General features: G+C 67.8%; 41 protein-coding genes. 27 read left to right on the plus strand and 14 right to left on the minus strand.

Annotation, left to right across the window (positions count from 1 at the left end):
• The 7 genes from hemE to VHO04_RS14520 all read left to right on the plus strand — a co-directional run.
• The coding region (hemE, locus tag VHO04_RS14490; RefSeq protein ID WP_329628945.1) for a uroporphyrinogen decarboxylase at positions 1–961 on the plus strand (961 nt) is incomplete at its 5' end.
• Positions 962–970: 9 nt separating this feature from the next.
• Positions 971–1414: a CopD family protein gene (locus VHO04_RS14495; RefSeq protein WP_329628946.1), complete on the plus strand. Its 444-nt coding sequence runs from the start codon at positions 971–973 to the stop codon at positions 1412–1414.
• Between the two features lie 195 nt (positions 1415–1609).
• A complete protein-coding gene (gene rho, locus VHO04_RS14500; RefSeq protein WP_329628947.1) occupies positions 1610–2866 on the plus strand; it encodes a transcription termination factor Rho in 1257 nt (418 codons plus the stop codon).
• Between the two features lie 4 nt (positions 2867–2870).
• Positions 2871–3170: an antibiotic biosynthesis monooxygenase gene (locus VHO04_RS14505; protein ID WP_329628948.1), complete on the plus strand. Its 300-nt coding sequence runs from the start codon at positions 2871–2873 to the stop codon at positions 3168–3170.
• A complete protein-coding gene (locus VHO04_RS14510; protein WP_329628949.1) occupies positions 3170–3838 on the plus strand; it encodes a YjbE family putative metal transport protein in 669 nt (222 codons plus the stop codon). The genes VHO04_RS14505 and VHO04_RS14510 overlap by 1 nt, the downstream gene beginning before the upstream one ends.
• A gap of 16 nt (positions 3839–3854) precedes the next feature.
• Positions 3855–4559, plus strand: a complete 705-nt coding sequence (locus VHO04_RS14515) for a YjbE family putative metal transport protein (protein ID WP_329628950.1) — start codon at positions 3855–3857, stop codon at positions 4557–4559.
• Positions 4560–4594: 35 nt separating this feature from the next.
• Positions 4595–5005 carry a DUF1489 family protein gene (locus VHO04_RS14520; protein WP_329628951.1) on the plus strand — a complete coding sequence of 137 codons (411 nt, stop codon included), beginning with the start codon at positions 4595–4597 and terminating at the stop codon, positions 5003–5005.
• Here VHO04_RS14520 and VHO04_RS14525 read toward each other — a convergent pair.
• From VHO04_RS14525 to VHO04_RS14535, 3 genes are read right to left on the minus strand one after another with little or no spacing between them, the layout of a single operon-like run.
• Positions 5002–6579, minus strand: coding sequence for an FMN-binding glutamate synthase family protein (locus VHO04_RS14525; RefSeq protein WP_329628952.1), 1578 nt, complete (start codon positions 6577–6579; stop codon positions 5002–5004). The two genes, VHO04_RS14520 and VHO04_RS14525, sit on opposite strands and share 4 nt — an antisense overlap.
• 12 nt (positions 6580–6591) lie before the next feature.
• A complete protein-coding gene (locus VHO04_RS14530; RefSeq protein ID WP_329628953.1) occupies positions 6592–6990 on the minus strand; it encodes a nuclear transport factor 2 family protein in 399 nt (132 codons plus the stop codon).
• Positions 6987–7694: a dienelactone hydrolase family protein gene (locus tag VHO04_RS14535; RefSeq protein WP_329628954.1), complete on the minus strand. Its 708-nt coding sequence runs from the start codon at positions 7692–7694 to the stop codon at positions 6987–6989. Before VHO04_RS14535 ends, VHO04_RS14530 begins: the two co-directional genes overlap by 4 nt.
• A 95-nt stretch (positions 7695–7789) precedes the next feature.
• Here VHO04_RS14535 and VHO04_RS14540 point away from each other — a divergent pair, with 95 nt between their 5' ends.
• The 9 genes from VHO04_RS14540 to VHO04_RS14580 all read left to right on the plus strand — a co-directional run bounded on the left by VHO04_RS14540 (position 7790) and on the right by VHO04_RS14580 (position 18619).
• On the plus strand, positions 7790–8089 hold the full coding sequence (locus VHO04_RS14540; RefSeq protein WP_329628955.1) for a DUF6489 family protein: 300 nt from the start codon (positions 7790–7792) through the stop codon (positions 8087–8089).
• A gap of 23 nt (positions 8090–8112) precedes the next feature.
• The gene (gene mnmE, locus VHO04_RS14545; protein ID WP_329628983.1) at positions 8113–9417 is read left to right on the plus strand and encodes a tRNA uridine-5-carboxymethylaminomethyl(34) synthesis GTPase MnmE; all 1305 of its coding nucleotides are present in this window, start codon (positions 8113–8115) and stop codon (positions 9415–9417) included.
• Between the two features lie 265 nt (positions 9418–9682).
• Complete coding sequence (gene mnmG / locus VHO04_RS14550; RefSeq protein WP_329628956.1) at positions 9683–11545, plus strand: tRNA uridine-5-carboxymethylaminomethyl(34) synthesis enzyme MnmG; 1863 nt, start codon at positions 9683–9685, stop codon at positions 11543–11545.
• Between the two features lie 72 nt (positions 11546–11617).
• The gene (rsmG, locus tag VHO04_RS14555; protein WP_329628957.1) at positions 11618–12271 is read left to right on the plus strand and encodes a 16S rRNA (guanine(527)-N(7))-methyltransferase RsmG; all 654 of its coding nucleotides are present in this window, start codon (positions 11618–11620) and stop codon (positions 12269–12271) included.
• The gene (locus VHO04_RS14560) at positions 12271–13053 is read left to right on the plus strand and encodes a ParA family protein (protein WP_105999072.1); all 783 of its coding nucleotides are present in this window, start codon (positions 12271–12273) and stop codon (positions 13051–13053) included. Before rsmG ends, VHO04_RS14560 begins: the two co-directional genes overlap by 1 nt.
• On the plus strand, positions 13054–14010 hold the full coding sequence (locus VHO04_RS14565; RefSeq protein WP_329628958.1) for a ParB/RepB/Spo0J family partition protein: 957 nt from the start codon (positions 13054–13056) through the stop codon (positions 14008–14010).
• A 268-nt stretch (positions 14011–14278) separates the two neighbouring features.
• Positions 14279–14773 carry a DUF4402 domain-containing protein gene (locus VHO04_RS14570; RefSeq protein ID WP_329628959.1) on the plus strand — a complete coding sequence of 165 codons (495 nt, stop codon included), beginning with the start codon at positions 14279–14281 and terminating at the stop codon, positions 14771–14773.
• 207 nt (positions 14774–14980) lie between these two features.
• Complete coding sequence (locus VHO04_RS14575; protein ID WP_329628960.1) at positions 14981–15811, plus strand: molecular chaperone; 831 nt, start codon at positions 14981–14983, stop codon at positions 15809–15811.
• A 33-nt stretch (positions 15812–15844) separates the two neighbouring features.
• Positions 15845–18619, plus strand: coding sequence for a carboxypeptidase regulatory-like domain-containing protein (locus VHO04_RS14580; RefSeq protein ID WP_329628961.1), 2775 nt, complete (start codon positions 15845–15847; stop codon positions 18617–18619).
• Between the two features lie 7 nt (positions 18620–18626).
• On the opposite strand, the gene VHO04_RS14585 is transcribed toward VHO04_RS14580, so the two are convergent.
• On the minus strand, positions 18627–18989 hold the full coding sequence (locus VHO04_RS14585) for a glycine zipper 2TM domain-containing protein (RefSeq protein WP_414713122.1): 363 nt from the start codon (positions 18987–18989) through the stop codon (positions 18627–18629).
• A gap of 124 nt (positions 18990–19113) precedes the next feature.
• Complete coding sequence (locus VHO04_RS14590; RefSeq protein ID WP_329628962.1) at positions 19114–19728, minus strand: glutathione S-transferase family protein; 615 nt, start codon at positions 19726–19728, stop codon at positions 19114–19116.
• 133 nt (positions 19729–19861) lie between these two features.
• On the opposite strand from VHO04_RS14590, the gene VHO04_RS14595 reads away from it, so the two are divergent.
• The 4 genes from VHO04_RS14595 to VHO04_RS14610 all read left to right on the plus strand — a co-directional run bounded on the left by VHO04_RS14595 (position 19862) and on the right by VHO04_RS14610 (position 24468).
• The gene (locus tag VHO04_RS14595) at positions 19862–20539 is read left to right on the plus strand and encodes a YafY family protein (RefSeq protein WP_329628963.1); all 678 of its coding nucleotides are present in this window, start codon (positions 19862–19864) and stop codon (positions 20537–20539) included.
• A 105-nt stretch (positions 20540–20644) separates the two neighbouring features.
• Positions 20645–22180 carry an NAD(P)/FAD-dependent oxidoreductase gene (locus tag VHO04_RS14600; RefSeq protein ID WP_329628964.1) on the plus strand — a complete coding sequence of 512 codons (1536 nt, stop codon included), beginning with the start codon at positions 20645–20647 and terminating at the stop codon, positions 22178–22180.
• Positions 22181–22183: 3 nt separating this feature from the next.
• Complete coding sequence (locus tag VHO04_RS14605; protein ID WP_329628965.1) at positions 22184–22639, plus strand: GtrA family protein; 456 nt, start codon at positions 22184–22186, stop codon at positions 22637–22639.
• Positions 22636–24468 (plus strand): hypothetical protein, encoded by a 1833-nt coding sequence (locus tag VHO04_RS14610; protein ID WP_329628966.1) that lies wholly within the window; start codon positions 22636–22638, stop codon positions 24466–24468. Before VHO04_RS14605 ends, VHO04_RS14610 begins: the two co-directional genes overlap by 4 nt.
• Here the strand turns inward: VHO04_RS14610 and msrB are convergent, their stop codons facing one another.
• From msrB to VHO04_RS14630, 4 genes are all read right to left on the minus strand, one after another.
• The gene (msrB, locus tag VHO04_RS14615; RefSeq protein WP_329628967.1) at positions 24469–24957 is read right to left on the minus strand and encodes a peptide-methionine (R)-S-oxide reductase MsrB; all 489 of its coding nucleotides are present in this window, start codon (positions 24955–24957) and stop codon (positions 24469–24471) included.
• Positions 24958–25026: 69 nt separating this feature from the next.
• Positions 25027–26283, minus strand: a complete 1257-nt coding sequence (locus VHO04_RS14620; protein ID WP_329628968.1) for a cytochrome P450 — start codon at positions 26281–26283, stop codon at positions 25027–25029.
• A 336-nt stretch (positions 26284–26619) separates the two neighbouring features.
• Positions 26620–27852 carry an ABC transporter permease gene (locus tag VHO04_RS14625; RefSeq protein ID WP_329628969.1) on the minus strand — a complete coding sequence of 411 codons (1233 nt, stop codon included), beginning with the start codon at positions 27850–27852 and terminating at the stop codon, positions 26620–26622.
• On the minus strand, positions 27849–28799 hold the full coding sequence (locus VHO04_RS14630; protein ID WP_329628970.1) for an ABC transporter ATP-binding protein: 951 nt from the start codon (positions 28797–28799) through the stop codon (positions 27849–27851). Before VHO04_RS14630 ends, VHO04_RS14625 begins: the two co-directional genes overlap by 4 nt.
• Before the next feature lie 68 nt (positions 28800–28867).
• On the opposite strand from VHO04_RS14630, the gene queG reads away from it, so the two are divergent.
• Positions 28868–29920: a tRNA epoxyqueuosine(34) reductase QueG gene (gene queG, locus VHO04_RS14635; protein WP_329628971.1), complete on the plus strand. Its 1053-nt coding sequence runs from the start codon at positions 28868–28870 to the stop codon at positions 29918–29920.
• A 103-nt stretch (positions 29921–30023) separates the two neighbouring features.
• Here queG and VHO04_RS14640 read toward each other — a convergent pair whose 3' ends face one another.
• Positions 30024–30401: a hypothetical protein gene (locus VHO04_RS14640; RefSeq protein WP_329628972.1), complete on the minus strand. Its 378-nt coding sequence runs from the start codon at positions 30399–30401 to the stop codon at positions 30024–30026.
• Positions 30398–31075: an EI24 domain-containing protein gene (locus VHO04_RS14645; RefSeq protein WP_329628973.1), complete on the minus strand. Its 678-nt coding sequence runs from the start codon at positions 31073–31075 to the stop codon at positions 30398–30400. The genes VHO04_RS14640 and VHO04_RS14645 overlap by 4 nt, the downstream gene beginning before the upstream one ends.
• 110 nt (positions 31076–31185) lie before the next feature.
• On the opposite strand from VHO04_RS14645, the gene VHO04_RS14650 reads away from it, so the two are divergent.
• Positions 31186–32184, plus strand: coding sequence for an adenosine kinase (locus tag VHO04_RS14650; protein ID WP_329628974.1), 999 nt, complete (start codon positions 31186–31188; stop codon positions 32182–32184).
• 122 nt (positions 32185–32306) lie between these two features.
• On the opposite strand, the gene VHO04_RS14655 is transcribed toward VHO04_RS14650, so the two are convergent.
• The 3 genes from VHO04_RS14655 to tsaD form a co-directional block, all read right to left on the minus strand.
• Positions 32307–33851 carry a lipopolysaccharide biosynthesis protein gene (locus VHO04_RS14655; protein WP_329628975.1) on the minus strand — a complete coding sequence of 515 codons (1545 nt, stop codon included), beginning with the start codon at positions 33849–33851 and terminating at the stop codon, positions 32307–32309.
• A 76-nt stretch (positions 33852–33927) separates the two neighbouring features.
• A complete protein-coding gene (locus VHO04_RS14660) occupies positions 33928–34920 on the minus strand; it encodes an NAD(P)H-dependent glycerol-3-phosphate dehydrogenase (protein WP_329628976.1) in 993 nt (330 codons plus the stop codon).
• Positions 34917–35951 carry a tRNA (adenosine(37)-N6)-threonylcarbamoyltransferase complex transferase subunit TsaD gene (gene tsaD, locus VHO04_RS14665; protein ID WP_329628977.1) on the minus strand — a complete coding sequence of 345 codons (1035 nt, stop codon included), beginning with the start codon at positions 35949–35951 and terminating at the stop codon, positions 34917–34919. Before tsaD ends, VHO04_RS14660 begins: the two co-directional genes overlap by 4 nt.
• Before the next feature lie 60 nt (positions 35952–36011).
• Between tsaD and hemC the strand changes: the two genes are divergently transcribed.
• The 5 genes from hemC to VHO04_RS14690 are packed head-to-tail and all read left to right on the plus strand — an operon-like array spanning position 36012 to position 40938.
• Complete coding sequence (gene hemC, locus VHO04_RS14670; RefSeq protein ID WP_329628978.1) at positions 36012–36965, plus strand: hydroxymethylbilane synthase; 954 nt, start codon at positions 36012–36014, stop codon at positions 36963–36965.
• Positions 36962–37648, plus strand: a complete 687-nt coding sequence (locus tag VHO04_RS14675; RefSeq protein WP_329628979.1) for a uroporphyrinogen-III synthase — start codon at positions 36962–36964, stop codon at positions 37646–37648. The genes hemC and VHO04_RS14675 overlap by 4 nt, the downstream gene beginning before the upstream one ends.
• 22 nt (positions 37649–37670) lie before the next feature.
• Positions 37671–38567 (plus strand): hypothetical protein, encoded by an 897-nt coding sequence (locus VHO04_RS14680; protein WP_329628980.1) that lies wholly within the window; start codon positions 37671–37673, stop codon positions 38565–38567.
• Positions 38568–38609: 42 nt separating this feature from the next.
• Positions 38610–39812, plus strand: a complete 1203-nt coding sequence (locus VHO04_RS14685; protein WP_329628981.1) for an acyl-CoA dehydrogenase — start codon at positions 38610–38612, stop codon at positions 39810–39812.
• Positions 39805–40938 (plus strand): CaiB/BaiF CoA-transferase family protein, encoded by a 1134-nt coding sequence (locus tag VHO04_RS14690; protein ID WP_329628982.1) that lies wholly within the window; start codon positions 39805–39807, stop codon positions 40936–40938. The genes VHO04_RS14685 and VHO04_RS14690 overlap by 8 nt, the downstream gene beginning before the upstream one ends.
• Positions 40939–41093 lie beyond the last annotated feature (155 nt).

Genomic DNA, 41093 nt, shown 5'->3' on the forward strand with positions numbered 1-41093 from the left:
GTGGCTGATGCGCCAGGCCGGGCGTTATCTCCCCGAATATCGCGCGCTCCGGGAAACCAAGGGGGGCTTCCTCGAACTCTGCTACGACAGCGAGGCCGCGGCCGAGGTCACCTTGCAGCCGATCCGCCGCTTCGGCTTCGATGGCGCGATCCTCTTTTCCGACATTCTCGTCGTCCCGCACGCGCTCGGGCAGCATCTGTGGTTCGAGGCGGGCGAGGGCCCGCGGCTCACGCCGCCGCTCGTCGATACCAAGCTGGCGTCGCTCGCGGCGATGCCGCAGCGGCTCGACCCGGTATACGCCACCGTCGCGCGCGTTGCCGAGGCCTTGCCCCCCGAAGCGACCTTCCTCGGCTTTGCCGGCAGCCCGTGGACCGTCGCGACCTATATGGTGGCGGGGCAGGGGTCGAAGGACCAGGCCGCGGCGCGGCGGATGGCGTTCGGCGATCCGGCCGCGTTCGGCGCGATCGTCGAGGCGATCGTCGATTTGAGCGTCACCTATCTGTCGGGCCAGATCGAACAGGGCGTCGAGGCGGTCCAGCTTTTCGACAGTTGGGCGGGCAGCCTTTCGCCGTCGCAGTTCGAACGCTGGGTGATCGCGCCCAATGCCGAGATCGTGCGCCGGCTGAAGGCGCTCCATCCCGACACGCCGGTCATCGGCTTTCCGAAGGGCGCGGGCGGCAAGCTCGCCTCCTATGCGAACGAGACCGGCGTCGATGCGATCGGTCTCGACGAGACGGTCGATCCGGCCTGGGCCGACGCGACGCTGCCCGCGCATCTGCCGGTGCAGGGCAATCTCGACCCGCTCGCGCTCGTCGCGGGGGGCGAGGTGCTCGACGCCGCGATCGACCGCATCCTTGCGGCTTTCCCCGATCGCCCCCATATCTTCAATCTCGGCCATGGCATCGTGCCCGACACGCCCATAGCCCATGTCGAACATCTGATCCGGCGCGTCCGTGGGTAGGCGGGACTTATGGCAGGTTTTCTGGGGGTAACGATGCTTTGGGTCAAAGCCGCGCACGTGATTTTCGTCATCTTCCTGATGGCAGGGCTGTTCATGATGCCGCGCTTCTTCGTTTATCATCACCAGTGCGCGGTCGGATCGGACGAGGATAAAAAATGGATCGAGCGCGAGGATCGCTTGCGCAAGATCATTCTCAATCCGTCGATCATCCTCGTCTGGGTGTTCGGGCTGATGCTCGCCTTCAACGGCGATGTTTGGCGCGAGGGCTGGTTCCACGGCAAATTGCTGCTCGTCATCCTGCTCTCGGCCTATCACGGCTGGCTGATCGGCTATTTCAAGAAATTGCGCCGCGGCGAACGCCCGCTGACCGAGAAAAAACTGCGTCTCCTCAACGAGGTGCCGGGGATCGCAGCGGCGATCATCGTCGTGCTGGTGGTCGTGCGGCCGTTCTGAACCGCCGCCCCGGCGCAGCCGCGATTGACTTGCGCAAAAGCGGGTTATAGGGGCCGATCAACCCCGCTTTCCACGCGGGCGGCGCTTCCCGCGCCGATACTATCGTGAACGGCCGTCCCCCGGCCGGATAGGCATCCCCGCGGATGCACTGAAAACAAAGATTATTTCTCCTGAATCTCATCCTGGAATCCATCCATGCATCTTAAAGAACTCAAGACTAAATCGCCCGCCCAGCTTGTCGAAATGGCCGAGGAACTGGGCGTCGAGGGCGCCTCGACGCTGCGCAAGCAGGACCTGATGTTCTCGATCCTCAAGGAACTCGCCGAAGAGGGTGAGGAAATCATCGGATCGGGGACGATCGAAGTCCTGCCCGACAGCTTCGGCTTCCTCCGGTCGTCCGAAGCCAATTATCTCGCCGGGCCCGACGACATCTATGTCTCGCCGAACCAGGTCCGCAAATATGGCCTGCGCACCGGCGACACCGTCGAGGGCGAGATTCGCGCGCCGCGCGACGGCGAACGCTATTTCGCGCTGACCAAGCTGATCAGCGTCAATTTCGACGATCCCGAGGCGGTGCGCCACCGCGTCAATTTCGACAACCTCACCCCGCTCTATCCGAACCAGAAACTGTCGCTCGACACCGTCGACCCGACGGTAAAGGACAAGTCGGCGCGGGTCATCGACCTCGTCAGCCCGCAGGGCAAGGGCCAGCGCGCACTGATCGTCGCGCCGCCGCGCACGGGCAAGACGGTGCTGCTGCAGAATATCGCCAAGGCGATCACCGACAATCATCCCGAGGTCTATCTGATCGTCCTCCTCGTCGATGAACGCCCCGAGGAAGTCACCGACATGCAGCGCAGCGTGAAGGGCGAGGTCGTCTCCTCGACCTTCGACGAGCCCGCGACGCGCCACGTCCAGGTCGCCGAAATGGTGATCGAAAAGGCGAAGCGCCTCGTCGAGCACAAGAAGGATGTCGTCATCCTGCTCGACTCGATCACGCGTCTCGGACGCGCCTACAACACCGTCGTGCCGTCGTCGGGCAAGGTGCTGACCGGCGGTGTCGACGCCAATGCGCTCCAGCGTCCGAAGCGCTTCTTCGGCGCCGCGCGCAACATCGAGGAAGGTGGTTCGCTCTCGATCATCGCGACCGCGCTGATCGATACCGGCAGCCGCATGGACGAAGTCATCTTCGAAGAATTCAAGGGCACGGGTAACAGCGAAATCGTCCTCGACCGCAAGGTCGCCGACAAGCGCATCTTCCCGTCGCTCGACGTCGGCAAGTCGGGCACCCGCAAGGAAGAATTGCTCGTCGAGAAGGGCAAGCTTTCGAAGATGTGGGTGCTGCGCCGCATCCTCATGCAGATGGGCACCGTCGATGCGATGGAATTCCTGCTCGACAAGATCAAGGACAGCAAGACGAACGAAGATTTCTTCGATTCGATGAACCAGTAAATCCGTGCGCGTGGCCGTGGTCGAACTTGCCTTGCTGCCGGTTCGACCGGGGTCCGAAGCCGCGTTCGAGGCGGCCGTCGCCGAGGCGCGGCCGCTGATCGAAGCTTCGCCGGGTTTCCTCGGGCTCGAAATCCGTCCGCCGCTCGAAGCCGGCCAGCCCTATCTGCTGATCGCGCACTGGCGATCGGTCGCGGATCATCGCGAGGGGTTCCGGCGTTCGGACAGGTATGAGCGGTGGCGCGCGCTGCTGCATCCCTTTTATGATCCGGTTCCCACGGTCAGCTATTTCGGAGAGCCGCTCTGATGGATTTTTCGGCGATGGACTTTTCGGCGATCTTCACCGGCCCGGGGCTGATCCTGCTTGGCCAGATCATCATCGGCGACCTCACCATGGCGGGCGACAATGTGCTGATCATGGGCACGATCGCCGGCGGGCTTCCCGAGCGCGACCGCAAGAGCGTGTTGATGCTCGGCGTCGGCATGGCGCTGATTTTCCTGATCGGCTTCGCGCTCGTCGCGACGCAATTGCTCAAGATCACCGGCCTTGTCTTCGCGGGCGGGCTGTTGCTGCTGTGGGTCGCCTACAACATGTATCGCGAAATCCGCCCCGCCGCGGCCGCTGGGCCGGTCGACGATCCGGCGACCCCCGATATCGAGGGCGCGCCGGCGCGCACCACCTTCTTCAAAGCCGCGCTGTCGATCATGGTCGCTGACCTGTCGATGAGCATCGACAATGTCCTGCTCGTCGCGTCGATCGCGCGGGAAAATCCGGCCTTGCTGTTCGTCGGTATGACCTTCACGGTGATCGTCATGGGGCTTGCGGCCAATTATGTCGCCAAGCTGCTGCAGCGTTATCACTGGATCGCCTGGATCGGGCTGGTGGTGATCCTCTATGTGGCGCTGAAGATGATTTACGACGGCTGGGTCGATCCGGTGATCGGCCTCGGCCATTTGTTCGGATGGGTGCGCTGAAATGATCGTGGAATTGATGAATTTTGCCGCGGGCGCGGCGCCGTCGGCGGGAATCTGGGACGCGATCGTCCATGATTTCTCGAACATCACCGAACCCGCGGCCTTTGCGGCCTTCATCCAGGTGCTGCTGATCGATCTTGTGCTCGCGGGCGACAATGCGATCGTTGTCGGCGCGCTCGCCGCGGGCCTGCCCGCCGACCAGCGCCGCAAGGTGATCCTGATCGGCGTCGGTGCCGCGCTTGTCCTGCGCATCGGCTTCGCGCTCGTCGTCCAGCAGCTGCTCGGCATCGTGGGTCTGGTGCTCGCGGGCGGTCTGCTGCTGCTCTGGGTCGCGTGGCGCATGTGGCGCGACCTGCGTGGCGGGCACGGCGAATCGGCCGGCTCGCCCGAGGTCGAGGGCGACGAGGATTCGGGCCTCCAGCCCGCCAAAAGCTTCGCCGCCGCAGCGTGGGGCGTCGCGGTCGCCGACGTGTCGATGAGCCTCGACAATGTCCTCGCGGTCGCCGGCGCGGCGCGCGAGCATCCGGGCATCCTGATCGTCGGGCTGATCTTCGCGGTCGCGATGATGGGCGTTGCGGCGAACATCATCGCCAAATATATCGAGCGCTATCGCTGGATCGCCTGGGTCGGCCTCGCGGTGATCGTCTATGTCGCGCTGAAGATGATCTGGGAGGGCTGGCACGACGTCCACCCGCATTTCATGGAGCTGATCGGCGGCTGATTGGCGGGCTGGCGATCTTCTCGCCGGCTCCCCATATGGACTTCATGTCCCAGCTCCACATGACCCGCGTCGCCGTGGGATGCCTCGACTATCCCTCGCTCGCCGCGCGGATTTCCGCGCGCAGCGAGACAGGGGAGGTTCGCTTCACGACGCGGTTCAAGCCGAAGCGCGCCGACGAGCTGATCGGCGGCAAGCTGCATTTCATCGTCCGCCATACGCTCGTCGGCCGGGTCGAGATATTGCGCTTCGACGATCGCGACGACGGGCGGATCGACATCGTCTGCAAAGGGCTGCTCGAACGCATCCACCCGCAGCCGAAGCGCGCGCATCAGGGCTGGCGCTATCTGACCGACGCCGATGCCCCGAAGGGGATCGATGACGGCGACGGGATTGCCGACCTGCCGCCCGAACTCTATCGTGAGCTGGCCGAATTGAGCCTGATCTAAAGCGCCGCGCGGAAACTGTTCGCGCGCGCCATCGCCCAATAGCGGGCGCTCGACAGCGAATCGGGATCGTCCAGCAGCACCCCGCGGTCATAGAATTTATAGATGCGGTCGATCGAATCCGAGCGCGCCGAATTGAGCCGTTCGTGGAGGTGGTGCGGCCGGATCGCCCAGGGATTGTCGAGCCCCATCGCGCAGCTCAGGTCCCATAGCGCCGACACCGTCGCGGCCTGGAAACGGCGCACGCGCTCGGCCTTGTCCTCGACCACCAGTCCGCGCTGGCGCCCGGGATCCTGCGTCGCGATGCCGGTCGGGCATTTGTCGGTGTGGCATTTGAGCGATTGGACGCAGCCGAGCGTGAACATGAAGGCGCGCGCGGCGTTCGACCAGTCGGCGCCGAGCGCGCAGTTGGTCGCAAGCCCCGCCCCCGAATGCACCTTGCCCGACGCGGCGAGCTTTATCTCTTCCTTGAGCCCGCAGCCGACGAGCGCGTTGCGTACGAAGATCAGCCCTTCGCGGAGCGGCATCCCGACGCGGTTGGAAAATTCGACCGGCGCCGCGCCGGTCCCGCCCTCGGCGCCGTCGACGACGATATAATCGAGCCGGATTCCGGTCTCGATCATCGCCTTCATGACGGCATAGATTTCGTGCGGCTGGCCGACGCAGAGCTTGATGCCGACAGGTTTGCCGCCCGAAAGCTCGCGCAGCTTCGCGGCCCATTCGATCATCTCGATCGGGGTCGCGAAAGCCGAATGCGCGGCGGGGGAAATACAATCCTGCCCTTCGGGGACGCCGCGCGTCGCCGCGATCTCGGCGCTGACCTTGGGGCCGGGCAACACCCCACCGTGCCCCGGTTTCGCGCCTTGGCTGAGCTTGATCTCGATCATCTTGACTTGCTCGCTCTGCGCGCGGTCGCGAAAGCGCGCGGGATCGAAGCGGCCGGTCTCGTCGCGGCAGCCGAAATAGCCGCTGCCGAGCTCCCACACGATATCGCCGCCATATTTGGCGTGATAGGGGCTGAAGCCGCCTTCGCCCGTGTCGTGGTAGAAATTGCCGAGCTTGGCGCCGAGGTTGAGCGCCTCGATCGCATTGGCGCCTAGCGAGCCGAAGCTCATCGCCGAGATGTTGAGCAGCGCGGCGTCATAGGGCCGCGAACATTGCGCGCCACCGACCGTCACCCGCTGCGTGCGGTCATGGTCGTGCTTCGGCGCGATGCTGTGGCTCATCCACTCATATTCGTCCGAATAGACGTCGAGTTCGGTGCCGAAGGGATGCGCGTCGAGATCGCCCTTGGCCCGCGCATAGACAAGGTCACGCTCGGTGCGCGCGAAGGGGCGGCCCTCGAGCGGGCTTTCGACGATATAGGAATAGAGAAAGGGCCGCAGCGCTTCGAACAGCCAGCGGATGCGCGCGATCAGCGGATAGTTGCGGCGCAGGCTGTGCTTGCGCTGCACCGCGTCATAGAGGGCGAGAAGGAGAAGCGGCACCCAGGCCACCAGCGTCCAGCGCGCGGGTGGCCACCAGGCCGCCGCGGCGGCGAGCGCGATCAGAACGGGAAAGGCGATCCAGCGGAGCATCGGCGTATAGGGTCAGCCGGCCTGCGCCGCGAGCATCGCCGCCATCTTTTCCCACACCTTGTTGATCGCCTTGAGCGGTCGCACCATCACCTTGAAATCTTTTATCTTTCCTTCGCGATCCCAGCGGATGATGTCGACGCCGTTGATCTGGATGCCGTCGAGTTCGGTCTGGAATTCCAGCATCGCCTGATCGCCGTCGACGATCTCGCGCAGATAGCGGAAATCGTCGCCGCCGAGCGCATGGCTCGCCGCGTGGAGATAGGCGAAGACCTTGTCGCGTCCTTCCTGCGGTGTGTGGACGACGGGCGAGTGAAACACCGCATCCTCGGCGAGCAAGGCTTTGAGCGCCCCGGGATCGCCGCCGCCCGCCATATAGGCGTGCCAGGCGGCGAGGCCCCGATGCGCGCTCATGCGAGCTGCTCGGCGAAGAAGGCGCGGGTGCGGCCGTCGGCGAGCTGCGCCGCCTCGTCGTTGCGGCGGTTGCCGTGGGTCGCGGCGAACCCATGGTCGAGCCCTTCATAGTCGTAGAGCGTGACCTTCGGGTTCGGGTCGAGGCCTTCGTGCATCTTCGCCTGCGCCTCGGGGCTGACGAAATGGTCGCTCGTCGGGATATGGAGCACGAGCGGATGCGCGATCGCATGGCTTTCGCCCAGCATCTGGTCGATCATGACGCCATAATAGCCGACCGATGCATCGATGTCGGTGCGCGCCGCGGTCATATAGGCGAGCTTGCCGCCGAGACAGAAGCCGACCGCGCCGACCTTGTTCGCGCCCTGGCCGCGTGCCCAGCGGATCACCGCTTCGATATCCTTGACCCCGGCGTCGGGATCGAAGGTGCCGAAATAGCCGAGCGCCTCGTTCATTTGGGCCTCGATATCGGGGTCGAGCTCGATGCCGGGGGCGAAGCGCCAGAAGATGTCGGGCGCGACCGCCAGATAGCCCTGCGCCGCCCAATCGTCGCATTTCTCGCGGATTCCGGCGTTCACCCCAAAGATTTCGGGAATGACGATGATCGCGCGCGACGAATCGGCGTCGGGCCGCGCGACATAGGCGGGAATCGCGCCTTCGCCGTCGAGCGTCGGGATGATAGTGTTCGTCGGGGAAGGGGCGGACATCGGGGAGCTCTCCTGTCTCTTGCTTCTTGGCGGGGAAAGCGCGAAGCTAGCGGGCGACGGGGCGCGGCTCAAGCGCCGAAGGGGAAGGCCAGGCGATGAAGTTCAATATCGAGATCGATTGCACCCCCGAAGAGGCGCGCCGACTGTTCGGGCTTCCCGACCTCGAGCCGCTCCACAACATCTATCTGTCGCGGGTCAAGGAGCTGATGGCGAAGGGGATCACCCCCGACATGGTGCAGGCGATGGTCAAGAGCTGGGTGCCGATGGGCGAAAGCGGGCTCGGTCTCGTCCAGTCGCTGCTTGGCCAGTTCGGCGGCGGATTGATGGGCGGTGCGTCGAAGGCAGCAGCCGACAAAGGCGACGACGACAAATCCGCCAAGGGACGCAAGAGCTGAACCAAAGCCTTGTAAGCGATACGATTTTTGCGTTGTCGAGCGGGATGCCGCCGGCGGCGATCGCCGTCGTGCGCATCAGCGGGCCGACGGCGGGACCGGCGCTCAAAGCGCTGGCGGGGCGATTGCCCGCGCCGCGCCGCGCGTCGCTGGCCGAGCTGAACGATGCGGCCGGCGCGCCGCTCGACCGCGCGCTGCTGCTGTGGTTTCCGGGACCGGCGACCGCGACCGGGGAGGATCTGGCCGAACTGCATCTGCACGGCGGCCGCGCGGTGGTGGCGGCGGTCGAAGCGGCGCTTGGCGCATTGCCGGGACTGCGCTGCGCCGAGCCGGGCGAGTTCACGCGCCGCGCCTTTCTGAACGGGCAGATCGACCTTGCCGAGGCGGAAGGCCTTGCCGATCTGCTCGCGGCCGAGACCGAGAGCCAGCGGGTGCAGGCGCTCGGCATGGCGAGCGGCCATGTGTCGCGCGCGGTCATGGGCTGGCAGGAGCGGATGCTCGGGTTGATGGCGGGGGCCGAGGCCGAGCTCAATTTTGCCGATGAGGATGATGTCGACGTATACGAAGGAGCGGCGCAGCGATTGGTGAGCGGGATGGCGGCGCTTGCCGCCGAGCTCGGCGAATGGCTGGCGCGGCCAGCGGCAGAGGTGATTTCAGAGGGCTTGTCGGTGGTGATCGCGGGGCCGCCGAATGCCGGTAAATCCACTCTTATCAATGTCTTGGTGCAGCGTGAGCTGGCGATCGTGTCGCCGGTCGCGGGGACGACGCGCGATGTGATCGAGACGCCGCTCGCGCTCGATGGGATCGCGATGCGCTTTTCGGATACGGCCGGTATCCGCACCCAAAGTGCCGATGATGTCGAAGCGATCGGAATCGGCCGCGCGAAAGCAGCGGTCGAGGCGGCCGATATCCTGCTCTGGCTCGGACCGCCGGCGGACGCGCCCGCGCATCCGCGTCGCCTGTTGATCGCCGCGCAGGCCGATCGTTGGCGCGGCGACTCTGCGGCTGAGGCCCGGGCGGCGCGCTGCGACCTGATCCTGTCGGCGGCGACGGGGGAGGGGATGGACCGGCTCCACGCCGCGATCGTCGAAAGAGCACGCACCCTACTGCCGCGCGAAGGCGAAGCCGCGTTGCGCCAGCGCCAGCGCGCCGCGCTTGCCGAGGCGAGGGACTGGCTTTCGATCGAAGCGGGCACGCGCGAGGCCGGGGATATGATCCTGATCGCGGAGCGCTTGCGGCTCGCGGCGGTGGCACTCGACCGCATCACCGGGCGCGGGGGAGTTGAGGATATGCTCGACGCATTGTTCGGGCGCTTCTGTATCGGCAAATGATGTTCCACGTGGAACAAGCTTCATCGCGAAGCTGGGCGCGCGCGCCTTTTTCACACAAAGACACAAAGAGGACGCGCCCTATCGCACGGTCGCGCCCTCTTTGTGTCTTTGTGTGAGATTATGGGTTTCAGGAAGAAGAAGATCTCACGCAAAGGCGCAAAGGCACAAAGAAGAAGACGTGGTGTTCGCGCCTTTGCGTGAGATAATATTGGGCGCTACGCGCCGATGGATTTGGAGGCGGCTTTGGGTTATGGGCGCCGCGATCATGCAGAAGGACACGAATTTCGATGTCATCGTCGTCGGCGGTGGACATGCCGGGACCGAGGCGGTCGCGGCGGCGGCGCGGCTTGGCGCGCGCGTCGCGCTCGTCAGTTTCGATCCCGCGCTGATCGGGACGATGTCGTGCAATCCCGCGATCGGCGGGCTCGGCAAGGGCCATCTGATGCGCGAGGTCGATGCGCTCGACGGCTGGATGGCGCGCGCCGCCGATGCTGCGGCGATCCATTACCGGATGCTCAACGCGTCGAAGGGCGCGGCGGTGCAGGGACCGCGCATTCAGGCCGACCGCAAACTCTATCGCGAGGCGATCCAGCGGTTGCTCGCGGCGGAAGAAGGGATCACCGTCATTGCGGGGGAAGCGGCGGCGCTGGCCCTGTCTTCGGACGGTGCGCGGGTCGAGGGCCTTGATCTGGGTGACGGCATACGCCTGTCCGCGAAGGCGGTGGTGCTCGCAACCGGTACTTTTCTCGGCGGACGGCTCTTTCGCGGGGAAGAGCGGATGGCAGGGGGCCGCATCGGTGAGGCCGGTGCGCATCGTCTCGCCGAGCAGCTTCGCGCCGCCGACCTGCCGATGGCGCGGCTCAAGACCGGCACGCCGCCACGCCTCGATGGCCGGACGATCGACTGGGCACTCCTCGAGGAGCAGCCGTCCGATGACGGCGACTGGACCTGTTCCACGTGGAACAGCGCGCGAAGCGTACCGCAGATTTTCTGTGCGATCACGCGCACCAATCCCGAAGCGCACGCGATCATCGCGGCGAATCTCGACCGCTCGCCGTTATTTACTGGCGCGATTGGCGCCGCCGGTCCGCGCTATTGCCCGTCGATCGAGGACAAGATTCATCGCTTCGCCGACCGCGACGGGCATCAGGTGTTTCTGGAGCCCGAGGGGCTCGATTCGCCACTCGTTTATCCGAACGGCGTTTCGACCTCGCTTCCCGCCGATGTCCAGCTCGCGATGCTGCGCACGATGGAAGGGCTGGAAAAGGTCGAGATGACGGTGCCCGGCTATGCGGTCGAATATGACCATATCGATCCGCGCGCGCTCGACCGCGGGCTGCAGGTCCGCGCCATCGGGGGGCTATACTGCGCGGGGCAGATCAACGGCACGACCGGCTACGAGGAGGCCGCAGCGCAGGGGCTGGTCGCCGGCGCCAATGCTGCGCTCGGCGTTCAGGGCCGCGCGCCGATGATCCTCGACCGCTCCGAATCCTATATCGGGGTGATGATCGACGATCTGGTGCTGCAGGGGGTGACCGAGCCCTATCGGATGCTCACTGCGCGCGCCGAATATCGCCTGCGCCTCCGCGCCGATAATGCCGCGACGCGGCTGACCCCGAAAGGGATCGCGCTCGGGCTGGTGCGGCCCGCGACGGCGGCGCTTTTCGAGGCGCGGATGGCCGAGCGGGCGAAGGCCCAGGCCCTGCTCGCGGCGCCGGTCGCGACGGCGGACTATGCCGCGATCGGCCTCGCGATTCCGGGCGATGGGGTGGCACGGCGTCGCATCGACCTGCTGCGCTTTCCCGAAGTCGCGATGGCATCGCTCAAGATTCTCGCGCCCGTGCTCGACGCGATCGATGATGTGATCCTGTCCGAGCTGGCCGAGGATGCGCATTACGCCCCCTATATTGCGCGGCAGGATGCCGAGCTTCGCGCACTCGCGGCGAACGAGGCGATCGCGCTCGACCCGGCGCTCGACTATGCCGCGATCGGCGGCCTGTCGCGCGAAATGGTCGAACGGCTGTCGAAGGCGCGGCCCGAGACCTTGGGACAGGCGGCGCGGATCGACGGGGTGACGCCGGCAGCGCTGACCGCGATCATGGTGCATGGGCGACGGCGTGCGGCTTAGTCCGAAAAAACCGCGCAGGTGAAAAAAGTAGAGAGAACTGCTTCGCGGATTATGGGCCAAGCGAGAGAGATGATGGCAAACGAGGTACTGGCGAGCGAGGAGCAGGCGCGGGGTTGGATCGGCGATGTTTTCGCGCCAACGGCGCGGCAATGGGAGCGGCTCGATCGCTTTGCCGCGATGCTCATCGAGGAGAATGGGCGGCAAAATCTGATCGCGGCGTCGACGATCCCGGGCCTGTGGGTGCGGCATATCGCCGACAGCGCGCAATTGCTGGCGCTCGATCCGGCACGCGACGGGCTCTGGGTCGACCTGGGGAGCGGGCCGGGGCTGCCGGGGCTGGTGGTGGCGATCCTGAGCCCGCGGCCGATGCTGCTCGTCGAATCGCGGCGGCGGCGGTGTGAATTTTTGCGCGGGGTCGCGGCTGACCTCGATCTGACGCAGGTCGAGGTCGCCGAAGCACCGCTCGAACGCGTCGAGACACGCGCCGCGGCGACGATCAGCGCCCGCGCCTTTGCGCCGCTTGACCGGTTGATTGCCTTGTCCACGCGTTTTTCCACCGAATCGACGCGCTGGCTGCTGCCAAAGGGGCGAAACGCGGTTAAGGAACTGGCATTGCTGCCGCAGCCATGGCAGAGAATGTTTCACGTGGAACAGAGCCGCACCGATGCGGAAAGCCGGATTTTGGTGGGCGAGGGCCGTATCGGCGCAGAGCAAAGAGGGAAATGATGATCCGAATTGCCGTGGCGAACCAGAAAGGCGGGGTCGGCAAGACGACGACCGCGATCAATCTGGCGACCGCGCTTGCGGCGACCGGATGGCGAACATTGCTCATCGACCTCGACCCGCAGGGCAACGCCTCGACCGGGCTCGGTATCACGCAGGCGCAGCGCGAATATTCGAGCTATGACCTGTTGCGCGCCGAGGCGACGGTCGCCGAATGCGCGGTGCCGACCGCAGTGCCGCGGCTCGATATCGTTCCCGCGACGGTCGACCTGTCGGGCGCCGAGATCGAGCTGATCGAGTTCGCCGATCGGCTGCACCGCCTGCAACAGGCGCTGTCGGGCGCCGAAGCGGGGCAATGGGACATCTGTCTGATCGATTGTCCGCCGTCGCTCGGGATGCTGACGCTCAACGCGCTGATCGCCGCCGAATCGCTGCTCGTTCCGCTTCAGTGCGAGTTTTTCGCGCTCGAGGGACTCAGCCAGTTGCTGACCACGGTCGAGCGGGTGCGCGGGCGCTTCAATCCGCAATTGTTCATTCTCGGGGTCGCGCTGACCATGTTCGACCGCCGCAACCGGTTGACCGACCAGGTATCGGACGACGTCCGCGAGGTGCTGGGCCCGGTGGTGTTCGAGACGGTGATCCCGCGCAATGTCCGCCTGTCCGAAGCACCGAGCCACGGGCTGCCGGCGCTGATCTATGACCATCGCTGCGCCGGGTCGGCGGCCTATATCGCGCTCGCGCGCGAGCTGATCGACCGCCTGCCCGATATTCGCAAGGCAGCTTAAATGTCTGATAATGAAAAGGAAATAGGTGGACAGGCGCCGCGCAAGCGGCCCTCGGGCCTGGGCCGTGGGCTGAACGCGCTGTTCGGCGACGCGGCGGTCGAGGCGCCGGTGCTCGCCTCGCCGGGCGCGGCGGCGAAGGCGGCACCGGTGGCGGGCGACGCAGTCCAGCATGTCGCGGTCGCGTCGATTCGCCCGCTGCCGAACCAGCCGCGCCGCCATTTCGACGAAGCGGCGATTGCCGAGCTCGCCGATTCGATCGGCGCGCGCGGGCTGCTGCAGCCGATCATCATTCGCCATGCCCCTGATGGGCATGGTTATCAGCTCGTCGCCGGCGAACGCCGCTGGCGCGCGGCGCAGCGCGCCGGGCTGCACCAGATTCCGGCGCTCGTCCGCGAGCTCGACGACGCCGCGACCTATGAGATTGCGCTGGTCGAGAATATCCAGCGCCAGGATCTCAACGCGATCGAGGAAGCGGCCGCCTATCGCCGTCTGATCGACGATTTCGGCCACAGCCAGGAAGCACTGGCGAAGCTGGTCGGCAAATCGCGCAGCCATGTCGCGAATCTGATGCGCCTGCTCGACCTGCCGCAGGACGTGCAGGATCTGGTCGGCGACGGCGCGCTGTCGATGGGCCACGCGCGCGCGCTGATCGGCGCCGAGGGGGCCGAGGAAATCGCGCGTCGGATCGTCAAGGAGGGGCTTTCGGTCCGCGCGGTCGAAGCGCTGGTGCGCGAAGGCAAGGGCGGGGGCCGCAACAGGGCGCCGCTCGAATATAAGAGCCTCGATGGCGGCCGCGATCCTGACATCGTCGCGGTCGAGCGCCATTTGTCCGAACTGCTGGGGATCGGGGTCGCGATTCACTATGCCGGCGGCGGCAAGGGGGCGCTGACGCTCAAATTCGCGTCGCTCGACCAGCTCGACATGATCTGCCAGCGGCTGAGCGGCGAGGGCATCTGACCCCGGCCGATTCGCGCGATCTTTTTTTTGCTGCGCGCTTAATCTGTCCCGCGGCGGGCCGTTAACAGGCCGAAGGCGATCCCCACGATCGACCTAACCATGGCTCAAGGCCTTGTTTTCGCTCGCTTGCTTCGCGCAACGCGGGCTATTCCTATATGTGCTGTTAACCATGCTTGTTGCGCAAAGCCTGAACGGGTGACCCGCTAAAGGTGTCGGCGAATGGGGTGGGATTTCCATTCGATTTTCGACTGTTCAAGGGACCAAATCTATGCGTACCACTGGAATGAAGCGCGCCCTCGTCGGCGCCGCGATTGCTGCCTTTGCGATGAACGCCTCGGCGGCGCACGCCGCGACGGCCACGGCGACGGCCAAGGCGAAAATCCTCGCGCCGCTCACGATTGCCAACAGCACCGATCTCGATTTCGCGACGATCGTCAGCGGCACCGCCGCCTCGACCGTCACGGTTTCGACCACCGGTGGCGTGAGCTGCGGCAGCGGCCTGACCTGCATCGGCACGACCTCGGCCGCGGGCTTCAACCTCGGCGGCACGACCGGCCAGGCGGTCACCATCAGCGTTCCGTCGACGGTGTCGCTAAGCTCGGGCGCCAACAGCATGACGGCCACGCTGAGCTCGTCGGCGACCTCGATGACGCTCGCCGCGTCGGGCAACAGCTTCTCGGTCGGCGGCGCGCTCAGCGTCGGCGCCAATCAGGCGGCGGGCAGCTATGCCGGGACGTTCACCGTCACCGCCAACTACCAGTAATCGGGTGGGGGACGGCGAGCCTCGAGGGCTCGCCGGCCGACAAAAGGGCTTCGGAGCACCAGCCTCCGGAGCCCTTTTTCGTGCGCGCGGCCCCGGTCCGGCCGGCCATCATGGTTAGCGAAATATCAACCATGATGGCGCAACAGGGATGCGACCAACCAAAGGAGCGGCGGCCGTCGCTCCGCAACGATTGTGGGGATCGTGTCTATGTTGCGCTTTATCAAGGGCTTTTGCCTGTTCTCGGCGGCTGCGCTCGGCACCGCTGCGCCGCCCGCTTTGGCTGCGGGCGACCTGCTCGTCGCGCCGACGCGGGTCATTCTCGACGGATCGCGCGGCACCGAAGTGGTGCTCAACAATATCGGCAGCGAACCCGCGACCTATCGCATCAGCCTGGAAATCAAGCGGATGACGGCCGCGGGCGGGCTCGACGAGATCGACGAGGCGAATGCGACGCCCGCCGAGCGCGCCGCGCTCGACATGATCGCCTTCAGCCCGCGCCGCGTTACCCTGCCGCCGAACCAGCCGCAGGTGATCCGCGTCGGGGTGCGCCTTCCTGAAGGCCTCGCGCCCGGCGAATATCGCGCGCATATGCTGTTCCGCGCGGTGCCCGATGCGGCGCCTGCGGTCGCGGCCGATCCCGCCAGGCCCGCGCCCACCGGCGTGTCGATCGCGCTGACGCCGATCTATGGCATCACCATCCCGATCATCGTCCGCGTCGGCGACCTCGGCGCGACCGCGACGATCGGCGACGCCCGGGTCGGTGCGACGAAGGATGGGCCGGCGTTCGAGTTCGACCTGGCGCGGAGCGGCGACCGTTCGGTCTATGGCGATATCGAGGTGACGCGGCCGGGGGTCGCCGAGCCGCTGCTGCTCGCGCGCGGAATCGCGGTCTATCCCGAGGTCGGCGAACGCAGGGTGTCGCTGCCCGTCCCGCCCGAACTTGCCGCTGAACTCAAGGGGCCGGTGCATATCCGCTACAGCGAGGATCGCGACATCGGCGGCGGCACGATCGCCGAGGCGGACCGGGTAGTGAAATAGGGCAGGGATCCGCGCGAAGACCGCGGGCGGGCGATGCTCCGCGCGGCGCTCCTGCGATGGCTTCCGGTGCTTGCCGCCGGGTTGACGCTGGTCGGGCTCGCCCCGGCTGGCGCAGGGGCCTTTGAAGAAAAGCCGGTTTCCGTCACCGCCGACGATTGGCGGCCGAACGAGGACGACCGCTGGCTGTTCGACCTGCGCTCGGGCCAATACCGCCTCGGCGACGGGGTGCGCGGGTATCAGACGCCGCAGGGGATCTGCGTCGACCTGGGCGATATGGTGCTCGCGCTCGACCTTGCGGTGCGCGTCGACAAGAAGTTGCGCCGCGCAACCGGCTGGGTATTCGACGAGCGCCGCAGCCTGCTGATCGACCGCGAGGCGGGACAGGTGCGCGTTGGCAGCCAGAGCTACCCTATCGGCGCGACCGCGATCCGCGACACGCCGGCGGGCTGGTGCGTCGATCTGGACCGGCTGAACCAGTGGCTCGGCGTGCCGATCACCGCCGACCTGTCGAACGCCGTGCTGCGCATCGACGCCAAGGAAAAGCTGCCCTTCCAGCTCGCGGCCGAGCGGCGCGCGCGCGCGGCGGGGCTGCGTCCGCAGGCGTCTTTCGACCTTGCGAGCCTGCCGCAGGCGACGCGGCCCTATCAGGCGTGGGCGACGCCGTCGGTCGACGTCGTCGCCTCGGCTGGGGTGGTGTCGGACCGGAAGGGCGGCTCCTATGCACAGGCGCGCTACGAGATTTTCGCCGCGGGGGAAGCGCTCGGGCAGAGTTTCGACGCGCGGCTGTCGTCGGACGACAAGGGCGTTCCCGACAGTTTGCGGATGCGCCTCTATCGCACCGACCCCGAGGGACGGCTGCTCGGCCCGCTCCATGCGACCCATTATGCGGTCGGCGATGTCAGCCTGCTGTCGACGGGACTGGTTGCGCAGGGCGCGCCCGGGCGCGGTGCGGTGATCACCAACCGCCCGGTCGAGCGCCCCGACAGCTTCGACAAGACGAGCTTTCGCGGCGATCTGCCCGCGGGCTGGGACGCCGAACTCTATCGCAACGGCCAATTGCTCGCCTTCACGAGCCCGAACAGCGACGGTCGCTACGAGTTCCTCGACGTGCCGCTGCAATATGGCGCGAACCGCTTCGAGATCGTGCTATACGGGCCGCAAGGCCAGATCAGGCGCGAAATCAGGCAGTTGCAGGTCGGGATCGACTCGATCCCACCGCAACAGACCTGGTATTGGGCGGGCGTCGCGCAGGAAGATACCGACCTGATCGAATTCGCCCGGCACGGCGGCGCGTTCCGGCGCGGCTGGCGTGGCACCGCCGGGATTGAGCGCGGACTCGACACCCGGACCTCGATCGCCGCCTATTTCCACAGCCTGATGATCGAGAATGTCCGCCGCAATTATGGCGAGGCGGCGGTGCGCCGCTCGATCGGGCCGTCGCTGCTCGAGGTTGCGGGAAGCTACGCCGATGACGGAGGGAAAGCGCTGCGTGCAAGCTGGCTTGCGGCGTTCGGCGAAACCAATGTCCGCGCCGATGCGATGCGCGGTTGGGACGGCTTCGTTTCCGACCGCTTCGTCGGCGGAATCACCGGGCTTTATTCGCTCTCGGTCGATCAGGCGGTCAAGCTCGGGCGGACGGTGGTGCCGTTGCATGTCGACCTCGCGCAGATCGACCGCGCCTCGGGCGCGTCGAACCTGCAGGCATCGGGCCGCGCGTCGCTGAGCTTCCGCGCGCTGACCTTCACCGGGCAGCTCGACTGGAGCCATACCAAGGCGCCCGGCGGCCCCGATCCGCCCGACAATCTGACCGCGACCTTGCTCGCCAACGCCCGGATCGGACGCGTTCGCCTGCGCGGCGAGGCGCGCTTCGCCTTGTCGGGGCAGGAGGCCGACACGCGCCTCGCCGTCGTCGGCGAATGGGCGGGGAAGGGCGACGCCGAATGGCGCGCCGAGCTCGGCTATGACAAGGGGCTCGCGCGTGGCCGTGCGGGGCTGGGATATACGCGCCGTTTCAAGACGTTGCAGCTTAGCGGTTTCGGCGAGGTAGCGACCGACGGCTCGGTCGCGGCGTCGCTGTCGCTCGCCTTCAGCTTCGGGCCGAAGCCCGCGGGCGGCGGCTGGCGTATGTCGAGCGAGAAGCTCGGCGGTCGCGGCCAGGTGAGCGCCGAAATTTTCATGGACGACAATGGCGACGGCATCCGCCAGCCGGGTGAGGCGGCGCTGAAGGGCGTGCCGCTGACCGCCGGCAATGCGCTGCTCGAAACATCGACCGACGCGAGCGGCCAGGCGACGATCGACGGGCTCGAACCCTTTCGCCCGGTGATGATCGGCATCGACGCGGGCAGTCTGCCCGACCCCTATGTTCAGCCGGCGCTGCCCGGCGTCGTCGTCACACCGCGTCCCGGGGTCGCGACGCGCGTCCTGCTGCCGATGACCGCGGCGGGCGAGATCGAGGGGGTGATGATCCGCGACGGCGGCAATCCGATCGAAGGGCTCGCGCTCGAACTCGTCGATGCCGAGGGACGCGTGCGCGCGACGGCATTGACCGAGTTCGACGGCTATTATCTTTTCGAAAGCGTGGCTTATGGTCGCTACACGGTTCGCATGGCCAAGGCGTCGGCCGCCGCGTTGCGCCTCGATCCCGCGCTCGCGATCGGCGCGGCGCCCGGCAAGGCGGCGCCGCGCGTCAAGCTTGGCACCGTGGCGCTGAAGCCGATCGCGCGGGCGCTGGCGGCCGGGGCGGCGGCGCCCGGCGAAGGCAGCAGCGCCCGCGGCCCGCCGGCGGAGGACGCCGGCGGGCCATCGTGACCGCGTCCTAGCAGCGGCCGCCGCGACCGATTTCGCGGCCGATCAGCGCGCCTGCGGCGCCGCCGATGATCGTCCCCGGCGTGCGGTCGCCGTAACGGTCGACCTCGCGCCCGAGGAGCGCGCCCGCCGCGCCGCCGACGATCAGCCCGGTCGTTCCGCTGCCGCGGCGGCAATAATAACGGTTGCGATAATGGCTGCGGCGATAGTCGCGGCGGTAGTCCCGCCGATAATCGCGATAGCGATCATGGTCGCGGTCGCGATAGCTGTAATGGCGGTGGTGCCGATCGCGGGCGTCGGCCTCGGCCGGCAGGGCGGCGACGGCGCTGACGCCGATCAGCGCGGTGAGCGCCAGTTTCTTCATCCAGATCATGGTTTTCGTTCCAACTATTTTGGTCCCGATGCCATCCTAGGATGCGAAGCTGGCGCCCCGCTGAACCGGCGGCTCGTTTCGCTCGGTTCGACCTTCGCGGTGGGCGTTTCGTCGCGCCGCGCGATCAGGCGGCGAGGCGCTGTACGCCTGATGCGTCGTCGAGCGCCTGACCGCGCCGGATCGCCGGCCGTTCGTTGCAGCGGACGATATAGGCGTCGATCGCATCGCTTTCGGGAAAGACGCTGCGACCGAAGGCGAGCGCGCTGGCGACGAGGAAGTCGGCGGCCGAATAAGTGTCGCCGAGCAGATAGGGACCGCGAGCGAGCGCGGTTTCGATGCGGTGAAGCACGGCGTCATAGGCACGCCGCTTGAGCGGCGATGCGTCGAGTTCGCCCGCGAATCCCGCGAACATCGCGGGTTCGAGTTCGGCCGCATACCAGGCGAGCCAGGTCAGATAGGCGCCGCGGCGGGGATCGTCGGGCTGCGGCGCGAGGCCCTTTTCGGCGAAACCGTCGCAGAGATAGAGGACAATCGCGACCGATTCGGCAAGAAGCTGGCCGTCATGCTCGATCGCCGGAACCCGCTTGTCGGGATGCGGATTGGCGGGGTCGCCCTTGCCCTCTCCGGTCATCGGGCGAAAGATCGATACCGGATGGATCGCATAGGGCTCGCCGAGTTCTTCGAGCAGGCCGATGATGCGCGTCGAGCGGCTTTGCGGCGCGTGATAGAGAGTGATCATCGCAAAAACTCCTTGGAAGGAAACGTCGCGGCGGGGCTTGCCGCCCGCCGTGTCACGCTTGTAGGACGGGGCTACTGACAGCATATTGTCAGCAGGAAATGGAGAGGTCCGAATCGTGCGGCGAGCGGACAGGTTGTTCCAGATCATCCAGTTGCTGCGCCGCTCGTCGCGCCCGGTCACCGCGCGCGAAATGGCGGGGGAGCTCGAGGTGTCGGTGCGCACCGTCTATCGCGACGTCGCCGACCTGATCGGTCAGCGCGTGCCGATCCAGGGCGAAGCCGGGTTCGGCTATGTTCTCGGCGCAGGATATGACATGCCGCCGCTGATGCTGACCCCCGACGAGATCGAGGCGGCGGTGCTCGGCGCGCAATGGGTCGCGGGGCGCGGCGATCCGGCGCTCGCCAACGCCGCGCGCGACCTGATCGCCAAGATCGCCGCCGCGATTCCCGACGAGATGCGGCCGATTCTGACCGAACCGACGACGGGCACCGGTCGGCCGCACGCTCAGCTCGCCGACGGCATCGACATCGCCCGCACGCGGCGGTGGATCCGCGAAGGGCGCAAGATCCGGCTTGCCTATCGCGACGAGAGCGGGGCAGCGAGCGAGCGAGTGATCTGGCCGATCGTCATCGGCTATTTCAACGACCGGCGGACGCTGGCCGCCTGGTGCGAGCTGCGCGGCGATTTCCGGCATTTCCGCGCCGATCGCGTCGCCGCCGCGACCTTCCTCGACGATCGCCACGGCGAACGGCCCGGGGCGCTGCGCCAGCGCTGGATGCGGACGATCCGCCAAAAGGGCGGAGACGCCTGAATTTACGGACCGCGGCGACGATCTCTTTCACCGATTAACCACTTCTTAGCCATGTTTGGGCAGAGCGGCGGGCGAGCAAGGCTTTTCTGTGGGGGGAATATTCCAGTGACCAACGCCCAAGTGTCGAAGAACCGGCCGACAAGCGCCGACGTCGCGATTATCGGCGCCGGCCCGGCGGGGCTGACCGCTGCCTATCTGCTGACCAAGCAGGGGTATAGCGTGACGGTGATCGAGAAGGATCCCGTCTATGTCGGCGGCATCAGCCGCACCGTCGAGCATGAAGGCTTTCGCTTCGACATCGGCGGACATCGTTTCTTCTCGAAGAGCCAGGAAGTGGTCGATCTGTGGAACGAGATATTGCCCGACGATTTCATCCAGCGCCCGCGGATGAGCCGCATCTATTATGAGGGCAAATTCTACTCCTATCCGCTGCGCGCGTTCGAGGCGCTGTGGAACCTCGGCGTCGTCCGCTCGGCGCTGTGCATGGCGAGCTATGCCAAGGCCAAGCTGCTGCCGAACCGCAAGGTCCGCAGCTTCGAGGACTGGACGATCAACCAGTTCGGGCAGAAGCTCTATTCGATCTTCTTCAAGACCTATACCGAGAAGGTATGGGGGATGCCGTGCGACGAAATGTCGGCCGACTGGGCGGCGCAGCGCATCAAGGGGCTGAGCCTCGGCGCCGCGGTGCTCGACGGGTTGAAGCGCAGCCTCGGGCTCAACAAGGCGCCGAACGACGGCATGGCGACCAAGACCCTGCTCGAAACCTTCCGCTATCCTCGGCTCGGGCCGGGAATGATGTGGGAGGCGGCGCGCGACAAGGTCGCGGCGGCCGGGGGCCATGTGCTGATGGGGCACAGCTTCAAGCAGCTTACCCAGGATCAGGTCAGCGGCCGCTGGCGGCTGACCGCGAACGGGCCTGACGGCGATGTCGTGATCGACGCCGCGCATGTGATCAACTCGGCGCCGATGCGCGAGCTGGCGGCGCGCATCCATCCGCTGCCGGCCTGCGCGCTCACCGCGGCGCCGAAGCTCAATTATCGCGACTTCCTGACCGTCGCGCTCAAGATCCGCTCGGAGGATCTGTTTCCCGACAATTGGATCTATATCCACGACAGCAAGGTGCAGGTCGGCCGGGTGCAGAATTTCCGCAGCTGGTCGCCCGAAATGGTCCCCGATCCGGCGATCGCCTGCGTCGGCCTCGAATATTTCTGCTTCGAGGGCGACGGGCTCTGGTCGTCGAGCGACGCGGATCTGGTCGCGCTGGCGACAAAGGAAATGGCGATCCTCGGCCTTTGCGATCCGAACGATGTCGTCGGCGGCGCGGTGGTGCGGCAGGAAAAGGCCTATCCGGTCTATGACGATGATTATGCCGCGCATGTCGCGACGATGCGCACAGAACTCGAGGCGAAATATCCGACGCTGCACATGGTCGGACGCAACGGGATGCACCGCTACAATAATCAGGATCATGCGATGATGACCGCGATGCTGACGGTGCGCAACATCGTCGCCGGGACACGCGTCTACGATATTTGGGGCGTCAACGAGGACGCCGAATATCACGAAAGCGGTACCGAGGGCGAACAGGCGGCGCTGGCATCGGTCCGCGACGTTCCCGCGCGCGTCGCCAAGGCGGCCTGAGCCGTGGCCGAGGGCGTCGATGCGATGCGGAACCCCGTCGTCCGCCTGATCGGGCTCGTCCGCCGCGGCGAGGCGCGCTGGTTGAACTATCTGCTCGCCAGCGGCCTGGCGCTCGGCAGCGATGCCGGGCTGTTCCTGCTGCTGCTGAGTGCCGGACTGACGCCGATGATCGCGTCGGCGATCGGCTATTGCGCCGGCATCCTTGTCCACTGGCTCGTGTCCAGCCGGCTCGTCTTCGCCGACGGCGCCGCGGCGCGCGGGACCGGGGAGCGGCATCGGCAGAAACTGCTGTTCATCGGATCGGCGATGATCGGGCTGGCGCTTACGACCGCAATCGTCGGCGTCGGCACCGCGCTCGGGCTCGATCCGCGGCTGGCGAAGCTGGCGGCGATCGTCGTCAGTTTCCAGGCCACCTATCTGCTGCGTCGCCACATCGTTTTCCGGGCCGCCGTGGCATGACCGACGCGGCGCCGCCCGCATCCAAGGCGGCGGACCATGGCTTCAGCCCCTGGCTGACGCCGGTCCGAATCGCGCTGATCGTCTGGGCGGCGATGAGCCTGATCGCCATCGTCGCGCGTTGGCACGCGATCGCGACGCTCGAACTCAGCGACACCGACGATGCGATGCGGATGGCGCAGGTCCGCGACCTGCTCGCCGGGCAGGGCTGGTGGGATCTCACCCAATATCGCGTCAATCCGGCGGGCGGCGGCGTGCTGATGCACTGGTCGCGCATCGTCGATGCGCCGCTGGCATTCGGAATCCTGCTTTTGAAGCCGCTGCTCGGCCAGACGCTGGCCGAGCAGGTGGTGATGACGCTGTGGCCGCCGCTGCTCGGCGCGGCGCTCAGCGTCGCCTGCGTGCGCGGCTATCGGCATTTGTCCGACCGCCGGATTGCCTATGTCGTGCCGCTCTATCTCGTCGCCGCCGCTTTCATCGTGATCCAGCTTCGCCCGCTGCGGGTCGATCATCATGGCTGGCAGATTTTCCTCGCGATGTTGATCATGGGACAGGCGCTCCGTCCCGCCAGCGGCCGCGCGGGAATGATCGCGGGGCTGAGCGCCGCGGCGCTGCTTGCCATCTCGATCGAGGGCCTGCCCATCGCCGCGCTGTTCGCGGCGCTTGCCGCGCTGCGCTGGGCGCTACACGCGCGCGCCGACGACCGGGCGCGGCTCACGGGCTATTTGGGCGGGCTTGCGGGGGGTGCGGTTTTCTTTCAGTTTCTGACGCGCGGACCCGCCGGGCTCGCGGGCCATTGGTGCGATTCGCTGTCGGCGCCCTATATCGCCGCCTTTGCCGCCGCCGCTGCCGCGGTTTTCGCGATCGGCCGGGTCGATCCGACGCGGCGCTGGCTGCGCTTCGCCGCACTCGGCGGCGCAGGCGCGCTCGCTGCCGGGACCCTGGTGCTGGTCGAGCCGCTTTGCGCCGCGGGGCCGTTCGCGACACTCGACCCGATCGTTGTTCAATATTGGTATCGCAACGTTCTCGAAGGCCAGCCGGTATGGGCCTCGCCGGCGAACACCATGCTGCTCGTCATCGTTCCGTCGATCGTGGGGCTCGCCGGGTCATGGCTCGCATGGCGTGTCAGCGTCAGCGTCGAGGACCGGCGGAACTGGGCGACCGTGATCATCGCGCTGCTCGGCGCGACTTTATTGTCTTTGCTCGTGTTGCGCGCCTCGGGCACCGCGCAACTCTTTGCGCTGCCGGGTTGTGCCTGGCTGGGGCTGCGCATCTGGACGCGCGCGCGGTCGATCACCGCCTTGTTGCCGCGCGTCGCCGTGTCGGCGGCGGCGGCGCTCTCGCTGCCGCTGCTGGGCGGTATCGCGGTGGTGGCGATCGCCGGCCTCGTCTTTCCGGCGGTCAAGGCCGAACAGAATAGACAGGAAAAAAGCGTCTCGGAGCGGACCTGCATCAATCCCGCAACCATCGCCGCGCTCGACCGCTTGCCGCCGAAGGTGCTGCTGACCCCGATCGATCTTGGCGCACCGCTGATCTTCTGGACGCATCATTCGGTGGTCGCGACGCCGCATCACCGCAATCGCGAGGCGATGGCCGACACGCTGCGCATCTTCATCGGCGATCCGGCAAAGGCCGAGGCGCTGGTGCGCAAGCAGAAGGCAACGTTGGTCGTCTATTGTCCGGGGGCCAATGATTTTTCGCAATATCGCCGCGTGAGCAAGGCGTCGCTCGCGGCGCGCCTCTATGCCGGAACGCCGCCTGCCTGGCTCGAACGCGTGGCGCTACCCGGCGATACCGGCCTCGCTGTGTGGCGAGTCAAGCCGGCGGGTTGATCAGGCGGGCGTGAAACGCAGCGCAGCGCCGTTCATGCAATAGCGCTTGCCGGTCGGTTTCGGTCCGTCGTCGAAGACATGGCCGAGATGTCCGCCGCAGCGGCGGCAATGGACTTCGGTGCGCGCGACGCCGATCTCATGGTCGGTCGAGGTCGCGACCGCACCCTTCAGCGGCGCCCAGAAGCTCGGCCAGCCGGTGCCGCTCTCGAACTTGGTCCGGCTCGAATAGAGCGGCAGCGCGCAGCCCGCGCAGGCGAAAATCCCGGCGCGATGCTCGTTGTTGAGCGGGTTGGTGAACGCGCGCTCGGTCGCCGCCTGCCGCAGCACCTTATATTGCATCGGGGTCAGCCGCTTTTGCCATTCGGCGTCGGACAATCGCCAGCCGGGCTCGGCAAGTGGGCGCTTGCCGGGCTTGGCGAACAGCATCGGCGCTGCGATCATCGCGCCGCCGAGCGCAAGACCGGACAACAGGTAACGGCGTTCGATCATGTCGGGCGTCCTCATGCCCCTTATTCGTGCCGAATCTGCGCCCGGTTACGGCCCCGAGTCAATATCGCGTCAATATTGCTCCAGCTCGACCTGCATGTGGCGATAGCCGTGGACGAAGCAGGCATTGACGCGCTCGGGCTCGGCCAGCACGTTCACGCGCAGGCGCCGCTTCTGCATTTCGGAGATCAGCGTCGTGAGCTGCAGTTCGGCGACGCGCGCGCCGACGCAGCGGTGGATGCCATAGCCGAAGGCGAGGTGGCGGCGCGCGTTTTCGCGGTCGACGATGATCCGGTCGCCGTCGGGAAAGACGCTTTCGTCGCGGTTCGCCGAGGCATACCAGAGCGCGAGCTTGTCGCGTTTCCTGATCTGGTGGCCGAACAGCTCGGTATCCTCGAGCGCGGTGCGCCGCATATGCGCGAGCGGGGTCTGCCAGCGAAGAATCTCGTGCATCGCGTTGACCGCAAGGTCGGGATCGTGATTCGCCTCCAGCTTCGCGCGCTCCTCGGGGAAGCAATGGAGGCCATAGGCATAGGCCGACATCGAATTGCGCGTCGTGTCGTTGCCGCCGACGATCAGCAGGATGAGATTCCCCATGAACTCATTCTCGCTCATATGCTTCATCGCGTCGGACTGGAGCATGATCGAAATGAGGTCGTGGGTGCCGGGGTTCTGCGCCTTGCGGTCCCACAATTGCTTGAAAGCGCCGCCCATTTCGAACGCGGTGGCAAGCCGCGCCTGGCGTTGCTCGACGGTGCCGAAATTTTCGATGTCGCCCAGCGCGTCGGACCAGCGGGTCAGATTGTGGCGGTCCTCCCACGGGAAATCGAACAGGATCGCGAGCATGTCGGTGGTCAGCTCGATCGACACTTTCTCGACCCAGTCGAAGGGCTTGCCGACCGGCAGCGTGTCGATCAGCGCCGCGGTGCGCGCCTGGGTGTCGGCGCGCATCCGCTCGGTTTCGGACGGGCCGAAGGCGGGGGCGACGGTGCGGCGCTGCGCGGTATGCTGCGGCGGATCCATTGCGATGAACATCGGCATCGGCACATCGCCTTCCTGCAGATGATCGATCCCGTCGCCGGCGACGGTGATGCCGCCATATTCCCAACTCGAGGAGAAGAGCTTGGGCAGCGCCTCGATATGCTGGATCGGCTTGTAGGTCGTCACCGACCAATAGGGGCCGAATTTCGAATCCTCGCAATAATGGATCGGCGATTCGGTGCGGAGCTGCCGCATCGGTTCCTGCCAGCGGTCTTCGCGCCACAATTCGGCGCGGCTGACGTCGAGGGGATCGGCGATGTCGGGGTCTTGGCGAATCACGGTAGCCATGGGAGCACTCCTCTCGGGGCCGTCTCTCGCGGCCGATTCCGTTGCAGAATGCCACTATTTACAGCTTTGTCAATGATCGCTGGATGTCGGCTTTGGGGTGGGGAGCGGACATTCCCCACTTTCGCCGGGATGACGGAGTTCGGTCGGATTGCTGATGATCCTCCCTGTCGCGCAGCGATGGGGAGGTGGCAGCGCGAAGCGCTGACGGAGGGGCCCTTGGCGCAACCGTCGCGGCCCCTCCACCACCGCTTCGCGGCGGTCCCCCTCCCCACGGCTGCGCCGCAGGGAGGATCAAGGGCCGCAGTCGGTCGAAACCCGCCGTCGCCGCCTCCGCCTTCAGGCCCGCTTCCGCTTCCAGACTTTCCAGCCGCTGCCGCCGCTGAGCACGCCTGCGCGGAAGAGGCGGACCGACAGATAGACCACCAGCGCGACCCAGATCGCCTGCCAGCCGAGCGCGAGCAGGTGGATGCCATGGCCTTCGTCGGTCGCGGCGCGCGCCGCCATCGCGAAGGGCGAGGAGAAGGGGAATATCTGCGCGAAGGTCGCGAGGCGTGAGCCGGGCGCGCTGGCGGCGGCGGCCGACAGGCTGAACATGCCGACCTGAAAAATGGTGATCGGCAGGCTGAGCATCTGAATCTCGCGCACCGTCCCCGCCTGCGCCCCGACGCCGAGGAACACCGCGCCCAAAAGCAGGAACGCCATGACGAAATAGGCAAAGCCGACCCCGATGAAGAACGGCCAGCCGCTCGCCGGGGCGACCGCAAGCGCGGCGGCGGGCTTGCCCGCGGCGGCGATGGCGGCGGGGTCCAATTGCGTCGCCGCGACGAAGCCGCCGGCGATCGCGACGAGGAGCCAGAAGGCGATGAACAATATCGCGACGCCGAGAAATCCGAGCAGCTTGCCGAGGAACACGCTTTCGAGCGGCACCGCGGCGGCGAGTATCTCGATCACCTTATTGCCTTTCTCCTCGGCGAGTGAACTCACCGTCTGGCCGGCGAGCAGCAGGGTGACGAGGAAGATGACGAATACTGCGCCGAATCCCAGCGATTGCTGCGCCGCGATGCTTGTTCCGCCATGGGTGAGCGCCTCGAAATGCGGCGCGACCGGCGGCGGCGCGCCGGCGACCCGGCCGCGCACCACTTCACCCGCGATCAGCGCGAGATAGCGGCCCGAACTGCTGTTCGCTTCGCGCTCGACGATGCGCGGCGCGGTCAGCGGGCCGCTCATCACCGCATAGGTGTCGCTGCCTTTCTCGCGCGCCACCGCGACCGGATCGAGCGACGCGCTCGCGAGGCGGATTTCGAGCGTCGCCGGCTCGCGCGGCATCGCGGCGCGCAGGCTTGTGTCGGCCGCGCGCAGCGCCTCGACATCTGCGGCGTCGGCGATGGCGACAATGCGGCCCGCGCCGCGCGCGCTGTCGGCGAGCTGCGAGGCGCCCATGCCCCCCACCAATCCCATGCCGACCATGAACAAAGGCGCGAGCAGAAAGAGGAGAAAGGTCGGCGTCGCGACGATCGCCAGAAAGTCGCGGCGCGCGATGACGAGCAGATTGCGAAGGAAAGGAGTCATGCCGCGTCCTCCTCGATCGCGCCTTCTTCGGGGTCGCCGTCGAAACCGGCGTCGACCTGGCGGACGATGTGGACGAAGGCGTCGTGCAGCGCCGGACGTGCGATCGACAGGCCCGCGACGCCGTGGCCGCCGGCGGTGATGCGCGCGAGCAAAGGCTCGACCGCGCTGTCCTCGATCGCGAAATGCCAGGCTTCGCCGCGGCGTTCGGCGCCGGCGGGAAGCAGCGCGGCGACCGCGTCGCTGCCGTCGCGCGGCGTATAGCGCACCTGCATCGGCAGCAGCGCGCGCGCCTCGTCGACCGTTCCCTCGAAGCGCCGCGCCGAACGCGCGATGATCGCCAGCCGGTCGCAGAGGCGCTCGGCATGGGCCATGACGTGGGTCGAGAAAAGGATCGTCGCGCCGCGCGCCTGTTCGCGCCGCACGAGCGTTTCGAGCCGCTCCTGATTGACCGGGTCGAGCCCCGAGAAAGGCTCGTCGAGGACGATCAGGTCGGGGGCATGGACGATCGAGCCGATGAGCTGAACCATCTGCGCCATGCCCTTCGACATCTTGCGGATTTTCTCGTCGATCACGCGTTCGAGCCCGAGTTCGGTCATGAAGGTCGCGGCGCGCCGCCGCCCCTCGGACCAATCGAGCCCGCGCAGCGCGCCCATGAAGGCGATCGCCTCGCGCGCCTTCATCCCCGGATAGAGGCCACGCTCCTCGGGAAGATAGCCGATGCGGTGGCGCACCGCCTGCGGCCGGTGGCCGCCGAGCAGCCGGCTCGTCCCTTCGTCGGGATCGACGATCCCCAGCATCATGCGCAGGCTGGTCGTCTTGCCCGCGCCATTGGGACCGAGCACGCCGTAAATGCAGCCCGCCGGAACTTGCAGCGACACATGGTCGACCGCCGTGAAGCTGTCGAAATATTTGGTGAGGCCGGTCGCCTCGACGCTATACTCGGTCAAATGCTGGTCCCTGACATGCGGTTTCACCGGACTATGGCACGAAGGCGACGGTCGCGTATAGAGCGCCAATGGTTGCCGAAGCCTTGCCTGCGCTGGAGGAGCGATTGGAAGTCGTGGCGCGCGAGCATGGCTTTGCGGCGTTCGGGATCGCGCGCGCCGATGCGGCGCCCGAAACCGCGGCGCGGCTGAACCAATGGCTCGCCGAGGGTTGCCATGGCGGCATGATCTGGATGGAAAGCCGCGCCGGACAGCGCGGGTCGCCGCGGGGACTGTGGCCCGAGGTCCGCTCGGTGATTGCGCTGGGCATGAGCTATGCGCCCGCGCAGGACCCGCTCGCGCTGGCGGGCGCTCCCGACCGCGGCCGCATTTCGGTCTATGCGCAGGGCGCTGACTATCATGACGTCGTCAAGCGAGCGCTGAAGGCGGTCGCGCGCTGGCTCGTCGCCGAGGCGCCGGGGGCCGAGGTCAAGGTATTCGTCGACACCGCGCCGGTGATGGAAAAGCCGCTCGCCGCCGCCGCCGGGCTCGGCTGGCAGGGCAAGCACAGCAATATGGTCAGCCGCGAACATGGCAGCTGGCTGTTCCTGGGGGCGATCTACACGACGCTCGACCTCGCGCCGTCGGCCTATGGGCGCGACCGCTGCGGCAGTTGCACCGCCTGCCAGGACGCCTGCCCGACGCAGGCCTTTCCCGCGCCCTACCGCGTCGATGCGCGGCGCTGCATCTCCTACCTCACCATCGAGCATGACGGGCCGATCCCGGTCGAGCTGCGCCGTGCGATGGGCAATCGCATCTATGGCTGCGATGATTGCCTTGCGGTCTGCCCGTGGAACAAGTTCGCCGATACCGCCGCGCGCCACCGCGCCTTCCTGCCGCGCGCCGAACTGGCGGCGCCGTCGCTCGCCGACCTGCTCGCGCTTGACGATGCGGGGTTCCGACAGGTCTTCGCGGGGTCTCCGATCAAGCGCATCGGCCGCAACCGCATGGTCCGCAACGCGGCGGTCGCGGCGGGAAACAGCGGCGATCGGACGTTTACCCGGCGGCTGGAGGAACTCACCGGCGACGAATCGCCGATGGTTGCCGACGCGGCGGCATGGGCGCTCGCCGAATTGACGTCATGATGTCTCGTCATTGCGAGCGAAGCGAAGCAATCTCCAGCTATCGTTACGCGAAGCCGATGGCTGGAGATTGCTTCGTCGCTACGCTCCTCGCAATGACGGGCCTTTATCGCCGCAATGCGCTGATGCAGCTATCGACATTGGCGTCGCGCCCGTCGGGGGTGCGGGCGTCGACATAGGTGGCGACCGGCTCGGCGCCCTGCTTCGGCGCGTAATAATAGATATCGAGGATGCAGGGCGATCCCGCGAATTGCAGCTTGCGCCCCATGCCTTCCTTGACGTCGAGCCGGGGCTTGCCGAACAACGACAGCGCGGCGTTCGCCGCGTGCCCGACCAGGCTGTTGTTCTGGGTGATGCGCGGCGGGGTCGGCGGCGGCGCGGGGCGCACCGCGGGCTGGGCCGGGCGCGGCACGGCGGCCCCCGCGCAGCCGCCGAGCGTGGCGGCGAGCATCGCGACGGCGATCAGCCTGATATGTCTCGTCATTCTTCCCCATCCCTCAGATGCAACAGGTGGACGGCCATAGCCGCGCCGACGATGGGGGCCAACAGATTGGCGACGGGCACCAGAAAGCTTGCGGCGGACAGTGCGCCGAGCGACCAGCGCGCACTGCGGCCGAGGCGCGGCCGGTCGGGGTGGCGTGCGAGAATCATCGCTTCGAGATCGCGGCCGAGCAGCGCCGCATTGAGGACGAAAGCGAGCAAAGGCGCGCCGACCGCGGTGAACAGCAACACGATATAGAAGGGCAGCGCGATCAGGTTCACCGCGACCAGCCGGCCGACCGAGGCGAGGCCGAGGCGCAGGCTCTTGGCGAAGCTGACCGGCACTGCGCGCGCCGCGGCGGCGGGATAGTGGCGCCCCTCGACGTCGGCGACAATGCCGTCGGCGAACAGTCCGACGACAAGGATGGCGACCGCGCGGAACAGCAGCCAGCTCGCCGCGATCAGCAGCAGCATGACGAACACGCCCGCCATGTCGAGCGTGGCGCCATCGAGCCACTTCCAATGTTCGAGCACCCAGCGCGCGGCGAAGAAGATCGCGGCGCCGGCGCCGGCGAAGATCAGCAGCGTCAGCGCGAGGCTTGCCGCCAGCACGCGCAGCACGCGCGGATGCGGCAGGTCGCGGAGCGCGAGCAGCAGGGCGTGGACGGCGCGGGCCATGCGCCGGGGATGGCGCGGCGACGGGCGCCGCGTCAAGCGCCGTGCTTGCCTTGAGGGGCAGTGCCCCCTAAAGGCGCGCGCAGCTTTTCCCATCCAGCACAGGAATTTTCATGGCCTCCACCGCCCGTTTCGATGTCATCGCGATCGGCAATGCGATCGTCGACGTGATTGCCCGCGCCGACGACGCGCTGATTGAGGCCGAGGGTCTGGCGAAGGGCTCTATGCGGCTGATCGACGCCGAAGAGGCGGCGCGGCTCTATGCGGCGATGGGACCGGCGGTCGAGATGTCGGGCGGCTCGGCGGCAAACACGCTCGCCGGGATGGCGGCGCTTGGCCGGCGCTGCGCCTTCATCGGCCAGGTCGCCGACGACCAGCTCGGCCAGGTCTTCACCCACGACCTGACCTCGCTCGGCGTCGCCTTCGAGACGCCGCCGCTCGCCGAGGGCGACCCGACCGCGCGCTGCCTGATCTTCGTTACCCCCGACGGACAGCGGACGATGAACACCTTCCTCGGCGCGTCGCAGAATCTGGGCCGCGAATCGCTCGCCCCGGCGCTGATCGCCGATGCCGACATCCTCTATCTCGAAGGCTATTTGTGGAACGCCGACGCCTCGCGCGCGGCGATGGCCGAAGCGATCGGACTCGCGCGCGCGGCGGGCCGCCGTGTCGCCTTCACCCTGTCCGACACCTTCGTCATCGCGGCGCATGGCGAGGATTTCCGCCGCATGATCGCGGCACGCGAGATCGATATTCTGTTCGCGAACGAGGCGGAGCTGCTCGAACTCGCGCAGGAACAGGACTTCGAGACGGCGCTGGCCAGCGTCGCGGCCGGCGTGCCGCTGCTCGTCGTGACGCGCAGCGAAAAGGGCGCGGTCGCGGTGACGAACGGCGAGCGCACCGCGGTTCCGGCCGAGCCGATCGATCAGGTCGTCGACACCACCGGCGCCGGCGACCTGTTCGCCGCCGGTTTCCTGGCGGGTCAGGCGCAAGGGCGCAGCATCGCCGATTGCCTGACGATGGGTGCGGTCTGCGCGCGCGAGATCATCGCGCAGGTCGGCCCGCGTGCACAAACCGACCTCGAGGCGAAAATCGCCGAGCGGCTGAGCTGATCCTCCTATAATAGGATCCTGTTCCCCCGCGAAGGCGGGGGCCCAGAGCGTCATTACGCAAATGCCGGGGACTGGAGCTCTGGGTCCCCGCCTTCGCGGGGACACACCAAGAGAAGCGCGCCCTAAGTGTCGGTTTCCGTCCCCTCCGGATGCTTGCGGAACAGCGCGCGGTCGGCGGGGCCGAAGCCGCGCGTCCAGATCAGCCAGGCATAAATGCCGAGGATGACGGGAACGCCGACGAGCAGCTCGGCCCATTCGGGAAGCTTCGTCGCCCCCCAGCCGAGCACTGCGGCGCCTCCGGTCGCCCAGACGAGCGCCCAGCGCAGGCTGTTCACCGGCGCGCCGAGCAGTTTCGCGAGCAGCCGCGCCTTGACCACCGAGGCGAAACCGAGCGCGAGCATCAGCGCCAGCGCGACCGCCGCCGCATAAGTGATCGGGTCGAGCCCCATCGACCGCGCGACGAGGATCAGCGCGACGCTGAGCACCGCCTGCAACGCGAGCGTCGCGAGACTGATGAGCAGGTTGCGGTGGCGCGCGACATAGACGAGCGCCGCTTCGCTAACGACGGCGGTCGCCGCGACCACTTCGGCCGCGAGCAGGAAGGCGAGCGCCCCCGCGCCGCCGACGAACTGCGGCCCGACGAGCCCCATCACCGCTTCGCCCGGAATGCCGAGCGCGAGCGCGATCCCCGCCTGCGCGGCGATGATCCAGAAGCCGACCTGGCTGACCTGCGCCGCGATGGCGCCCAGCCGGTTTTCGGCGAGATTGCGGGTGATCACCGGGCCGAGGATCGGCTCGAAACTGGTCTTGAGCTTTTGCGGCAGCGACGCGACCTGCTGCGCCATATAATAGATGCCGTAGATCGTCGGCGAGGTGAACTGGCCGAGGATGAACAGGTCGAGGCGGCGTGTCCCCCATTCGATCGCGTCGGCGGCGGCGAGCGGCGCGTTGCGGCGCGCGACCATGATCAGATAGGACGGCTGCGGCCGCCAGACGCCGGGGCCGCCATAATGGCGGATCATCGGGACCAGCGCGGTCAGAAAGGCGCCGACCATCGCCGCGGCATAGGAGAGCATCAGCCCGTCGCGCGGCGAAACATACCAGAAACCGGCGGCGGCGACGCTGATCACCCACGGCTCGACCACCGCGCGCGCGCGCACCGTCGCGCCGATATCGAAGCGGTAAGCGCAGGCGGCGAGCGCGACGTCGGTGCCCGCGATCGCGAAGACGAGCAGCGCCATCCAGCGATCGGTGCTGTCGATGTCCCCCGCCGGAAACATGATGTTCGGCAGCAGCAGCAGGATCGCCGAACCCACCGCCGAGGCAAGGAAAGCGACGAACATGCCGTCCCACACGACGTGGCGATGATCGGCGCCCTCGGCGCTTAACTGTTCGGCGAGGCCGCGCTTGAGGCCCAGGGTCGCGAGCTGCGCGACGAGTTCGATGACGAGCACCGCAAAGGCGAAGCGCCCGACCGCTTCGGGCCCGTACCAGCGTCCGGCAAAATAGAGAAAGGGCAGGCGTGCGACGAGGCGCATGATGAAGCCGAGGAAATTGGTGCGCCCGCCCTTGGCGAGCGCGGCGGTGTCGGCATCCGCCTGTTCCGGGGCCAATCCAGGCGCGGCGGCTGCGGGGCTGTGCGCGGCTGCGCTGTCCGTCTGGCTCAAGCCTCGCGCCCCTTCTGCTGTTCCCCGCCGATCAGTCTAGCGCGCGCGGGGGAGGCAGGCAATTGCGATAGGCGGGTCATCGCCCCTCGGGTCGCAGCGGGCGGCTGAGCAGAGCCTGAATGGCTTCGCCCGCGCGAATCTCGCCGGCCACGAGCCGCGCGACGGCGTCGGTGATCGGCATCTCGATCCCGTCGGCGCGGGCGGCGGCGGCGATCACCGGGGCGCTGAACGCGCCTTCGGCGACGGTGCGGCGGTCGGCCATCAGCGCCGCCGCCTCGGCACCACGCCCCAATCCCTGACCCAGCGCGAAATTGCGCGAGTTGGACGAAGTGCAGGTGAGCACGAGGTCGCCGAGCCCGGCGAGTCCCGCCAGCGTTTCGGCCTCGGCGCCGCGCGCCAGCCCGAAGCGCGTCATTTCGGCGAATCCGCGGCTGATCAGCGCCGCGCGTGCGTTGAGCCCCAGTCCGGCACCATCGACGATGCCGCAGGCGATCGCGAGGATATTCTTGACCGCGCCGCCGATCTCGGCGCCGATCATGTCGGTCGACACGTAAGGGCGGAAATGCGGGCGGGCGAGCGCCTGCGCCAGCGCTTCGGCGGTCGCGGCGTCGGCGGCGGCCAGCGTGATCGCGGTCGGCAGGCCGGCCGCGACTTCGTGCGCGAAGGTCGGGCCCGACAGCACCGCCAGCGGCCGGGCGGGGCAGATATCGCGCGCAATATCGATCGGGAAGGCGAAGCTCCCCGCCTCCATGCCCTTGCTGCAAAAGATCAGCGGCGCGTCGCCGCCGGGCAGGTCGGCCAGCACCGCGCGCAGAAAGGGAACCGGGACGACGACGAGCAGCGCGTCGCACGCCGCAAGATCCGCGAGCGCGCCGGTCGCGGCGAGCGAAGGCGACAGCTTGGCGTCGGGCAGGAACAGTGGGTTGCGATGTTCGGCGTTGATTGCCGCGACCACCTCTGCCTCGCGCGCCCAAAGGCGCACCGGCGCGCCCTCGGCGGCCAGCAATTGTGCGAGCGCAGTGCCCCAGGCGCCGCCGCCGACCACCCCGAAGCTTCTATATGACGTCATGCTTTCACTCCGGCGCCGCGCACCGCCTCGGCTTCGGGATCGAGCGGCCAGCGCGGCCGCGCCGCGGTGTCGAGCGGGTCGGTCAGCCCCCCGGCGAAACGCTCGGCGCCTGCCCAGGCGATCATCGCGCCATTGTCGGTGCAGAGCCACAGCGGCGGTGCGACGAAGGGCTTGTCGAAGCGCGCGGCGAGATCGGTCAGCGCGCTGCGAATCGCGCCGTTCGCGGCGACCCCGCCCGCGACGACGAACGCCGTGGCATCGGGGCAGGCGGCGAGCGCGATGCGGCTGCGATCGACGAGGCAATCGACCACCGCCTGCTGAAAGGAGGCGGCGAGGTCGGCGGTGCCATGCTCGCCCGAAGCGGCGGCGCGCGCGACCGCGCTCTTGAGTCCGGCGAAGGAGAAATGCGGCTCGGCGCTACCGACGAGCGGACGCGGGAGCGGCACCGCGCGCGGATCGCCGTTCTTTGCGACGCGCTCGACCGCCGGCCCGCCGGGATAGCCGAGCCCGAGCAGCTTCGCGGTCTTGTCGAAGGCTTCGCCCGCGGCGTCGTCGATCGTCGTCGCGAGGCGGCGATAGGCGCCGACGCCTTCGACGCGCAGCAACTGGCAATGGCCGCCCGAGACGAGCAGCAGCAGATAGGGAAATTGCAACTCCGGGTCGGCGAGCCGCGGGCTCAGCGCGTGGCCTTCGAGATGATTGACCGCGATCAGCGGCTTGCCCGCCGCATGCGCGAGTGCCTTGCCGGTGACGAGCCCGACCATCACCCCGCCGATCAGCCCCGGCCCCGCGGTCGCGGCCACCGCGTCGACATCGGCGAGCGACACGCCCGCGTCGGCAAGCACGCCCTCGACGATCGGCGCGAGCCGGTCGACATGCGCGCGCGCCGCGATTTCGGGGACGACGCCGCCATAGGGCTGATGCTCGGCCTCCTGCCCCGCGACGCGGTGCGCGAGGATGCGCCGTTCGCTGTCGACGAGCGCCGCCGCGGTTTCGTCGCAGCTCGATTCGAGGCCGAGGATAAGAGTCATATTGTTGCGCGCCCTTTACCCCCCCCTTTATCGAGAGAGCAAGCCGCGCTAGCAGCGCGCATGGCCTCGATCCCGCTTCCCACCTCCGCAAACCCGCTCCGCATCGGCACCCGTGCCTCGCCGCTGGCGATGGCGCAGGCGCATCTGGCGGCCGCCGCGCTGATGAAAGCGCATGATCTGGCGCCCGAAGCGCTCGAAATCGTGCCGATGACCGCCACCGGCGATCGCATTCAGGACCGCGCGCTGGCCGAGGTCGGGGGCAAGGCGCTGTGGACGCGCGAACTCGACGCTGCGCTCGATGCCGGGGCGATCGATATGGCGGTGCATAGCCTGAAGGATGTCGAGACGCTGCGCGATCCGCGCTTTGCGCTCGGCGCAATGCTCGAACGCGCCGACCCGCGCGACCGGCTGGTGCTGCGCGAGGGGGTGGAGGCGGCGACGATCGCCGATCTGCCGCACGGTGCGCGGCTGGGGACGAGCAGCCCGCGCCGCGCGGCGCAGGTGAAACGGATCCGCCCCGATCTCGTTCCGGTGCTGCTGCGCGGCAACGTCCAGACGCGGCTCGCCAAGCTCGCCGCGGGCGATGCCGATGCGACCCTGCTCGCCGCCGCCGGGCTCGAACGGCTCGCGATGCACGACATCGGGCGGACGCAGCCGATCGGCCTGCTGCTTCCGGCGGCATCGCAGGGCGCGATCGGTATCGAGGCGCGCGCCGACGATGCGGCGACGCGCGCTCTGCTCGCGGCGGTCGATCATGGCCCGACGCACCGCGCGGTGGCGGCCGAGCGCGCTTTGCTCGCGGCGCTCGGCGGCGACTGCCGTTCGCCCGTCGCCGCGCACGCGCACTGGCAGGGTGGTGGCGCCCTGCGGCTCGATGCCGAAATCTATTCGGAGGACGGTGCCGACCATGTCGCGGGCCATGCGATCGTGACCGGCGAAGGCGATGCCGAGGCGCTCGCGCACCGGCTGCTCGATGACGCGCCCGATGCGGTGCGGCGCCTGTTCACGGCATGACCGGCGATCTGCCGCTCGTCGTCACCCGCGCCGACCCCGGCGGCGCGGCGACCGTCGCGCGGGCGCAGGCGGCCGGCCTCGATGCGCGACACATGCCGTTGTTCGGGGCGCGCGCGCTGGCCTGGTCGCCGCCCGACCCCGCTGCGTTCGACGCGCTGCTGCTGACGAGCGCGCAGGCGGCGCGGCTCGGCGGGACGGGTCTGGCCGCGCTGGCGGCGCTGCCCGTCTGGGCGGTGGGCGAGGCAACGGCGGCGGCCGCGCGCGCCGCGGGGCTGACCGTCGCCGTCACCGGGCCCGGCGACGGTCAGGGCCTGGTCGACGCCATGGCGCCACAGGGGCCCGCGCGGCTGCTCTGGCTGTGCGGGCGCGACCGCTCGACCTTCAATGCTGCGGGAATCGCGATCGCGCCGCTTCCGGTCTATGCCGTCGATCCAACCCCGCCGCCGCCCGAATGGAACGCGCTCGTCGCTGCGCCCGCGGTGCTGATGGCGCATTCGGCGCGCGGCGCGGCGCGGATTGCCGAACTGGTTGGCGGCGAGCGTAAGCATTTGACCTTGCTGGCGATCAGCGCCGCCGCCGCGTCCGCCGCGGGCGAGGGCTGGGCCGAAAAGGCGGTCGCCGCCCGCCCCGATGACGCGGCGATGTTGGCAGAAGCGTCTGCTTTGTGCCACAAGGGGCGCTGACAGGGTCGTTCGAAAGAGACACATGACAATCGACAGCATCGAACGGGCTCCGCCGGCGGGCGGCGAAGCCCCGGTGAAAAGGCTTTCGTTGCGCGCGCTCTTCATCGGTGCGGTCGTCCTGCTGATCGTCGGCATTGTCGGTGGCGGCTGGGCGATGAGCCGCTGGCTCGCCGGCGACGCGGCACCGGTGACCCGCGTGGTCGATACGCCGGCGCCCGGCGGGGTGCTGAAGGCGATGACCGACAGCGCGAACAGCCCGCCGGCACCGGTGGTCGTCGCGCCGGTCGACGGCGCCGATGCGTTGGCCGCGCGCGTCGCCGAACTCGAACAGCGCCTCTCGCGCATCACCCTCCAGGCCGAATCGGCCTCGGGCAATGCCTCGCGCGCCGAGGGGCTGCTCGTCGCCTTCGCGGTGCGCCGCGCGCTCGATCGCGGGCTGTCGCTCGGCTATCTCGAAGCACAGCTTCGCCTCCGCTTTGGCGACGATCAGCCCAATGCGGTGAAGACGATCATCGAAACCTCGCGCGAGCCGGTGACGCTCGAACAGCTTCGCGCCGACCTCGACGCGATCGCGCCCGAACTTGTCGGGCGCAACGGCGACAAGGGCAGTCTGTGGACGGGCCTCAAACGCGAGCTCGGCGAATTGTTCGTGGTGCGGCCCGCGGGCACGCAATCGCCGCGCGCGACCGAACGGCTCGACCGCGCGCGCCGCTATCTGACAAGCGGCATGGCGGACAAGGCGATCACCGAGGTCGAGGCGATGCCCGGCGCGGCGGCGGCGGGCGAGTGGCTGATCGATGCGCGTCGCTATAACGAGGCGCGGCGCGCGCTTGACCTGATCGAGACCGCGGCGATATTGGAGCCGCGCGACGGTCCCGCCGTCGCCGCGGCCCGCGCGTCGGGCACGACCACCCCGTAACGCGTCTCCCAACAGGGCCGCGTCCAACAGAAAGCGCGACCCATGGCCCTCGCCGATCCGCAGCGCATCGAAACGCTCGATCCGTTCGACCCCCTTCAGCTCGCCGACCAGCTTAGCGAAGAGGAGCGGATGATCCAGGGCGCCGCGCGCGCCTATGCCGAGGGCGAACTGCTGCCGCGCGTCACCTCGGCCTTTCTTGAAGAGCGGTTCGACCGCGAGATCATGCGCGAAATGGGCCAGCTCGGGCTGCTCGGCGCGACGATCGATCCCGAGTATGGCGGCGCGGGGCTGAATTACGTCAGCTACGGCCTGATCGCGCGCGAGGTGGAGCGGATCGATTCGGGCTATCGCTCGGCCTGCTCGGTGCAAAGCTCGCTCGTGATCCATCCGATCAACGCCTATGGCAGCGAGGAGCAGAAGCGCAAATATCTGCCCGGCCTGACCTCGGGCGAGCTCGTCGGCTGCTTCGGCCTGACCGAACCCGACGCGGGCAGCGACCCCGGCGGGATGCGCACCCGCGCCGAGAAGATCGAAGGCGGCTATCGCCTCAAGGGCGCGAAGATGTGGATCACCAACGCGCCGATCGCCGACGTCTTCGTTGTCTGGGCGAAATCGGACGCGCACGACGGCGCGATCCGCGGCTTTGTGCTCGAAAAGGGGATGAAGGGCCTGTCGGCGCCGAAGATCGAGGGCAAGGTCAGCTTGCGCGCCTCGATCACCGGCGAGATCGTCATGGACGGGGTCGAGGTCGGCGAGGATGCGTTGCTGCCGCACGTTTCGGGACTCAAGGGACCGTTCGGCTGCCTCAACCGCGCGCGCTACGGCATCGGCTGGGGCGCGATGGGCGCGGCCGAATTCTGCTACGAGGCGGCGCGCAATTACACGCTCGAGCGCAAGCAGTTCGGGCGTCCGCTCGCGGCGAACCAGATCGTGCAGTTGAAGCTCGCGAACATGTTGACCGAAATCGCGATGGGGCTGCAGACCGCGCTCCGCGTCGGGCGGCTGATCGACGAAGGTCGGCTGGTTCCCGACGCGATCAGTCTGCTCAAGCGCAACAATTGCGGCAAGGCGCTCGACATCGCCCGCGTCGCGCGCGACATGCACGGCGGCAACGGCATTTCGGCCGACTATCACGTCATCCGTCACGCGGTGAATCTGGAGACGGTGAACACCTATGAGGGCACGCACGACGTCCACGCGCTGATCCTCGGCCGCGCGATCACCGGGATCAGCGCCTTTGCCTAAGCCGCTGGAGGGCATCCGCGTCGTCGAACTCGCGCGCGTGCTCGCGGGGCCGTGGAGCGGGCAGCTGCTCGCCGACCTCGGCGCCGAGGTCATCAAGGTCGAGCGGCCGGGCGGCGGCGACGACACGCGCGAATGGGGGCCGCCGTTCGTGACGGGAGCCGACGGCGCCAATCTCGGCGCGGCCTATTATCATAGCTGCAACCGCGGCAAGCGCAGCGTCGCGATCGACATCGCGAGCGCCGGTGGGCAGGCCGAGGTGCGCGCGCTGCTGGCCGATGCCGATGTCGTGATCGAGAATTACAAGGTCGGCGGGCTCGTCAAATATGGGCTCGACCCGGCGCGGCTGCGCGTCGGTTTCCCGCGGCTGGTCGTCTGCTCGATTACCGGCTTCGGCCAGACCGGGCCCTATGCGCACCGCGCAGGCTACGACTATATCGTTCAGGCGATGAGCGGCTTCATGTCGCTGACCGGCGAACCCAACGGCGCGCCGCAAAAGGCGGGGATCGCCTATGCCGACATCTTCACCGGCATGTATGCGACCGTCGCGATCCTCGCGGCGCTGCGGCGTCGTGACGCCACGGGGGCCAAAGACGGGGGCGGCGCGCATGTCGACATGGCGCTGCTCGATTCGCAGGTCGCTGTGCTCGCGAACCAGGCCGCCAATTATCTCGCGAGCGGGGCGGTGCCGAAGCGGATGGGCAATGCCCATGTCAATGTCGTACCCTATCAGGTCTTTGCCACTGCCGACGGCCAACTCGTGATCGCGGTCGGCAACGACGGCCAGTATCGGAAGCTTTGCGCGATCCTGGGGGTACCCGAATGGGGCGGCGATCCGCGCTTCGCGACCAATGCCGCGCGGCTTGCGAACCGCGCCGAGCTGATCCCGCTGCTCGCGGCGAAGATCGCGACGTGGGACGCGCAGCCGCTGTCGCTCGCGCTCGAAGCCGAGGGCGTGCCCGCGGGGCCGATCAACGATCTCGCCGGCGTCTTCGCCGACCCGCAGGTGATCGCGCGCGGCATGCGCTTTCGCCCCGAGGGCGCGTCGATCGACGGCGTCGCCAGCCCGATCGTCATCGACGGCGAACGCATGGTCGCCGCAACAGGGGCGCCGCCACTGGATGGGTGAGTCGCGACTGGTTTCGACCGATTGCGGACATAGGTAAGGATCATATTCTCTCCCCTTGAGGGAGAGATACGAAGGCTTGGCAGCTTGCTGCCTAGCCGAAGTTGAGAGGGGGTTTTGCGTCCGCTGGCGTCGCCCCCCTCTCCAAGCTTCGCTAG

Source organism: Sphingopyxis sp. (assembly GCF_036261875.1).
GTDB lineage: Bacteria > Pseudomonadota > Alphaproteobacteria > Sphingomonadales > Sphingomonadaceae > Sphingopyxis.

What these genes read in the sequence shown, in the direction of transcription:
- VHO04_RS14645 (WP_329628973.1), bottom strand. Translation starts at nt 31,075, where the DNA reads ATGGCCCGCGCCGTCCACGCCCTGCTGCTCGCGCTCCGCGACCTGCCG.
- VHO04_RS14525 (WP_329628952.1), bottom strand. Translation starts at nt 6,579, where the DNA reads ATGCTCCGCTGGATCGCCTTTCCCGTTCTGATCGCGCTCGCCGCCGCG.
- VHO04_RS14580 (WP_329628961.1), top strand. Translation starts at nt 15,845, where the DNA reads ATGCTCCGCGCGGCGCTCCTGCGATGGCTTCCGGTGCTTGCCGCCGGG.
- VHO04_RS14570 (WP_329628959.1), top strand. Translation starts at nt 14,279, where the DNA reads ATGCGTACCACTGGAATGAAGCGCGCCCTCGTCGGCGCCGCGATTGCT.
- VHO04_RS14515 (WP_329628950.1), top strand. Translation starts at nt 3,855, where the DNA reads ATGAATTTTGCCGCGGGCGCGGCGCCGTCGGCGGGAATCTGGGACGCG.
- VHO04_RS14680 (WP_329628980.1), top strand. Translation starts at nt 37,671, where the DNA reads ATGACAATCGACAGCATCGAACGGGCTCCGCCGGCGGGCGGCGAAGCC.
- msrB (WP_329628967.1), bottom strand. Translation starts at nt 24,957, where the DNA reads ATGATCGAACGCCGTTACCTGTTGTCCGGTCTTGCGCTCGGCGGCGCG.
- VHO04_RS14610 (WP_329628966.1), top strand. Translation starts at nt 22,636, where the DNA reads ATGACCGACGCGGCGCCGCCCGCATCCAAGGCGGCGGACCATGGCTTC.
- hemC (WP_329628978.1), top strand. Translation starts at nt 36,012, where the DNA reads ATGGCCTCGATCCCGCTTCCCACCTCCGCAAACCCGCTCCGCATCGGC.
- VHO04_RS14590 (WP_329628962.1), bottom strand. Translation starts at nt 19,728, where the DNA reads ATGATCACTCTCTATCACGCGCCGCAAAGCCGCTCGACGCGCATCATC.
- mnmG (WP_329628956.1), top strand. Translation starts at nt 9,683, where the DNA reads ATGCAGAAGGACACGAATTTCGATGTCATCGTCGTCGGCGGTGGACAT.
- queG (WP_329628971.1), top strand. Translation starts at nt 28,868, where the DNA reads ATGGTTGCCGAAGCCTTGCCTGCGCTGGAGGAGCGATTGGAAGTCGTG.
- rsmG (WP_329628957.1), top strand. Translation starts at nt 11,618, where the DNA reads ATGGCAAACGAGGTACTGGCGAGCGAGGAGCAGGCGCGGGGTTGGATC.
- VHO04_RS14510 (WP_329628949.1), top strand. Translation starts at nt 3,170, where the DNA reads ATGGATTTTTCGGCGATGGACTTTTCGGCGATCTTCACCGGCCCGGGG.
- VHO04_RS14675 (WP_329628979.1), top strand. Translation starts at nt 36,962, where the DNA reads ATGACCGGCGATCTGCCGCTCGTCGTCACCCGCGCCGACCCCGGCGGC.
- VHO04_RS14530 (WP_329628953.1), bottom strand. Translation starts at nt 6,990, where the DNA reads ATGAGCGCGCATCGGGGCCTCGCCGCCTGGCACGCCTATATGGCGGGC.
- VHO04_RS14650 (WP_329628974.1), top strand. Translation starts at nt 31,186, where the DNA reads ATGGCCTCCACCGCCCGTTTCGATGTCATCGCGATCGGCAATGCGATC.
- VHO04_RS14520 (WP_329628951.1), top strand. Translation starts at nt 4,595, where the DNA reads ATGGACTTCATGTCCCAGCTCCACATGACCCGCGTCGCCGTGGGATGC.
- VHO04_RS14535 (WP_329628954.1), bottom strand. Translation starts at nt 7,694, where the DNA reads ATGTCCGCCCCTTCCCCGACGAACACTATCATCCCGACGCTCGACGGC.
- VHO04_RS14640 (WP_329628972.1), bottom strand. Translation starts at nt 30,401, where the DNA reads ATGACGAGACATATCAGGCTGATCGCCGTCGCGATGCTCGCCGCCACG.
- rho (WP_329628947.1), top strand. Translation starts at nt 1,610, where the DNA reads ATGCATCTTAAAGAACTCAAGACTAAATCGCCCGCCCAGCTTGTCGAA.
- VHO04_RS14565 (WP_329628958.1), top strand. Translation starts at nt 13,054, where the DNA reads ATGTCTGATAATGAAAAGGAAATAGGTGGACAGGCGCCGCGCAAGCGG.
- tsaD (WP_329628977.1), bottom strand. Translation starts at nt 35,951, where the DNA reads ATGACTCTTATCCTCGGCCTCGAATCGAGCTGCGACGAAACCGCGGCG.
- VHO04_RS14625 (WP_329628969.1), bottom strand. Translation starts at nt 27,852, where the DNA reads ATGACTCCTTTCCTTCGCAATCTGCTCGTCATCGCGCGCCGCGACTTT.
- VHO04_RS14540 (WP_329628955.1), top strand. Translation starts at nt 7,790, where the DNA reads ATGAAGTTCAATATCGAGATCGATTGCACCCCCGAAGAGGCGCGCCGA.
- VHO04_RS14560 (WP_105999072.1), top strand. Translation starts at nt 12,271, where the DNA reads ATGATCCGAATTGCCGTGGCGAACCAGAAAGGCGGGGTCGGCAAGACG.
- VHO04_RS14620 (WP_329628968.1), bottom strand. Translation starts at nt 26,283, where the DNA reads ATGGCTACCGTGATTCGCCAAGACCCCGACATCGCCGATCCCCTCGAC.
- VHO04_RS14685 (WP_329628981.1), top strand. Translation starts at nt 38,610, where the DNA reads ATGGCCCTCGCCGATCCGCAGCGCATCGAAACGCTCGATCCGTTCGAC.
- VHO04_RS14585 (WP_414713122.1), bottom strand. Translation starts at nt 18,989, where the DNA reads ATGATCTGGATGAAGAAACTGGCGCTCACCGCGCTGATCGGCGTCAGC.
- VHO04_RS14495 (WP_329628946.1), top strand. Translation starts at nt 971, where the DNA reads ATGGCAGGTTTTCTGGGGGTAACGATGCTTTGGGTCAAAGCCGCGCAC.
- VHO04_RS14575 (WP_329628960.1), top strand. Translation starts at nt 14,981, where the DNA reads ATGTTGCGCTTTATCAAGGGCTTTTGCCTGTTCTCGGCGGCTGCGCTC.
- VHO04_RS14660 (WP_329628976.1), bottom strand. Translation starts at nt 34,920, where the DNA reads ATGACGTCATATAGAAGCTTCGGGGTGGTCGGCGGCGGCGCCTGGGGC.